Annotated in this window: 44 protein-coding genes and 1 tRNA gene; 18 read left to right on the top strand and 27 right to left on the bottom strand. The window is 46.4% G+C overall.

Annotated features, from left to right (window positions below; all coding sequences use genetic code 11):
* Positions 1-130 precede the first annotated feature (130 nt).
* From ACO6VE_RS17430 to ACO6VE_RS17440, 3 genes are all read right to left on the bottom strand, one after another.
* Positions 131-487 carry a hypothetical protein gene (locus ACO6VE_RS17430; protein ID WP_422443945.1) on the bottom strand — a complete coding sequence of 119 codons (357 nt, stop codon included), beginning with the start codon at positions 485-487 and terminating at the stop codon, positions 131-133.
* Between the two features lie 120 nt (positions 488-607).
* A complete protein-coding gene (locus ACO6VE_RS17435) occupies positions 608-946 on the bottom strand; it encodes a high-potential iron-sulfur protein (protein ID WP_101746178.1) in 339 nt (112 codons plus the stop codon).
* A 104-nt stretch (positions 947-1050) separates the two neighbouring features.
* A complete protein-coding gene (locus ACO6VE_RS17440) occupies positions 1051-1377 on the bottom strand; it encodes a EutN/CcmL family microcompartment protein (RefSeq protein ID WP_422462596.1) in 327 nt (108 codons plus the stop codon).
* 28 nt (positions 1378-1405) lie between these two features.
* Between ACO6VE_RS17440 and ACO6VE_RS17445 the strand changes: the two genes are divergently transcribed.
* Entirely contained in the window at positions 1406-1636 is a 231-nt protein-coding gene (locus tag ACO6VE_RS17445; protein WP_422443943.1) for a hypothetical protein, read from the top strand.
* 133 nt (positions 1637-1769) lie between these two features.
* On the opposite strand, the gene ACO6VE_RS17450 is transcribed toward ACO6VE_RS17445, so the two are convergent.
* Both ACO6VE_RS17450 and ACO6VE_RS17455 read right to left on the bottom strand, forming a co-directional pair.
* Positions 1770-2645 carry a protein kinase domain-containing protein gene (locus ACO6VE_RS17450; RefSeq protein WP_422462534.1) on the bottom strand — a complete coding sequence of 292 codons (876 nt, stop codon included), beginning with the start codon at positions 2643-2645 and terminating at the stop codon, positions 1770-1772.
* Positions 2646-2834: 189 nt separating this feature from the next.
* The gene (locus ACO6VE_RS17455; protein WP_422443939.1) at positions 2835-3377 is read right to left on the bottom strand and encodes a nuclear transport factor 2 family protein; all 543 of its coding nucleotides are present in this window, start codon (positions 3375-3377) and stop codon (positions 2835-2837) included.
* Positions 3378-3526: 149 nt separating this feature from the next.
* Here ACO6VE_RS17455 and ACO6VE_RS17460 point away from each other — a divergent pair, with 149 nt between their 5' ends.
* From ACO6VE_RS17460 to ACO6VE_RS17485, 6 genes are all read left to right on the top strand, one after another.
* Positions 3527-3934: a winged helix-turn-helix transcriptional regulator gene (locus ACO6VE_RS17460; RefSeq protein WP_422443937.1), complete on the top strand. Its 408-nt coding sequence runs from the start codon at positions 3527-3529 to the stop codon at positions 3932-3934.
* A gap of 224 nt (positions 3935-4158) precedes the next feature.
* Complete coding sequence (locus ACO6VE_RS17465) at positions 4159-5943, top strand: hypothetical protein (RefSeq protein WP_422462536.1); 1785 nt, start codon at positions 4159-4161, stop codon at positions 5941-5943.
* 251 nt (positions 5944-6194) lie between these two features.
* Entirely contained in the window at positions 6195-6461 is a 267-nt protein-coding gene (locus ACO6VE_RS17470; RefSeq protein ID WP_422462538.1) for a hypothetical protein, read from the top strand.
* 250 nt (positions 6462-6711) lie between these two features.
* On the top strand, positions 6712-8289 hold the full coding sequence (locus ACO6VE_RS17475; protein WP_422462539.1) for an LDL receptor domain-containing protein: 1578 nt from the start codon (positions 6712-6714) through the stop codon (positions 8287-8289).
* Positions 8290-8460: 171 nt separating this feature from the next.
* Positions 8461-10203 (top strand): ankyrin repeat domain-containing protein, encoded by a 1743-nt coding sequence (locus ACO6VE_RS17480; RefSeq protein ID WP_422462541.1) that lies wholly within the window; start codon positions 8461-8463, stop codon positions 10201-10203.
* Between the two features lie 164 nt (positions 10204-10367).
* Positions 10368-12419: an ankyrin repeat domain-containing protein gene (locus tag ACO6VE_RS17485; protein WP_422443927.1), complete on the top strand. Its 2052-nt coding sequence runs from the start codon at positions 10368-10370 to the stop codon at positions 12417-12419.
* A 943-nt stretch (positions 12420-13362) separates the two neighbouring features.
* On the opposite strand, the gene ACO6VE_RS17490 is transcribed toward ACO6VE_RS17485, so the two are convergent.
* Entirely contained in the window at positions 13363-14499 is a 1137-nt protein-coding gene (locus ACO6VE_RS17490; RefSeq protein WP_422443925.1) for a hypothetical protein, read from the bottom strand.
* A 71-nt stretch (positions 14500-14570) separates the two neighbouring features.
* Here ACO6VE_RS17490 and ACO6VE_RS17495 point away from each other — a divergent pair, with 71 nt between their 5' ends.
* The 3 genes from ACO6VE_RS17495 (at position 14571) to ACO6VE_RS17505 (ending at position 18467) form a co-directional block, all read left to right on the top strand.
* A complete protein-coding gene (locus ACO6VE_RS17495) occupies positions 14571-14789 on the top strand; it encodes a hypothetical protein (protein WP_422443923.1) in 219 nt (72 codons plus the stop codon).
* A gap of 602 nt (positions 14790-15391) precedes the next feature.
* Positions 15392-18205 carry an ankyrin repeat domain-containing protein gene (locus tag ACO6VE_RS17500; protein ID WP_422462543.1) on the top strand — a complete coding sequence of 938 codons (2814 nt, stop codon included), beginning with the start codon at positions 15392-15394 and terminating at the stop codon, positions 18203-18205.
* A gap of 186 nt (positions 18206-18391) precedes the next feature.
* A tRNA-Thr gene (locus ACO6VE_RS17505) sits at positions 18392-18467 on the top strand.
* A 277-nt stretch (positions 18468-18744) separates the two neighbouring features.
* On the opposite strand, the gene ACO6VE_RS17510 is transcribed toward ACO6VE_RS17505, so the two are convergent.
* Positions 18745-19164, bottom strand: coding sequence for a hypothetical protein (locus ACO6VE_RS17510; RefSeq protein ID WP_269672357.1), 420 nt, complete (start codon positions 19162-19164; stop codon positions 18745-18747).
* A gap of 190 nt (positions 19165-19354) precedes the next feature.
* Here ACO6VE_RS17510 and ACO6VE_RS17515 point away from each other — a divergent pair, with 190 nt between their 5' ends.
* On the top strand, positions 19355-20245 hold the full coding sequence (locus ACO6VE_RS17515) for a hypothetical protein (protein ID WP_269672358.1): 891 nt from the start codon (positions 19355-19357) through the stop codon (positions 20243-20245).
* A 596-nt stretch (positions 20246-20841) separates the two neighbouring features.
* Here the strand turns inward: ACO6VE_RS17515 and ACO6VE_RS17520 are convergent.
* From ACO6VE_RS17520 to ACO6VE_RS17565, 10 genes are all read right to left on the bottom strand, one after another.
* Positions 20842-21507 (bottom strand): recombinase family protein, encoded by a 666-nt coding sequence (locus tag ACO6VE_RS17520; RefSeq protein WP_422462545.1) that lies wholly within the window; start codon positions 21505-21507, stop codon positions 20842-20844.
* An 85-nt stretch (positions 21508-21592) separates the two neighbouring features.
* On the bottom strand, positions 21593-21991 hold the full coding sequence (locus ACO6VE_RS17525; protein WP_422462547.1) for a terminase small subunit: 399 nt from the start codon (positions 21989-21991) through the stop codon (positions 21593-21595).
* A complete protein-coding gene (locus ACO6VE_RS17530) occupies positions 21988-22368 on the bottom strand; it encodes a hypothetical protein (protein WP_269676756.1) in 381 nt (126 codons plus the stop codon). The genes ACO6VE_RS17525 and ACO6VE_RS17530 overlap by 4 nt, the downstream gene beginning before the upstream one ends.
* A gap of 2 nt (positions 22369-22370) precedes the next feature.
* Entirely contained in the window at positions 22371-24050 is a 1680-nt protein-coding gene (locus tag ACO6VE_RS17535) for a hypothetical protein (RefSeq protein ID WP_422462549.1), read from the bottom strand.
* Positions 24043-24918, bottom strand: coding sequence for a toprim domain-containing protein (locus ACO6VE_RS17540; protein WP_422462551.1), 876 nt, complete (start codon positions 24916-24918; stop codon positions 24043-24045). Before ACO6VE_RS17540 ends, ACO6VE_RS17535 begins: the two co-directional genes overlap by 8 nt.
* Before the next feature lie 2 nt (positions 24919-24920).
* Positions 24921-25169: a helix-turn-helix transcriptional regulator gene (locus ACO6VE_RS17545; protein ID WP_422462553.1), complete on the bottom strand. Its 249-nt coding sequence runs from the start codon at positions 25167-25169 to the stop codon at positions 24921-24923.
* Positions 25170-25612: 443 nt separating this feature from the next.
* Positions 25613-26521: a hypothetical protein gene (locus ACO6VE_RS17550; protein ID WP_422462555.1), complete on the bottom strand. Its 909-nt coding sequence runs from the start codon at positions 26519-26521 to the stop codon at positions 25613-25615.
* Positions 26522-26677: 156 nt separating this feature from the next.
* Positions 26678-29923 carry a type I restriction endonuclease subunit R gene (locus tag ACO6VE_RS17555; RefSeq protein ID WP_422462557.1) on the bottom strand — a complete coding sequence of 1082 codons (3246 nt, stop codon included), beginning with the start codon at positions 29921-29923 and terminating at the stop codon, positions 26678-26680.
* Positions 29920-31131 carry a restriction endonuclease subunit S gene (locus tag ACO6VE_RS17560; RefSeq protein WP_422462560.1) on the bottom strand — a complete coding sequence of 404 codons (1212 nt, stop codon included), beginning with the start codon at positions 31129-31131 and terminating at the stop codon, positions 29920-29922. The genes ACO6VE_RS17555 and ACO6VE_RS17560 overlap by 4 nt, the downstream gene beginning before the upstream one ends.
* A complete protein-coding gene (locus ACO6VE_RS17565) occupies positions 31128-33344 on the bottom strand; it encodes an N-6 DNA methylase (protein WP_422462562.1) in 2217 nt (738 codons plus the stop codon). Before ACO6VE_RS17565 ends, ACO6VE_RS17560 begins: the two co-directional genes overlap by 4 nt.
* 291 nt (positions 33345-33635) lie before the next feature.
* Between ACO6VE_RS17565 and ACO6VE_RS17570 the strand changes: the two genes are divergently transcribed.
* On the top strand, positions 33636-34166 hold the full coding sequence (locus ACO6VE_RS17570; RefSeq protein ID WP_422462564.1) for a DUF4357 domain-containing protein: 531 nt from the start codon (positions 33636-33638) through the stop codon (positions 34164-34166).
* Between the two features lie 123 nt (positions 34167-34289).
* On the top strand, positions 34290-34958 hold the full coding sequence (locus ACO6VE_RS17575) for a hypothetical protein (RefSeq protein WP_422462566.1): 669 nt from the start codon (positions 34290-34292) through the stop codon (positions 34956-34958).
* An 18-nt stretch (positions 34959-34976) separates the two neighbouring features.
* Here the strand turns inward: ACO6VE_RS17575 and ACO6VE_RS17580 are convergent, their stop codons facing one another.
* The 3 genes from ACO6VE_RS17580 to ACO6VE_RS17590 all read right to left on the bottom strand — a co-directional run bounded on the left by ACO6VE_RS17580 (position 34977) and on the right by ACO6VE_RS17590 (position 36774).
* Positions 34977-35117 carry an alpha-amylase gene (locus tag ACO6VE_RS17580; RefSeq protein ID WP_422462568.1) on the bottom strand — a complete coding sequence of 47 codons (141 nt, stop codon included), beginning with the start codon at positions 35115-35117 and terminating at the stop codon, positions 34977-34979.
* Positions 35118-35151: 34 nt separating this feature from the next.
* Entirely contained in the window at positions 35152-35301 is a 150-nt protein-coding gene (locus tag ACO6VE_RS17585) for a hypothetical protein (RefSeq protein WP_422462570.1), read from the bottom strand.
* Between the two features lie 117 nt (positions 35302-35418).
* The gene (locus ACO6VE_RS17590; RefSeq protein WP_422462572.1) at positions 35419-36774 is read right to left on the bottom strand and encodes a tyrosine-type recombinase/integrase; all 1356 of its coding nucleotides are present in this window, start codon (positions 36772-36774) and stop codon (positions 35419-35421) included.
* 394 nt (positions 36775-37168) lie between these two features.
* On the opposite strand from ACO6VE_RS17590, the gene ACO6VE_RS17595 reads away from it, so the two are divergent.
* From ACO6VE_RS17595 to ACO6VE_RS17605, 3 genes are all read left to right on the top strand, one after another.
* The gene (locus ACO6VE_RS17595) at positions 37169-37990 is read left to right on the top strand and encodes a hypothetical protein (RefSeq protein ID WP_422462574.1); all 822 of its coding nucleotides are present in this window, start codon (positions 37169-37171) and stop codon (positions 37988-37990) included.
* A gap of 48 nt (positions 37991-38038) precedes the next feature.
* Complete coding sequence (locus tag ACO6VE_RS17600) at positions 38039-38227, top strand: helix-turn-helix transcriptional regulator (RefSeq protein WP_422462576.1); 189 nt, start codon at positions 38039-38041, stop codon at positions 38225-38227.
* A gap of 100 nt (positions 38228-38327) precedes the next feature.
* Positions 38328-39875 (top strand): DUF3987 domain-containing protein, encoded by a 1548-nt coding sequence (locus ACO6VE_RS17605; RefSeq protein WP_422462578.1) that lies wholly within the window; start codon positions 38328-38330, stop codon positions 39873-39875.
* A gap of 223 nt (positions 39876-40098) precedes the next feature.
* Here ACO6VE_RS17605 and ACO6VE_RS17610 read toward each other — a convergent pair whose 3' ends face one another.
* Positions 40099-40659 (bottom strand): recombinase family protein, encoded by a 561-nt coding sequence (locus ACO6VE_RS17610; RefSeq protein ID WP_422462580.1) that lies wholly within the window; start codon positions 40657-40659, stop codon positions 40099-40101.
* 239 nt (positions 40660-40898) lie between these two features.
* Between ACO6VE_RS17610 and ACO6VE_RS17615 the strand changes: the two genes are divergently transcribed.
* Entirely contained in the window at positions 40899-41141 is a 243-nt protein-coding gene (locus ACO6VE_RS17615) for a terminase small subunit (RefSeq protein WP_422462582.1), read from the top strand.
* Here ACO6VE_RS17615 and ACO6VE_RS17620 read toward each other — a convergent pair.
* The 5 genes from ACO6VE_RS17620 to ACO6VE_RS17640 all read right to left on the bottom strand — a co-directional run bounded on the left by ACO6VE_RS17620 (position 41092) and on the right by ACO6VE_RS17640 (position 44003).
* Positions 41092-42069, bottom strand: coding sequence for an Abi family protein (locus tag ACO6VE_RS17620; protein ID WP_422462583.1), 978 nt, complete (start codon positions 42067-42069; stop codon positions 41092-41094). The two genes, ACO6VE_RS17615 and ACO6VE_RS17620, sit on opposite strands and share 50 nt — an antisense overlap.
* Positions 42062-42217, bottom strand: coding sequence for an SEC-C metal-binding domain-containing protein (locus ACO6VE_RS17625; RefSeq protein WP_422462585.1), 156 nt, complete (start codon positions 42215-42217; stop codon positions 42062-42064). Before ACO6VE_RS17625 ends, ACO6VE_RS17620 begins: the two co-directional genes overlap by 8 nt.
* Positions 42218-42325: 108 nt before the next feature.
* Positions 42326-42835 carry a hypothetical protein gene (locus ACO6VE_RS17630; RefSeq protein WP_422462587.1) on the bottom strand — a complete coding sequence of 170 codons (510 nt, stop codon included), beginning with the start codon at positions 42833-42835 and terminating at the stop codon, positions 42326-42328.
* On the bottom strand, positions 42835-43530 hold the full coding sequence (locus ACO6VE_RS17635; protein ID WP_422462589.1) for a DUF3800 domain-containing protein: 696 nt from the start codon (positions 43528-43530) through the stop codon (positions 42835-42837). Before ACO6VE_RS17635 ends, ACO6VE_RS17630 begins: the two co-directional genes overlap by 1 nt.
* A gap of 317 nt (positions 43531-43847) precedes the next feature.
* Entirely contained in the window at positions 43848-44003 is a 156-nt protein-coding gene (locus tag ACO6VE_RS17640; RefSeq protein WP_422462591.1) for a hypothetical protein, read from the bottom strand.
* 97 nt (positions 44004-44100) lie between these two features.
* Between ACO6VE_RS17640 and ACO6VE_RS17645 the strand changes: the two genes are divergently transcribed.
* Entirely contained in the window at positions 44101-44343 is a 243-nt protein-coding gene (locus ACO6VE_RS17645; protein WP_422462593.1) for a hypothetical protein, read from the top strand.
* A 2-nt stretch (positions 44344-44345) separates the two neighbouring features.
* Here the strand turns inward: ACO6VE_RS17645 and ACO6VE_RS17650 are convergent.
* Positions 44346-45170 (bottom strand): type ISP restriction/modification enzyme (locus ACO6VE_RS17650; RefSeq protein ID WP_422462595.1); only part of this gene is annotated, 825 nt, incomplete at its 5' end.

Here is a 45170-nt window from a genome sequence, read left to right on the forward strand (position 1 = left end):
AAGGGCGTGAACTCCGGCCTCATGTATTGTGCCAATCACCCTTCGATACTTCGACAAGCTCAGCACTCAGGATGAACGGAGATCGAGTCCAAAATGTGGAAATTATTTCGGGGCAATTCCTTACTACAGATCATGGCTTGAGGTGGTTCATAATAATGGCGAGTGTCTCTTCAACCTTGTCAAACCGGTTATCAATGTTATTGAGTCGGTTATCAATGTTATCGAGTCGGCTTTCAATCTTGTCGAGCCTGCTTTCAACTCTATCGAGTCGGTTTTCAACCGTATCCAGACGATTTTCAATCCTGTTGAAGCGTTCACGGTTTTCCAGCTGGTGGGCATCCACCTTTTTGTTGAGTGTTTCGATCGCTATTTCTTGCCGCACACTGTGCAGGAACAGTTTTTTAATATCATTCTGTGAGTTTTTAACGCTGATCTCTATTTGATGAATAGCATTCCAGAGCGCATCACTGTCTTTATCGTGGTTCATAAGGACAACTTCTGATTATTTTTGATGCGTTGAGAATAGCAGAGAATTACCTCGTTCCCGGGTTTCTTTGAAGGAACGAGGGTGTGGGTATTAGTGGTGTTCTTTACTAACTCAACAGCATCAGGCAGGTTTTGGCACCCAGGCTTTACACCATCCTTCCGGTTCTACGGAGTTTGCCGGAAAAAGCCTGCAACCCTGGTTATCCGGGGTATAGAGCGCGCAATTCTCACACTTTCGTCCTTCCTGGTAGCCATCTATGGATTTAGCGTCTGCCTGTGTCTTCTTATAGGAAAGCCCTATTGCGGTAGGGTTGGACTCATCAAGTGCGGGGAGCGCATCAGCCCGGGCCTGGCGGCTGGGAATATTAAGAAGGGGAATAAGCGCGGAGGCTGCGGCCAGTTGTAAAAACCGACGCCGGGTGGGGCCACGCTTTTCAGAATCGAATGGTTTTTCAGACATGGGAGTACCTCATCGTACTTTTATGTTTTTTAAACCTGATAGTATCAAGGTTTAAAACTTTTCTGTTTATACGAGTAGGTATATCTCACGGATCATGGGGGAAATCAATCAGAAACGAAGTCGTGCAGGTTTTGTCGGGTAATCAGGCGGCTCACCTCCATATTATCGACAATGCCAACAATCGCTGCGTCAACCGGGCCTTCGCAAGGGTTTATAGCTTTTCGGGCAGCACCACCTCTGGCGACCAGGACGAGGTCACCTATGCCGACACCAACGGTATCAACGGCCACCAGTGACTGGCCGATTTCCTGCTCGCAGGGATTGATCAGCTCAACGATCATTAATTTGAAGCCACTGAGACCATCCTGCTTGGTGCTATCTAATGAAGAAGCCCATAAGCGCCGACCTTTTATAGATTTTCTCTCAAAGATTTTCTATATTCCAAGGGGTTTTCAAAGAATGGATGCATCTGTAAATGGAACGCCAAGTTTTATTGCTTCTTCAGTAAAAGATAAATTCAAAACTGGAAGTGGTTCAGATACGCTTGAAATATTAATCACTTACTCAAGCATAATCTTAAATCAGAGCACTTCTGCTGAACGCTATTTTATACAGGATGAATGTCTCCCGATCACTGCATTACAGCAGTCCGGTGTTAACCCGTTCATTGTCAAACAGATATTTCAATAATCTTGGGCTGCCATAACTGGCAGCAAGATGAAAACAAAGTAATTTGAACCACGATGCTACGTGATCTATATGGCTCATAGTGTGAAAGGAGCAGAGTCATAAAGCTCTGCTCTATCCCGGTTATAAGGCAGCATCAAATCATACGCATTGGCTTTAACGATGGTGGTTTTTCAAAGGGTGAGGATCTACCTTCTAACTCTAATATGTATTCATTTAATTCACTAAAGCTTGTTTTTAACTCAAACATCTTTAAAATCATTTCCGTTTCACGTCTTGTTAGAACACTCTGCCAATTATTTTTGCTTAATAATGGAGTGGAGGTATTGGCTTCACGACAAAAAGGTTGACATACTGCTCTCTGATTTGCAGATTGGATTGCTTTGCACTTATGAGAAAATTTTGATGCTATTTTATAAAGTATGTAAGAAAGTGACCTTATTCTTTCTGGATCACTATCTATTTTTATTTTATTATTAAAATCTGATATTTTGAAATGACAATCTTTAGAAAAATACAGTGTATTAGAATCATCTAGATCCACATAATCTATAAGGTCTTTCTCTCTTATATATAAATATCCTGCGATAATGTTTTTGAAAATGTGAGCAATTTGATCAGGTTTCAGGGTGATAGAGTCTATACCAAATAAACCTATCATGTCAGCCAAGTCACAGTCAGCCAACTCTAATGCGATATTATATGGATAATATGAGGTTGCTGTGTCCTGAAAACCTAAAAGACGTACTATGTTTGTATGGGGGTTAAGTTGTTTCAAACATTCAACTTCATAGCATCCTATATCTTTTTTCGTTCTTTTTATTGCAATATATTCATCGGCATCCTGTTTTTTAGCAACAAAGCACTTGCCATTTGCTCCTGAGCCGATTAAATGCATCACCTTGTAATTTGAAAATTTAAATTCGAGTGCTTGACTTTCCTGGGAAGTATTAACTTCTCTACTGCTTCCAATGGGTGATTTTGCTATCGCTAGTGAGCTCTGGGCTTGCATATATTTACCTGTATTACAGCAAATGGAAAAATGACTTTTCTAGTCAAGAGATGGATAAATTTCTACCTGCCAATTTACGAAAGTACTCCGAGTGAAATTCTTATAACAACAACTTCTTCGTGTGGACTGCGCCGAACAAGCGGGGGTAGGTACTTAATGTGCAACAGTAAGCACCTATATAATGTAAAATCAGAAGACGCCGTTATTGTTCTTAATATCGCCACCGTTAATTAGAGAGTAAAGTCGCATAAAGCCGTCCAGTGCTTGAATTGAGTCCCAGTGCTCAACGATCCTGCCATTTTCAAGCCGCCAAGTATCAACAATATTCATTCCTTTTTTATCATTACCCCTGTCTTCTTTCTTCAAAGTAGCATGTGAGTGAAAAATTACGTAATTACCATCAACATAAATATGCTTCACGTCATAGGTGTAATCGGGATAATCCTCAACAAACTCTTTTAAAAAGCCAACCAGGCCAGTGACTTTATCAGGTAAATTACGATTGTGTTGAACATACGAGCTATCGTTATACTTCTCGAGAATGTAATCAAAATTATGGTTATTCATCAGATTTTGTACGAAGTCCGTAATTAAAGTAGCATTAGCCAACTCTTGCTCTGTCCAATCATTTTTTTGTAAAGATTGCAGGTTTATAATCAACTCGTCTGCATTACCCGCAGGTGCAGTAAGACTTACCAACAGTAGCAGAGTTGATGCAATGGTCTTCCACATATAGTGCTCCTTCCAATGTCGTTGGTTGTTCAGCATGTTATTTGAATATCATGGTATATATTAGTAACCTGCTCTACAAGAAGGTACCAAAATGTCATCTAGGCACATTTTGGTAACCCTCTGACCTATCTTGGCAAAAGGGCTGTGGTATGACTGTAAAATGCGAAAACAGAGATAAAGACAAAAAGCGGGTATTTTATAACACCGAAGACTGTCCTATTCGTAATGTTGTGGCTCAGATAGGCGACAAATGGTCAGTACTCATTTTATTTGCACTGGTCGAGGGTCCTGACAGGTTTAACTCTATTAAATACAGAGTAGTAGGCATCTCACAGCGTATGCTTACTCAAACACTCCGAGACCTTGAGCGAGAAGGTTATGTTACCAGAACTGTATACCCTGAAGTGCCAGTAAGAGTAGAGTACGAGCTTACCAGAATGGGCAAAGATTTAGTAAAACCCCTGTATCAGTTGGTTTCCTGGGCGGAAAAGCATCATGATAAAATAAAGCGTTCGCGCAAAGTCTATGATGCTAAAGTTAATGTCTCAAGCTATTAATGTTCAAAATGCAATAAAAGATGGGACTTATTAATGAACGTCCAAATACACGGACTTGCTGCATTCTCGTACACACGGAACAAGGAGCGTGATGACCAGGGTTCAATGGTAATAGCCTTTGCAAGAGCTGTGATGGCGATATCGATTGGAATAAAAATACAGGGAACCTGGTTGAAGAAAACAGGTCAAACAAACACGTTGACATTGAACTCAGGTATTTCAATATGAACACATTATCAGGAACACTGAATCGTGATACACCAATGCCTGAATTTGAACGTGTCTATCCGTATCCACCGGCTCTGATTCTGGATCCTTCCAAGCAAAAAAAGTTTGCCTGTTTATATTCAGAGCCAAGGCCACATATTCTTTCCGATCCTTATCAGCTGCCATGCGGACACATTATTTGTAAGCCATGCATAGAAAAAAATATTAAAGACAGAGAGATAACCTGCCCCCTGGCTGAATGTAACAGCCGCATAAATATAAAAGATATTTTTGTCGATGCAGCTTATGCGAGGGAGATCAATGGTCTTATTGTCGAGTGCCTGGAACCACAATGCAGCTGGAAAGGGGAGTTTCAAAATTATCAGAAAGTTCATGTCTATAACTGTAATGGACCAACATCAAAAAAGTATCTGACAGAAGAAATAAAATACTTAAAAGAGCGATATAAACACAACATAAAAATACAGCCTGAAAGTAACACTGATTCAGACGCCTTAAAGGAAGAACTGGAGAATACGATTCAGGAAAATAAGAGGCTGACAGAGCAAGTCCAGTCACAAAGCCAGAAAATCAAATTACTTGATGTGGAATTGGAAACAGCTAAATCTGAGAATTGCTCATTGTCAACCGTCATAAGCACAATTGTTAATGACCAACAATTGTCCGTACGTTCCGGATATGACAGCCATACCTCCAACATCGAAACGAAAGCCGGACCGCCGAAGGTCAAAATGGATAATGTATCAAAGGTGGTTCCACCGGCAACTGTCGCTCAACCATCTGCATCAGCAGGAGTTGGGGATGTTGTCTATTCATGGCAATTTGATCATGCTGAAAACTTAAATAAAACGGGTGGGGTAATACAGAAGAGTGAGCCATTCCAAATCAACAACCATACCTTTCAGTTGTTATTAGTGAAACAAAGTCATGAATACCTGTCTTTGTATGTTCGTGTGATCAACGGAGGCAATGATGGCAAAGCCGAATGGCCCTGCAGTGAATCCATGAAATTTATTATGAAAGATCACAGCAAACATAAGAAAGACATTATAAGGACGATTCATCTATCAAGAGCTCCGGGTGAGTGCCGAAGATCCCCGGGGAAGACCCCACATCCTCTCGTAGGCTTTAAAGAATTTTGCAGTCTGTCCAGTTTACAACCCCCGAAGTGGGATTATCAATCCTGCTTTTTGGATTCCAATAGCGAAACAACGATAGATGTGCTGTCAGCCGCTCAGATTAAACCCAATTTTTTAAATTCACCATACGACGTGATCGAAGGTAGCGGCCTGATCAGCTGGCCCATCCGAAATTGCAAACAAATAGTTAACGGTACCCGACACAGTGATCATGTATTACATAGCCCGGTTTTTTATACGTCAGATGAAGGATACTGCTTCAAACTCATTCTGGATTTCGAAGGTACCTACCAATCAAATCATACCAGGGCGACAGTTTGTGCACAGGTTATGCCAGGCAAGCATGACGAAAAACTGACCTGGCCGGTATCCGGAGGAATAAAGGTTTCACTACTGGATAGAAGACATACCATCGAAGACCATCAAAAAAAGGACATATCAACTGTTATACCAGTGAACTCGAAAAATAGAGTGGTACAAGTTCAATCTTGTTATGACGAACATCAAGCACGAACGGTAACTGTAGATTTCTTTACTTTAATGATGCTTAAATCGGATCAAAAGGATCTTGGCAAACCTATTTATAAATTTAATGATGAGATTGTCATAAGGGCCGAGTATATTCCGTTTGGACTTGAGTAGTCGAATGCTCAAATGCCCGAGGGTCTTTGAAAGCTGTATTTCCATACTTGCAAAGATTGAACCATTCAATGATTCAACGGTCAATATTATCAACTCAGTTTCTCGTTGACTGCCGGAGGCTGGTAAAACACGGAAATCTACAGTGTATTATTATCCAGCAGTCAGGTTCAGAAAAATGACTACTCCGCTTTGTTGGTTATTTTATAGAGAAACTGTAAACCTCCAGAAACCCAATCAAAGAGTCCATTGATATGCAACCTCAAAATAATAACGTTTACAGTTTTGATATTATCTATCCAGGTGTTGGCAAGCCCGAATTAGTTGGCGCTGCTGCTGGTGGTGTTATTGGTTGCTGTGCAGGGTATGCGGTTGAAGGGTGTATGATAGGTGCATTCCTGGCCAAATTATATGGAGATTCTCTGAGCGAACCTTATCGGATAAATACAGGAGGAATAGGATACAGCAACAGAACCATAACTCTGCACATGCCAACCATACAACGTATAAACAGAGACTAATTGAAGATAAAAATTGGGTGTTGTCAGGGCCTGTTGCTGCTTCGCTGCGTGCTCAGCTTTAACGATATTAAATATTTGCGGCAAGTATTAGAAAAACATCTATTTTACTGCCATAACCCATGGATTGGTTAGCCTTTGGCGACTGACCAGAAAGGCGCTCAATAATCAACAGTCCTGTTCTGGTAACTGCACATCATGCCATGGGTATATTTGCATGGAGGGATGATCTGTCTATCCAAAAGGTTATCAAATGAAAATTGATTCTTCCTTACCAAACGCATTCAACCCTCAAACCATGGCCGCACAAACCTCTAAGAAGGCAGGTCTCAGTGTTTGCCAGGGGTATATCCGGTGTGGGAATGATTTGGCGCAGAAGCATGAACACAAACCGATCGTTGACTATCAGGTAAGGCAACTTGCCGGTGTTGCCCTGAAGGCAGGCACAATTTTGATGCGCCGTGCGGCAGGTTTTGCTTTCAGCGAGGTGATGAATTCACCCTATGTTGGTGCTGTGGCACCGGGGCTAAAACAATCAATGCTGTTTTTTGCGGCTTTGTATAATCAGCAGCAGATGGCTCAAGCGGAATCCAGATCCAGTCAATTTCACTCAACCTTACCTGCAACAACTACCCCTGTAACTACTGCTATCGATACGGAATTGACACCCTCAACCTTTACAACTCCTGGCCAAACCAAAACGCCAGAAGCAATAACAGCTTCCGTTCAAACCCCGACATCCAGCCAAACAACAACGTCTGCACAAACAACGACGTCTGCACAAACAACAACGCCAGAAGCAATGACAGCTTCTGCCTCTCCCCCGACGCCCGACCCAACCACAGAGCCTCAGGCGGCATGCGCAGATGATCAATTCACCTGTGACAATGGCGAGTGCATCGGTAAGGAGCATCAATGTGATGGAAGTAAGGGAGTGCGTTATATGGATTGTGAGGATGGCTCCGATGAAGACTACTGCACACCGGATGTATGTAACCAATTAAAGCGGTTTATTTGTGCTGACGGCACCAAATGTATTTCGTTAAGGTTTCAATGTAGTGGACTTTCTGGTGCGAACACGCAATGTGATGATGGCTCCCATCTAGATAACTGCACAGAGGATGTATGCAGCAAGTTAGGGCGGTTTATTTGCAATAACGGTGAATGTCTTCCTTCCTATGTTATATGCGATGGAGATTACGATTGTGCTGATCACTCGGATGAGCGGGGGTGCAGTACTTTTACAACACCAGCACAAACCACAACGCCCGAACAACTCGCAACGTCGGAACAATTCACAACGTCGGAACAATTCACAACGCCCGAACAACTCACAACGTCGGAACAATTCACAACGCCGGAACAACTCACAACGCCGGAACAACTCACAACGTCGGAACAATTCACAACGCCGGAACAACTCACAACGCCGGAACAACTCACAACGTCGGAACAATTCACAACACCGGAACAACTCACAACGTCGGAACAATTCACAACCCCCACACAAACCATTCTTGAAACCAGTTCTAACTATACAGAATTTGAACACCCGACAGACACCTCCAGCGAACTCTCAGCCTATGCCTTGTTCGCTATACCCGCTGTCTTGGCAGTGGGAGTCGGCTCGTATGCCCTTTGTGCCTATGCAAGCTATAAGGCCATTAAGCGGGCTGTTCCGACATTACCAGCAGGGCAAGCGTTATCACGATCACTCTGGCATCCCTTGTCTTTCCGGCAGTCCCAACAGCAATTGGCGGCTGTAGCAGCCCCATCAATTGGCTCTGATAAAACAAAGGAAGTACTTGAAATGCAGCAGAAACTTGTTTAGCAGGAAAAATCAGAATGAGTCAGTAAACAGGAAAGACTTGATTATTCCCGTTTTTATACCAGACTCGGCTTCTGGTCATATTCGGGAGACAGCCAGTATTTTTTTAACGGACTTTTATGAGTGAACATTTTTAAATGAAATGTATAAAAAACGCACTTTAAAATATTTACTATGACTTCCGTCACTCCTGAACATCTCAAGTTATTCACGCCCACTGCTTCATCCGTTCTGGTCTGTCACCACCTGTCCATGCAGCCTTGCACTGCCGAGGTATTCAATGGTCGTCAGTTGGTCGTGTGCGAGAACCCCAATACACGACTCATCCGTTCCTCTGATTGTCGATGCGATACGCTGTTTCGTGATGATGCTGACATTCAGGAATTAGATACGTTGTTACAGAACCGGAGTGTTGATATTCATGCGAAAAAAGCCCGGTATATAACCCGGACTTCAGCGTTTGGGCCCCGAGAGATGGTGTATTGGCGTTCTCCGCTGAAAGAACTTAACCCAAATATACTGGAGCAACTGCAATGGTATCTGAGTAAAGAGGGGGTTGATATCAATCAGCCCATCAACCAGGCGCAGCAAACCCTGTTGCATCAGTTCTGTAAAGCGAGCTGTCTCTATCACAGGGAGCCGGAAACGCTGCACCCTGTGCATCCTGATACGGTGGTGAAATTGCTTTTGAGCCGTGGGGCCTCACTGCTTCCTGATCGCGCTGGTAACACACCATTACACCTCGCCTGCAATGTTGGAGCTACCCCGGAGCTTTTGGAAATATTGCTGGAAAAGGTCAATGGCAGCCCGGAAATCCTTGATGCAGTTAACAACGACAGGAAAACAGCCCTGTCCGAGGCGCTCAGTTCATCAGCATGGGTTGGTATAGCGGTGCTTCTGTTGCGCTCGGGAGCCAGTATCGGTGACGCCGACAACAGGTATCATTACAGTCCGCTTCATGCAATGATCGAAAATCAACAGCTTACCAGTGAAAAACTGTACTTCCTTACCCGCTATGGGTTAGATATCAATAACTGCTTCAGTGAAGGCATACTCCCTTTCAATGAGTTTGTCAGGGATATGTATTACTGTAACTTCTACTTTGATTCCGATGTACTTCTTTACCTGTTAAAGGAAGGGCTGACCCTGAACCGCCTCGATCGTTATGGTCAGTCCCTGCTTTCCATGTGTTTCGATGTTTTTGCCGGAAATATCGATTATTATCGAAAGCTTGAATTGTGTGCTTTTGTCTTGAAAGCTGCCTATAAATACCATTTTCCAGGAAATATTGATGCTCTGAAAGGCGCGGTTTCGGATGCATTAATGGAAAAACACGCAAAGGATATCTGTAAACTGTTAACAAGTTTTTCGGATGTTTTTTATCTCATTGATAACACCGTCGAAATCATTGCCAGCAACTTGAGTAAGCAAAATAAAAAGAAATTGGAAGGGTGGTTGAAACAAGTCAGAGATATTTATCCTCCGGATAGGAGCCTTCGTCCTTTTGTCTACCAGCCCTGTGAACATTTTGCGCACTCTTGTAAAAATTCTTTCATGCGTCATATGGACGCTGTTTACAATGCGGCAAGCACCGATTTTGCCGGGGTTGGGTTACTGGAATCAGATCTGGATTATTTTGAATCATTAGCACTAGAGCTAGAGATTAATGAGAAATCTGATTGTGATGATACTGAAGACCATCAGGACAATCATTCAGTACGATATTCAGATATTCATTTATATGACTGGCTTTTTGACTGTCGGTTTGCAGCATTACGTCAACTGCTTTTGTCACATAAAGAAATTCATAAGACTATCAGTCAGTATAAAAACAAGCTCGTGGGTGAATTATCCATTGACAATAAAGAGAAACTTGATCAATTGCTCAGGGAGACTACCTTGGTTGGTGAGTGTTAAGACCCATTAAAATTCTCTACTGTTTTGTCCTCAGTCAGTGCAGGGTTTGAGAGTTGTCTGAAATGGTCATGTACTTGAATGAATGTTTTCAGGGTGATTTGCAGAAGTCTCTCCATAACGGTTGGAGAGCAACGAATATCGTAAAAAATTTCCAGAGGTATTCAATGTACACACAGGCTTTAAACATTCTCAAACATACAAGACAACTCACCAACAGCCAATTTTCAGCAATGGCTGCCAACTCACTTCGAAATGAAGCCGGTAACAAATTGTTTTCGGGGCGGGTTGTTTTTGGGCAAGCCATACAAAGCCTGCATATGTCGGCCCGCTCTGAACGGCGTGATTTTTCTGATGATCAATACAGGCCAGGGAATGAGTGCGACCATGTTGAGATAAATATCCGGGATGATTCGCCATTTCCAGACAACGGTGATCATTACTGTGAATTTATCAACGACAAGAAGTCGGGAGCTAATAGTTACAGCCGCTTTGGAGGACCAGTTATGCGTTCAGTCACCCCTGATGATCTCAAGGCATTCAAGCCCATTGCATTACCCGTCGTGGTCTGTCACCACCTGACACTGGAGCCTAAGACGACAGAGATATTTAATGGACGTCAGGTGATTGTGTGCGAAACCCCGGGTACATGGTTAATCCGTAGCCCTGATTGCCAATGCAATACTCTCTTTCGAGGCAATGCTGACATTCAGGAACTGGATACGCTGTTAGAGAGCAGGGGTATTGATATTCGTGCGAAAAAAGTTCAGCACATAACCCAAGCTTCGGCGTATGGGCCCGATGATACCGTGTATTGGAATTCTCCACCGCGAGAAGCCGATCCCAAAATACTGGAGCACCTGCAATGGTATTTGAGTAAAGAAGGTGTTGATATCAATCAGCCCATCAATCAGGCGGGGCAAACCTTACTGCACCAGTTTTGTCGAGCGAGCTGTCTTCATTCACGCAGTGGTGGACAAAAGTACACAACGAATCCTGATACCGTGGTGGAATTGCTGTTGAGCCGTGGTGCCGAACTGGTTGCTGATCGCTTTGGTAACACGCCATTACACGTTGCCTGTCAAACTGGTGGTGCCTCCCTGGCGCTTATGGACAGGTTACTGGAAAAGGCCGGTGGCCGTCAGGAAATCCTAGACGCCGTGAACAGCAGTGGGAAGACAGCACTGTCAGAAACGTTGAGCTTAACGTCATGGGTCGGTCTTGCTGTGCTTCTGTTGCGGGCTGGAGCCAGTATCGACAACGCTGACAATCGTTACGAAAACAGTCCGCTTCATGCAATGATGGCGAGTCGGTTTCTCGACAGTGAAAAAATCAATTTGCTGACCCACCATGGGTTAGATATCAATCAACACACCAGCGAAGGAAAACTCCCTTTCAATGAACTGGTGCGGAACATTAAAACCTATTACTTCTATCGTGTTTCTGACACGCTTCTCTATTTGATAAAATCCGGGTTGCATCTGAACCGCCTTGATCATAATGGCCAGTCCCTGCTTGCCACATGTTTCAGTGTTTTTGAAGATCATGGTGAATATTTTCGCAAGCTGGAATTGTGTTCTTATGTCCTGAAAGCCGCGTATAAATACAATTTTCCGGGAAATATCGACACTCTGAAAGGCGCTATTTCAGATACGTTAATAGAAACCCGGGCAGGTGATATTGGAAAACTGTTAACCAGTGATGCGGATGTTTTTTATCTGATTGATAACACCTCTGACGTCATTGCCGACAATTTGAGTGCGCAAAATAAAATGACACTGGCAGCGTTGCTGGCAAAAGCCAGAGATATGCACAGTCCGGATATAAGTCTTTACCCTTTCGTCTACCTGCCCCGTGAACCTTTTGCCCACTCATGCAAAGATTCCTTCATAAGCCAGATGGAAGCTACCTATAACGCACCGAGAAGTGATTTTGCCAGGGTTGGGTTAGATCCAGAGTCGGATGATTCTGCCGTACGGGACAGTCATGATTGGGGCGAATCCAATTGCCATGAGACAGAGGACTCTGAAAACAACAACTCTATTCACCATTCAGACATTAGATTATATGACTGGCTGTTTGAGCATCGGTTTGAAGCATTACACCAACTGCTTTCGTGCGATAAAGGGCTTCATAAAGCTATCTGTAAACATAAACTCAGTCTTGCAGGTGAATTATCGGCTGATAATCAGGAAAAGCTCGATCAATTGCTGCTGTAAACGGATTCGATGGGTAAATATTAACTAAAATTTAATATTTTCAGGTTATTGTATTGTTATTAATGCATGATGAAGACCTGCTTATTTTCTGCTTGGTCAAAAGCTGGTCAACCCTGAACCGGGTCTCAGCAGTGACTGGTCGATCATTCGTGCATTATTAGTGGGTATTTATTGATGTAGATCAATTCTTTTGCTTCGGTAAATACGTAGCATGAGCTTAATCATTGAGTGTTTGCCGAAGTCGGTAACGATTGTTTCGGAGCCTGGTAATAAGAACACCAAATACTCACTCTCTGTCTAAGAATAAATACCACCCCAATAATAATAAAAAACGCAAACAGCTGATGGTTCAGCACTTGCAGCCTTGTCTCTGGCAAGGTTTTTTATTATGTGATACGGGTACTTGCAGTGCCCGTATTCAGGCGATGATACGCCAACGCAGGAACAGCTGCCTCAAATCAAATTAACCCGTTTTATCGACTAGTAGTTGATTACTTTTGTCAGTCATTTTGATTGGTTCCGGTTTTCGAGTGTACTTATGCACAACGTCTGAAATACCGGGTTGTTTGGTTTCAGGGCCTATATAAAAGAAGGAGCGGTTACCAGTGGCAAATGTCTTACACGGAGTATGGGAATTCCCTGACTGTAAATGATAAGTAAAAGCCTCAAAATGGAAGCCGTCAGTTGAGACAGGAGGTCAAAGCAGCCAGGAAGGTGGATGGCTGACAAATCAGGGATGTGACATGGCAGGGAGCCAGTGGACAGGATGTCCGGATTTTCAGGATGAAGGCTGGGCAGGGACTTTAGTCGGGCAGGATGCCTAACGACAAGAGTCCATAGGTAAAAAAACAGATCCGGGATGGGTCTGTTTTTGTTTGTGCCTGGTATTCTTCGACTCCGCTTCAGGGTGAGTGGAGATCAAGTTCTGAACCGGGAAATTAATTCAATACTGTTCCAGACGCATAGCCAATTCTTGCCATTGCTCCGGGGTAAGACGGGTAAGCTCATTTCTGGCCCTGGCGACAAAATCCCCGTAGGGCTTATCTCGGATTGAGGCAAGTTCCTCTGCGGCTGGTTCACCCACTTTTTTGTCATTCACCGGAGCCATGATTAACAATCCACTCATTTCAAGACAGCCATAACTCTGCTTTTCAGGCACATATTGAGGATTAACATTGGCATTTTGATTTCTGGGAAAAATGAAAGAGTGCAAAGAGTTATTATCGTCTACCCAATAGACCACGTTGTAGCCGCCAGTACCGCAGACATCGCTTTTGCTTAAGTATTTCAGAGTATTATTAAAGACTTGCGCAAATTCAGCAGGATTCTCACCCGCGATATGAATTCCTGAAAAATGTGCCGTGTTATGGGCTTGATCACCGGTCATCCAACGGATCGTGGTTTTCCCATGCTGTATTACCGGCAGGTCAGCCTCCAAAGAGAGTTGTCCGTTATACAACGCTTTTCGCAGGGGCAAATTCTCTTTCATTGCATGGATATGAAGATGCGGCTGTGAGTTTCCCCTGTAGCCACTATGGGCAAACGTATAGGCCGGTCCCATGGCTGTTGCCAAATCAAAGAGCTCTGAACTTTTAACAAATATGTTACTTTGATCAAGATGTTCTGTGGGTTTTATCAACCAGCATTCGGAACTGTAAGGCCGGAAATTGGAAATGATGGTCATGCCCTCGGTGTGGATTTTCAGTAGCCTGGAATCGTTATTGCATAATGCACAGGGCTTTCGCGGGTGACTCTGCCCTTTGTTATTTTCAAATGATCCCTGAATGGATTCATCGAATGTATAAAGCCTGTTAGGAAAGGATCTGAATTTCAGATAAGGGTTATCTTGTACCAGGCCACCCTCACACAGCAACTGATTACACAGAGCGTGCTGTGCCTGACGAGCCATTATCTGCAATACAGGGTTGATCTTACACGGGTCGTCAGGCGTTATGATCTTGACTGAATCGACTGCCTGAACATGTTTGTCGATAAATGTAAGGATTTCCTGATAAGTAGTATCTTTCAGATCGTGGTAGTTATCAGTATTTGGTATAAAAAAGTGTTGAGCAATGTTCATGCCCACCTCCTTGTTGGCTGCCTAATACCAAACCATACCGAGTAAATGAAAGGTTAAAAATAACAAAGTGGTTGGCAATACTAACGGCCTTAAATGCTTTGATGGTTCGCAAGGTCCTGCTTGACGGCACGAGAATTTCTTTAACTTTTGAGGGTATGAATGCGCTGCAGCATGCCATCGGGCAGATTTTCACTATCAATACAGCAGACCTGCTAAAATACCTTACGATGGAGCACCAAACATCAATGAAGGGCGAGCGTATTAAACAAGATGCAGTTTTGTTGTACTGATAATTGCCACAAAATAGAGGGGTATCTTTTTTTCTTTCTAGAATGAGAGCTTTTAAGTGGTTTTCTGACATAAATTCCTTAATATCTACCCTAAGAAGTGGTTAGGAATTGTCTTTTAACAAGTTCCCGATTTCCGTTCACCCTGAGTGCTGAGCTTGTCAAAGTATCGACGGGGCGTGCCAACGAACTTCGATACTTCGACAAGCTCAGCACTCAGTCCGAACGGAGTCAGGCAATGAAAATAGGTAAGTTGTTTCCAGACAACTCCTTAGTCGGCCCTAGCGTTCATCAAAAAGAAAAAACACCATTAATGTAGCAAGATCTTTAGGAGAGTTAGAGCAATGCAGCCTGCCGGGGGAATAACACCGATATTACCTAATCCCCCGGGGGGGATTGATACAACCACCAGAGTTCAAGTTGAAAAGGACAATCCCCAAACGGGTGTAGAAATTAGCATACCCTCTGCCCAGAGCATGTCATTACCGCGTGCGGAAAATCCAGCGCCACCAGAGAGTTTACACACCAAAAGAATGGTAAAACTAAACCAGGTTCACCCTATTCTTAGTCACCACTCTGCCAAATCCTGTGATAAAGAAGCATTTTTGGAATCATCTGATCAACTGACGACACATCAAATGGTGATGGATATACCAGGCCTGCCATTACTTTCAAAGGAGGCTTCATGGGATCAACACAACCATCTTTATAATTCATCCCTGGACCTGATAAACCTGATAAAACAGGGGGATACAGACAAAGTAACAGAGTGCATTACCAATAACCCCTTTTCCCTGGCCATTGAAGATGCAGAGGGTAACTCCGTCCTGCATCTGGCCGTGTTACACGGCCATGAACACCTATGCCGACTGTTGGTTGATCGAGCTCAACACCTGTGGCAGGCAACCAATGACAACGACGAACGACCTCTGCATATTGCAGCCAGAGCAAAACAAAACAATTGTTTGAACTTTTTATTGAATAACTACCCCAACTTCTTAATACTGCAAAATACACTGGTGTATCCTGACAAATCAGGACTAACACCGGTACACTTGGCGGCTCAATACGGAAATAAAGCTGGTTTAATGACCATGTTGGATTATGAAATTGGCAAGTATTTGTTGTCCAAGCCTGATTCCCCTATTTGGGTTGCGATAAAAAATGGGCACATAGAGTGCGTGGCCGTTATTCTCCACTGTTTACATAGTGGTGGTGCTTTTTATCAATCATATTGCGCTCTTCGCTATGCTGTTGAGTGTGGCCAGTTGGATTGTGTCAAATGGCTTGTACATAACTATCCAGACTCTTTCACCCCGAGAGATCCTGATTTAAAAGGCTTAAGTTCTCTGACCCAATTAGCGGTAAAACATGGCTATGATGACATTTTACAATACCTTCTTGAGCAACCGTTCTTTATCAAGCGACTGACGAAAATGGAATATGCTGCTGAATTTAGCAGTAAAGAGAATGGAGTCTGTGCAAAACTGATCAGAGATGCCCGGGAGAAAGTGAAGCAACCTTTTCGTCCGGTAAAGAATTTTGATAAAACACTATTCCAGCAAACCTGGCAGCGGGAAAAAAATAAGATTGCCAATAAAAATACCATGGTAGAAAAGCAAACCTTACGAAAGTATCCGCACCCATTATTGGATCACATGGATGACAGCTTGTCCGGAAGTGCATCGTCCACCGAATATCTGTCACGGGCTAAAGCTTTAATAAGCGCATTGCCGGAAATAGGGGTTTATGTACGTTGCCCCGTCTATAAAAATAAAAATGAAGAACAAGGTCGATTCTGGGCCATGGGTGATGCCACGGCATCTGTCGAACTGATTAAGGCCCTTGTTGCTTTGGGTGCAAAAACGATCCATGCACAACTGTCACCACCGGATGACAGTGACTTTATTACACGACAAAGATTTAATAGTGAAGAGCAGATAAGATATGTCAAGAAACAGCGTATAGCGTTATCCAAGCTGGCTTACTTACTGCCGGGAATAAAGATTAGACTGGGCATTCAGGAAATTTACATAGACGACACCAAAGTTATTATTTCCAGCTGTAACCTGCGTGGTGAGAATAAAATCAATGCTGCCGTTACCCTCTCCTTTTTCCAGGCCGAAGCAATGTACCGAGAATTAGGCTATGTGCAAGAGTCCCATATTAGTTTAAAACCCTATCGTTTTTACTCTGAATTTGAAGCGATGTGTCTGGATACCGATACATCAGTTACAAAAAATAATAGCGGCCAACTCCTATGGTCACTGCTTTACAACTTTTTCTTGTCCATTTTCGCTTATATCAATAACGACAACAGTTCAATGCCCGACTGTAATATCCACCCTTTGCATCTACCGGTAAACTCCATTATTCCCAGTGGTGATCTGCAACCAAAAGAAGCTGAAATATCGACCGAATCCCTCGATAGCCATCAACTGACATTAGTCTCTGCTATTAACCAGCTTTGTGATTTATCCACTAAAGGGAAAATACAAACCGCTGTAGTTTATGGTTTGCATCATAATGCACTGCGCCACTTTAAAAAAACGATATTAACCAATTGGCTTGGTGCTATAAAACTAAACCAGGGTCAGGTAACGGATGCTCTCCCGGTGGTGGTGACCACCACCACCAGCGCTTTCAGAGATGAAGACAGGGCAGAAAATGGCAAGAGTGTGCTAAGCGAAATCGCGAGAACCGCAGGTTTCACACTGATTGACTTTCGGGACCAGCAAGACCGGGCCTCTCTGATGGCGGCAGGCAAGGGCCAATTGCTTCTGTGTCTTATGCCCAGTGTGCCAAGGCAGAGTTTCAACAAACTGGTGCAAAGCTCCCGGTTCCCGGTGTTAAGTGAAGGTGCCAACCTGACCACGACCCTGTTGCAAAATGGCCAACCTCATCTTTCTCTCCTTCCCTACGGACAAACGCCAGTGGCCCAGGACATGGGAGTGCCGCTGGAGGCTTTAAAGGCCATGGCCTTTTCCTGCAAGTTGCAGATAGAAAAGAATGGAGCCGAGATTGAAGTCCTGAAAAAATTGTCAGACCTTGCCAGGAAAGGCGGCTACGCAGAGGCACTCTCTTATACCGACAAGATAAAGACCAAAGACGTTGAAAATGGACCTTTATGCTTTGTCTGGAATGATCCTCAACCCTCACCTTTGCAATTGCGACCAGTCACCATTATGAGCCTGTTACAGAAAGGAGCAAAACTGGGCAGTATTGAAAAAAAAGCGTTACTCGAAGCGCTAGACCCTTCCGATAAAGCCCTGGCCGATTATATCAACAGCTGCCTGGATAAGGACTCAATCACAACCCATCACTTCCGGCTGCAGCAAATGCATGTAAATAAGCCTTTTAACAATAAGGTGGTGGCAGCGCTGCTCCAGTTTGGACGCTATAAAAAACTGCTGGCCTGAGAAAATTCCATTGAAAGGATGGATTAGACATGAACCGGCGGTATTCTCAGCTGTTAACAGCTCCCGGGCTCCTCCTTCGAACGCACAGCAAAATAGTGGCTTTAGGGTTGGCGACAAAATAAAGATCAGAGTACACATGGAAGTTGACAAACACACCCGGCATAAATATTATTCACCTCGTTCCTTGCCGGTATAGCTCAGTTGGTAGAGCAACTGACTTGTAATCAGTGGGTCCCGAGTTCGACTCTTGGTGCCGGCACCATACACAGCAAAGCCCGAAGCGTTAGTAAGCACTTCGGGCTTTTTGCTATCTGAGATTTACTATAGGTATCACTATAGGTTATTAGCCTGATACCCTATAGCTCCGTTATTTATCCTTCCCCAGAGCATAATTTCTGTACCCATTACCGAACCAGCATGTCGTTGGTAGATCAATAACTTTGAGAGTTGCAAAGAAGGTGATGCGGGTAAGAAACCTATAGTGAATAGTTCGTCAATACTATAGGTTTATGTCGATTTGGTGAGCGGGATTATAAAGATCAACCGTCTACGGCTTCCATTTCAAGAATAAGTTCCCCTTCCGTTTGCTCTGGTTTATCATCCGTTTGCTCAACCTTTTCACAAATACCATCAATAGTAATACTCTCTATTTGTCGCTTATAGCGATGATACTCACCCATCCCAGCAGGTTTGAAAATCAAAGAGCATAAAATCGACAGCCCCTGACTGTCTTCAGCCATAAACTGGATGCAGGGGTATTTCTCATTATCACTGTCCGACGATGAGAAGTTTGCTAACCCGGTAATTGTCTCATTGTCGAAGAAAATTCGTTGTACGAGTTTCAGATTCAGCAAAAAATCATCAAATTCTTCTAATGCATCAGGCCCCTTGGGGTCTAACCCATCACGATAGTACACCCCACCATGTTGACGGATACTCAGAAAAAATTGCTCTGCCATAACTGTTCACTCAAGTTGTGTGAAGTAACCTATCAGACTAGGGCAAAAATAGGTGCTATCCAATCTCTGGAAGTTCAGGATTTTTTTGCCAGAAATTGGTGGCATACAGCCATATGCTCCACATGCCATAATCTGACGCCATAGAAGCTGATTTTCTTTGCAAAGCTAATCAACCGCAAGGATGGTAAAGATGTTGTCTTTTGTTGCTGAAGTCATATCTACTCTGGCCGATTCGCTCGGTATAATGGATAGGGTAAAGAAAGTCATTGGTCATTCCGAGCCTGCAAGCCCTATACATCAGGTTGCTGATAGAATTTTTCAGGTTTTTGAAACTCATGGTGTCAATAGGGCAAATATCGTTGGGTTTGTTAATCCAAAGCATGGCATAACCTTTGCCGACCTGATTTCTCACGACGCTTTCATACCAAAAATAACGAATGAACTGCTTGATGAAATCTCCGAAAAATTCTCTATTAATCCTGAATGGCTGACCGGGGATATTGATGAAATATACCCAAGCCATCATTGCTATAAAAATTTACGTGTAATCATTGATCACTTGGGAGGCATCGCCGAACAAGGGATACGCTGGCCGGAAGTTCAGGTAATAATTATCAAACCCTCAAAGCCTAGTCTTGAGGAGCTTCAGAGCCACAGAAGTCTGAGCCCCTTTGCTGTAGTCATCAGGGAAGCTATTGGTGATTTAGGTGAAACTACAATTTATCGAGATCACCTCTATGATGAGCTTAACTGGGGGCATCAGCCCGCGAGACTTCATTTGCAAGGCATTTCAATGGCTGCCTGGGAGTTGGCTTCTAAGCCCTGGGGCGCAGAATTACCTGAGAATGAAATCGTAAACCTATTAGACAGACGGGTGTTTATCGCGCCGATTCTAGAAGACGTCAGTTTACATTCATGGCATCCTGATGATTATATTTTTTTGGATGGGGAATCGATGCGATCTGAAAACTCTGCCATAGCTCAAGAGGCCAGAAAATGGATGCGGCAAACTGGTGATTTAGCTTATCTGCAAGAATGGAAGAACAGGTTGAATTCTTCAGTAAGACAGATCTGTGACTAATTTATGGAAGCTTCCATGAGCAAGGCCATCCTCAGAAGCTCTACAAAAAGATAACTGATTGATAGCCAGATACCTGTCCATGAAGTTCTTAGTTTGCTGATTGCGCTTTCAGCAAAGCTCAAGCGTTTGTTTTAAAGTGCCCTCTCCTACTTTGCAACCAGGATGTCTTGTTAGCTCCCTAACCGTTTATTGGATTCTTTATAAACTGGTTTTTCAGTATGAGTATTGCTTGGTACGACATGCCAAAGGGGAGGCTCACTACTCGTAGAACCAAAGCAAGTATCTTTATAAAGCACGTTGTTCACGAGAGCTTTGGATGCACCTGTATTTCGAGCCAGTACATTGACCGGCTGATCTGGATTGGACAGAAGAAATGAGTACAGTCGTTGCTTTAAAATTTCCCTTTCCATGGCCTGAATACTCCCTGTTTTCAGTACACACAAATAAAGAATAGCGCAGCACTGTTGCTGGTAATCAGTAAATTGATCACATTCATCAAAAAACAAAATCACCAACCGCGCGTGTACCCCCCCCAACGCACAAAAGCACCCACAGGGAAGTTATGTCCAGCATACCGGGTACCTCCCCCCCCCCCTTCATTTCTCCCTGAGCCGACCAATCAACCTGGACACCTGCCCGCTCTGCCACCGGTTCCCCCGGCTGGTAAGAATACCTGCACGATTGAGTGCATCAGCAATCAGCCGAGTTGTTTTACCCTGTTCAACCATTGGCAGGACGAGCGCTTTAAGCCGATCCGCTCGATACTGAGCCTGTTGCCGGGCTGCCTGATTGCGCTTGTGGGTTGCATCCCTCAGGCCACCCAGTTGAGTACCCCGAGCTTTAGCCTCCTTCAGTGCTGCTTTGGTTCTGGCCGAAATAAAATCACGCTCCTGCTCTGCCAGTGCGGCATAAATGTGAAGCTGGAACTTATCGGCATTGGGCATACAGGCCACTTTCAAACTTAGCCGTTTGTCGTCCAGTAACGAGGCAATAAAAGAGACTTTCCTGCTCAGCCGGTCCAGCTTGGAAACCAGCAGTGTGGCACCAGTCTTTCTAGCCATATCCATGGCTTTTACCAGCTCAGGCCGGTCATCATGAGTGCCGCTTTCGACATCCACGAAAGAGCCAAGCAACTCATAATTGCCAGGTTCATAATTCTGGAGATAAAGACTGATATCCCGATCCTGTGCCTCAAGGCCAAGGCCGGAATCCCCCTGCTTACGGGTAGAAACTCTGCGATAGACGACGTACTGCACAACCATCCTCTGACATCTTTATTTTTATTGGTATAAACAGTTATAGAGGGTTTGCTACAAATAACAACGTCCGTTGTGCATGTGGCAAGGGTTAATCGTCGCCGCCACCGAAATCCTGAATGAAGTTCACCTGTGTTATCGGCCCCTCATTCTTGCGATAATCACCATCCATCTTGTTCAGCTCGCTAATGGCTGCGGTGGCGGCCCTGGGATTACGCATCTTGAGCTGACCCTCATCATCAGCGATGACCTGGGCATTGAACTGGGCGATTCGCCAGAGGGTATCCCGCTTACTTTCTGCGGTAATAAGTGATTCCTGCTGAAGCGCATCAGTGCGCTCTGCAATGGCATTTAAAACCTCATCATTTTTCAACATTCTATTCCCCTGCGTATGGGCTGAACGTTCACTGTAACCCGCCTCCCGAGCCGCTCGGGTCGCATTACCATCCATCAGGTAAGCATTTACAAAGCGTTCCTGCTTTACGTTCACGGGTCACCTCCTGTGTTGCATTCATCCCTGAATGGGTAGTCAGGATCACTGATGATAAGATCCCGCAATGCAGTCAGGTTGCGATACTGCCCAGTGCTGAGATCCATCAGGTCCTCCGGCGTAAAGTATTTCAATACCAGTAGCTCGGGTGTGACTGCAAGGCCGTTGGAGATAAACCGCAAGGCCTCTTTCACCACGAGAATATCAAACCCATCCTGCGTAATAAGACTGACCAACTCAGGCTTGTAATACCGGAACAGGTCAGTAACCGGGGTAAGTACGGACTTGGGACCAACGGCTTTCAGAATCCCCGTAGAGTCAACCGCTAAACGGACACCCTGCAATTCCAGATAGGTCAGTAACTGCAATGGAGTCATAGTCATATGGCCAGCTCTATCTGCTCATCATCGTCAGACTTATTTTCAGCTTCGCGATGTGCACAACAGTCACCATGTGCGCTGGAAACAGGCTGATCAGGTTTCTCTGGTGTATGTTGATCAGATGGTTGTGCACCATATGCATTCACTGGAACAGTAGAGAGCGCCATCGGTGCATGTGGTGGATGTCGTGCACTTTGATCTATGGGTTTATAAATAATTTCAACGGTGCGCCCCTGACGCTGCTTGCCGGTGAAGTTCACCGTTATCCCCATGAGCTTGAGCGCACTCTGTTCCCGACGAAGCACATTGCCAAATCCTCGCGGACTCTTTGGCCATCCATGGTAATCGGACTTGAAACTGCCTAAACGATGGAATAAGTGGCTGACAATGCCACTGAATACCACGCCCTCCCCATACTGCTGGCAGAACGTCATCAGGGTATTGGCCACCGGGCTACCCTCAAGACTGCTGGAGATCAGGGCATGGCTATTGCGCTGAAAAATGGCCATAAAAGGAAGCTTACTCTCCAGGACCTGGCAGACAGCCTCACCAAGCAAGGCGAAGTCAGCCATCCGGGGTAACTCATCAATATGGACATCTGGCAAGCGCTTAAGTGCATCAGCAAGTAATTGCAGCAATGACCCCAGCAGAGAAGGTTGAGCCTTAACGAACATCCGCTTCAGGTCGGTCTCACTGGTTCGTTTTTCAGGCAGGAGAGGTGGAAGTTCAGTACTAATACAGCGATCAATCAAATCAAGCCGGGTGGCCACAGGTGTTATACCGTTGATGATTTGAGGTCGCAGGGCGCTCAGAACCGTTTCATCAGCATTAGAGTACGCCGTTCGTTTCACAAAAGCCGCACCGGTACAGAGCTGACAGAGTAAGTCCTGCTGATCATCGGTCAGATGACTGACATTATCATAGGTCAGTATCCAGTTGGCCTGGGCACTGACAAACAACGCTTCATCCTGCCTGGAAATACGACGCAGAGATGCGGTATTGGGGTCAATAAGCCCCCGCAATACCCGAGTGGTTTCACTCTTTCCACGACCATGGCCACCAAGAAGCTCCAGTACCAGCTTTTGCGTATTCTGCCTGTAACAATCGAGTATCCAGGTTAAGACCAAAAGACGATCTTCCTCAGATACATTCATCAATTGCCATAGCTCGTTGATATCACCACCGTCAACAGGCACTGGTAAGGGCTGCATCGTATCGGACCGGATAAACTTCACTGGGCTGACAGGCAAAACCTGCCAACCCGCCGAGGATATTTCTACAACACTCCAGTCATCGTTACAGAGGTCCAGATAATAGTGATCATCAGCATAAGCGGTGCGGATAAAAACAGAGTGCTTCACACCCTCAAGAGCGGCAAAGCCAGCCAACTGCTCACAGGATTCGCTGATGACATCCTTCTTCGCCACTTTCTGACAAGCCTGGTAGTGCCAATGATTTAAAGTCTTGCGAAATGCGCTGGTCTCAACTCCCCAGGTCTCTCGAATACCACGGCTATTACTGAATGAGGCATAGGCTTTCCCGGCTTCATCGGTGAATAGGTCACAGTTGGCTCTGGCCAAAGTGATTATCCGATCCAGAACTGAGGCATTGGGAGCCGCCGAAGCGGCAGACTCCATCAATGATTGAAGTGAATCCTGGCTGTCATTGTTTTTACTCATGGTCCACTCCTTTAGGAACCAGCCAGTCGTTAAAATCTGTACCCGGCTGACCCTCGCTGAACGGAGGCCAGAGTATGTTTCCATTTACCGCAAGTGCCGCTTTCATAGCCTGAGTAATGCCCGGATTTCCCGGCGTTTGGCGGTCGTTATCGGCCATCATGATAATGAAAGATCCGTAAGCCTCTTTAATGGCCTTTGCTGCATGGATCAGGTTTCCGGCGTTAAAAGCAGCAAATACCGGATTGTCGAGAACATTGAAGATTGACGCGCCGGTGGCGTACCCCTCACAGACCATCAATGTGCCTTTTATCCCCGGTTCGCCAATCAAGTGAAAACAACCACGCACACGCCCACCTTTGGCAAACCACTTTTTGCCACTGGGTTCGATGAACTGAACACTCCAGATTTTCCCGCTGGCATCCCTGAGTGGTACCAGCAGGTTATCCCCAGTCTGACGAAGCCCGTAGGCTGATACCCGTTTGTCGATCAGGTATGGGTGATCCTGATCCGCCGATGGCGAACGTTCCCAGAGTCTTTCGACATTACGGGCGGTTAAAGTGTACTGGCGCAACTGTTCAGCAGCGGCTTTGAACTGTGCTTCCCGGATCACACGGTGCCGCTGTTCACGTTCATGGGCAGATAATGTTTCCAGCTCAGTGTTATGAACCACCACTTGCTGCGATGTTTTCCATGAGCCTGCAATCATTACCTCTGAGCCATGGAGCACATACCAGCCGTTTTTACTGCCAGCGCGATCCCCCATCACTCGGTAGCGATGGATTATGCCATCGTTGATTAACGTCATTGGGCTAGCGGTTGAGATTGCGTTATCGGACAGAGCAATAAAACATTTTTTAAGGAAGTCCATGTTTAAGAATTCCTCGCATTAATACGTTGCTTTGCCCACTCCAGTACTTCTGACCATATCCACCTCACACCACCACCAGGTAGATATATTGGCTCTGGAAAACTCTTATCCGTCATCATCCGGTAAATACTTGAACGACTGATATCAAAGACATCTTCAATATGCTTGCGTTTTACGAACCTGACATCACCGTTGACCTGGCTGTTATTTGGCAGGGTCGCTGGTTTTCCAGCTTCGATATTTTTTCCCATCTTTCAAACTCCATTTGATTCCATTATGGGTTCCTTGGGTACGGCTGAATCCCAAAGGAACAATGGAAAAGATACAGAGAGGTGAAGGGCTCTGAAACGGACTATTGTTTCGGTCTGAGAGAAACTAGCTGTCTGCTTTTTTATATAAATCAAATGGTTAAATTCATTATTGGCTAGAGTCTAAAAAAAAAGAAAGTAGTCCATTGCAGTCAAAAAATTAGTTAGGGAAGGTGCGAATAAGTCCATCCTTACCTTTGGTAACCCTTGGTGTTAATGACGCTGTTTTTGGAAAAAGGGACTTATTCGCAGCTTCCTTAGACAGTCTTGCTAACCTTGCTGAAAGTTAAATGCAGTGGGATATTCAGAAATAAGCTTCCCTGATCATTATTGACAGGGAGGTTGGCGGGGGTATCTGGAATGGGGATGTAATTGAGTTATCGTGATTATTGGTGTTCAGGGATTTCTGTTGCCATTTTCCAGATTTGATCAAAGCGTTCTCTGTGCTTTTTACTGGTTTTTTTCTTAATTGATTGTTGAAGGTACTTTGCCGACCCCCTTTTCAAAGAATATATTCCCAGCACTGTTGGCCATTTACCGTAGTTATCTTTATTAGAAACAGGTATGGAATCAATGAACACAGCTAGCGAACACTTTGGGCCTTTCCAGTCGATTATACCAACACCATGCCACGCTTTTTCAAATTTATTGAAGGACTGATCCCTAGAAATATAGTGGTACTGAATCAGCCACTCCCATAGTTTTCGTAATGTGTCTTCTTTAAACCCCAAGATCGGGATGATTAATTGTTGTGGTTTGATCTCCACATAGTAAAGCGGTTTACCTGCTTCCATGCGAATTTTATTAGCCTGTTTGAGAGCTTTCTTACCCTGTTTGTTAATTTGGGCTACTTCATCTCTGGCTATTCTGACAATCTCATTTTCTCTTTTTGCATCCCAGAGAGCATCTGAGCTATTTACCGACCAAGACATTGACTGAGTAATATGACTAACGCGATTATATCTGTTTTCCAGTTTTTCATAGGGCATAGAAAGGCACTCATTGTAATATTGTTCTTCCTCTCTGCTGAGTGATTCTTTGAATATTGCATCTCTGTAACCTTGTTCAAATTCAGGACATACTTCTGGCTCGCTGGCTAAGTACTCGATAAGCCTTTCTTCATTATCCAGACTCAGCTCAATATCATCGTCCCTCATCCGCTTCCGATACAAAGCCACCAACCTGTCCTGACGACTAGATTCCTCCTCAGCCCTGAGAGCTGTTAAATCATCCAGAGATATGCCCTGACCATTTGAAACGTAGAGCTCCTCGGTATCTTCCTTGCCTGCACCCATGCAAATATTCCTAACTATTCTCAAACCTGCCATTTGAGGGTATCGCAACTATACCATGAGGTAAAATATCCATAGATTCAGGGGGTAAGTGACGTAGCAAGCTTAGAACTAACAGGCACATAATTGAAAATTCAAACGACAGATAAACAAAAACAATTAATGAGTAACCCCATAAACCGGCGAAGGCAACGAAGGATAAACCCGGTAAATATGCTGATAAACTCCGTCCGTCAAATGCTCAATATCCGCCTCCTCATAGTTACCCACTGGCAACCCGGTTTTGTCATCATACAGAAAATCATAAATCTGCTGACGAAGCGCATCACGGGCAGACTCCTTCTCCCGCCAGTTCGCCACTTTCAGCCGCTCACGCTTCAGGGTGGCCAGCAGTTCGGTGGCCACCTTCTTGATCGCAGCAATCTCTTTCTTGCTTAAATCAGGTTTCCTGAGAATGTCATACAGCGCCAGGGTCTCCTCATCCAGCCCTTCGCGAACGGCGCGGTTCTGCTCATCGTTCAGCTGGTCTGCCAGCTTCAGCAGCTCTTCAAAGGTTTTCTCAATCACTACCCGGTTCTTTTCCTGGTTGTACTCCTTCACCAGCCGCTCGTAATGATCCCGGTAATCGGTCCGCAGAGGGTTCTGAATCATTAGCTTATGCAGCCGCTGGTCAATGGCCGTTTTCAGGCTCTGAACGGTGGTGCGCTTCTGCTTTGAGGCTTCGAACTCACTTTTCAGCCGGTCAAAATCAATCTTGCTGATATCGTATAAACGGCTCTGGTCGTCCTCATCCCGAACCTCACTCCGGGTCTCAATGGCAGAGTCCACAATACCGTGCAGTTCCTGAATAATATGGGAGATATCCGCCTTTTCCTGATCCTGCTGCAACCGCTTATAGACAATATTGATCGCATCCCGCTCATCCCGGTACTGCTGAACCCCACTGACATTGATACAGGCCCGGAACAGCTTGAACACCTCCCGGGCCATAATGCCAAACTGCTTGCGGGTCTTGTCATTCTCATTGATCGCCTCTTTGGCTTCATCAATGGATGCATTCAGGTCAAACCCGGTTTGCTTCAGCAGATCATCAAACGCAAACCCCTGCTGTTTTAGAAAGTTGCGGACAAAGGTAATCGCCTCGGCCAGTTTATCCAGCAGCTCGGTATTGGGATGGTTTGGGTCCACTCCGTCATCATCTTCACCCCGGCCATCGTCGCCCCGTCCGGCAAAGGTACTCAACGCTTTGCGCAGGCTTTTCAGAATGCCGCAGTAATCCACAATCAGCCCGTTGCTCTTGCCTTCAGCCACCCGGTTAGCCCGGGCAATGGCCTGCATCAGCGTATGGGCCTTCAGCGGTTTATCCAGGTAGAGTGTCGAGAGCGTCGGCACATCAAACCCGGTTAGCCACATGGCACAGACAATGGCCACCCGAAAGGGATGATCCTTTTTCTTAAAGGCCTCTTCCATATTCAGTCGCTTGCCATCGGCCAGGGCAAAGCCCTCTTTCATCAGCTGGCGATGGGGGAGAATATCCAGGTGCCACTGTTTAAACTTCTGAACCTCTCCCTGCTCTTCCGACACCACTACGGCCATCAGGGTCTCTTTCATCCACTGAATCTGTCGTTTGCGCCAGATCTTATCCTGTTCATCCCTGGCGTTCTTCAGGTCGGCTTCCCGCTCCCGGATATGCTCTTCCCAGTAGAACATCACCAGCTTGTGCATACGGGCACAGGTCACTTTATCAATGCACACCATCATGGCCTTGCCGCTCTCCCAGCCGTTGGCATAATGACGGACGAAATCCCGTGCAATCTGGTCCAGTCGGCTGGTGGCGGTGATGATGTGATAATCCCGCTTCAGTGCCCGCTCCAGGCGCTGCTCCACATTCACATCGTCAATTTCAAGCTTTTCCAGCTTCTCGGCAATCTTTTCATTCAACCCTTTGGGCGAGGCCACCGAATGTTCCTTGCCTTCGTCATCCTTAAAGACCAGTTCCTCACCCCGGGCATCGTAATAGAGGGGCACCGTGGCACCGTCCTCAACGGCCCGCTGGAAATCATAGGTGGAGACATAATCCCCAAACACCTTGGCGGTAATCTGGTCATCGCTGAACAACGGCGTTCCGGTAAAGCCAATAAAGCTGGCGTTTGGCAGGGCGTCACGCATATTCAGCGACAGGGTGCCGTACTGGGTGCGGTGTGCTTCATCGGTCACCACAATAATGTCGTTACGGTTGGAATAGGGGGCCGTTACCTTCTTGTTGAATTTCTGCACCAGCGTGAACACATAGTTCTTTTGTTGCCCCAGTAACTGTTGCAGGTCATTGCCACTGGCGGCAACACAGGGGTCTTGGTCATGGTTGACCAATCCGCACCCGGCAAAAGTGCTGTAAATCTGGGTATCCAGATCATCCCGGTCCGTCACGATCAGAAAGGTAAAATTCCCACCCAGCTTGCGATGCACCTTGCGGGTAAAGAAGACAATGGAATAGGACTTGCCAGAACCCTGGGTATGCCAGAAGACCCCAAGCTTCCGTTCCCGTTCTTCACGCTCAACCACCGCCTGAACCGCTTCATTCACCCCCAGAAACTGATGGTTCCGTGCCACCACCTTAATCAACTCACCGGAACTCTCATCAAACAGAATAAAGTTCTCAAACAGGTCCATCAGGTTGGTTTTGCTACAGGTGCCTTTTAACAGTGTGGCCATATCCACCACACCCGGCTCCTCCTCGTGCAGACGTTTCCAGTTATTAAAATGTTCATACCGGCTGGTCAGGGAGCCGATTTTGGCTTCAATGCCATTGCCCAGCACAATAAAGGCATTGTGATGAAACAGATGGGGGATGGTGTCTTTATAGTCAGACAGGTTCTGGTCGTAGGCGGCACGCAGCTCTTTATGGACATTCTTCAGCTCCATAAACACCAGCGGGATGCCATTGACAAAGCCGATAATATCCGCCCGTCGTCGGTAGATATCGCCCCGTACCCAGAATTCCCGCACCACCAGAAAGTGATTATTCTCCGGGTTGTCAAAATCAAACAGCCGCAGATACTTTTGCACCCGCTGCCCGTTTTCATCCTGACAGGTAACCTTCACCCCTTTTTTATGCAGTGTCGCTTTCTCCTGGTTGGCGGCCAGCATGGACGATGAACTGCTGATGCTGACCACCTCCTGCAATGCATCCCGATAGGCACTGTCGGGCAGGCCGGGGTTCAGTTTGATCAGTTGTTCTCCCAGATAGCGGGTCAGCACCACCTCTCTATCGGATTCACGACCAAGGGTGCCTTCTTTACCAAAAACCTCATTCTGGGCAAAGATTGACTCATTCCAGTTCAGGTCCTGAAGCAGAAAGTCTGCCGTGGGCTCTTGTGCCAGGGCATCCTCGGTCGTCCTTTTCATGGGGTTAGTTCTCCGTTCATTAGGCGGGGTAGAAGCAGGTCTCGAGCCTTTTCCAGTCTGGCATTTTGATCCATTAAGTTGCGAATTTGCCAGAAGTTTTCAGCAACAAACTGATCAAACTCACAAAGTATTGATTCAGGTGCCAGAGGGACAGAATATTCATTGAAGCAAGTAATCTGAACCCGCTGGCGGCCAGAAGAGCCAGTCATGCTTTTTATGGCATTTTCCCTAAACGGATAAGACCTGGCTAGGCAATAGGTAAACTCAGGACTTACCCGCTTACCACGGAGAACGATAAATTCTGTAGAACCACAGGCAATTTCATCGTCCTTCAGAAAATATGCAAAGCCAGTTTTGCCATTCTCAAGGCAAGGGGTAATTCGGGCCAGTAGGGTGTCATTTTTGATAAACTTAACGTTGGTATGTTTGGTGCGGCGTTCAAAGTCTTTTTTATCAGCAGTCATTGCAGATTCGGACAGTGCAGACATGGGTACATACCAAATCTCTTGCTGCTTTTCGACCTTGGTTTTGGGGTTTACCTCAATGATATCGGGCAATTTCGTTGGCTCCCATCCTTCTGGAATACCATCAACTACCTTTACATGCTCATGGCCGGGAAAGCGCAAATGAACAAACCACTCCTGATAGAGCAGCCGGGTTGACTCTTCCAGTAACTGTATACGACGATGGTTATTTTCGATCAGGTCGTCGTATGATGACAGGACATCAACAATACGTGCTTGCTCATCAATGCTTGGTACAGTGATCAAAAAATCAGGGAAGTCTTTAATGGGAAGACGGTTTACTGTCACCCCAGTAATAACTTTTGTTTCCAGATAGCGTTGCCATACTGGAGATAGGAAGTAGTAGTGAAGGTATCTCGGTAGCAACTTGGTTGTGTCGGGCCGAACCAGCCCCATCCGTCTACCAAGACATCCGTCAAATCCTCCAGGAATAACGGCATAGCGGTGCAAAGTCGCTTCATACGAGAACACCACATCCCCCGCTTGTGGTGTTACACGCTTGGTCCACTTCGGGAATTCTTCCTCAGATACGTATTTAATCTGTGAGAAGTCCAACCTGCCCTCGGGAGTGACATTCTTTATGCCAAGGAAGATATGCCCTTCGGTGGCTTCTTTTGGCGTTGCATGGGGGCCATCATAAATGCCATGAGCAAAATCTTTTATCGGCGCAATGACCAAGCTCATACCCCCAACCCCTCAAAGTTACGGGCAATCCTAGCTGCCAACTCCACCGCTTCCTGATTCAGCCCTTCCAGCTCAATATGGATATCCTTAAGCGCTGCTTCAAAATCAAAATCCTCATCCACCGCTTCCGGTGCCACACCCACATATCGCCCCGGCGTCAGGCTCCAGTCGGCGGCTTCAATCTCTGCCAGTGTGACCAGCTTTACCAGCCCTGCCACATCACACAGGCGAGCTTCCGGAAAGCGGGACAGTAACCAATGAGCCTGCTGGTGGCAGTAGCGCACCTGCTTAAGCTGTTCAACGGCCACCTTACGCCACTCTTCAATGGCTTTGCCATTACGCTGCAATTCCGTGCGCCGTTTGCCCAGACCGTTGATCTCATCCTTCAGGGTTTTCAGCTTTTGCTCATGGCTGACCATGGCGGCTACATCGGCGGCACCGGCTTTCATGGTCGCTGATAGTTCATTGGCTTCCCCATCCTTAGCCAGTAATTCTTCCCGAATTTGGCGGATCGCCTGTTGCGTCATACCTGTTGCCAGCTTAACGGCATGGTCCACATCCTTAATCAAATCACGGCAGGTGTCGGCAAAAGGCTGGTAGGCCTGCTCAAGCTGATGCACGTCATCCAGCGGCAGATCACCGGCTGCCGGGTGGCAGGGAATAACCTGCTGCTTCAATCCGGCCAGGCTGGTGCAAAGCTGGTCAAGGGTGTGATTGAAACCCTCCAGATCAAGGTCAGGCGGTGTATCCAGATCGGTCACGGCACCACGCAGGGTTTTCAGTTGGCGTTGCATTTTTACTGCACACCACAGCAAACCCCGCTGATGTTGGGTGGGTAACAGTGCATCGGTCAAACGAATCAGGGTTTCATTCAGATACTCAATCACCAGCTTAATAAACCGCCGATACTCTCCCCGGTACAGCCAGACAATCGCGGTGAGGTTCTGCTGCTGCTCCGGGCTGAAGTCGAAAATCTTGCGGGTCACTTTGCGGTAGACATTACGGGCATCAATCATCAGCACCTTGTCTTTGTGCTGCGCCGGTTTTGCCTTATTCAAAAACCAGAGCTGACAGGGCACCGAACGGGTGTAAAAGAAGTTACCCCGGATATCCACCATCACATCCACATCACCGGTCTTGACCAGATCGGCTCTCACCGTCGCTTCATCCCGCCCGGCACTGGATGCCTGGGAGGACATAACAAAGCCCGCTTTGCCCGTGCTGTTCAAATAGCTGTAGAAATACTGAATCCACAGATAGTTGGCATTGGGCACCTTTTTGCTTTTGTTCTCTCCGGGCAGGCCGAAGGGCAGGCGCGGGTCATTCTTTACCTTGTCCGCCGCCACTTCATCCACATTAAACGGCGGATTGGCCATCACATAATCCACCGTGCCGAATAGCCCGGCATGAGGGTCTTTGTAGTAAGTGATGGCACTGTCGCCCCCTTCTACATTGCCTTCCAGGCCATGCACCGCGAGATTCATTTTGGCCAGGCGAGTGGTCACACGGTTTTTCTCATGGCCAAAAAAGGTAAGCTGCTGAGGGTTCTGCTTGTGACGCTCCATAAAGTGGGCACTTTGTACAAACATACCGCCAGAGCCACAGGCCGGGTCAAAAATCTTGCCGTGGTCAGGTTCCAGAATATTAACGATCAACTGCACCAGTGACACCGGTGTAAAGAACTCACCGCCATCGTGCGCACCCTGATCGGCAAACTGAGTGAGGAAGTATTCATAGATACGGCCAAAAATATCACCGCTGGCTGTTTGCAGTTCTTCCGGGTTCAGGGTGTTCAGCAGGATTTTTAGAACGTCGTTGGGGATATTGCGGTATTCCTGTTTGGGCAACTGACCTTCCAGGTTTTTGTATTCCGATTCGATGGACTCCATCGCCTGAATAATGGCACCACTGCGGTCGTCAGCATCGGTCAGGGCAACCAGATAATCGAACTGAGCTTCCGGCTTGAGGAAAATGGCCCCTTTCCCGGAAAAGTCCTCCTTGGTCACATCACGGGTCTTGCCACCACGACTGGGAAGGCTGGCAACAATATCACGCCGTGCAGCAAGGAACCGGCTGTAAGCATGACGCAGAAAAATCAGCCCCATTACCGGCAGAAAATACTCATTACTGGCCAGTTCAGAATTACCACGCAACGTGTCAGCAGCCTTCCACAGTCGTTTTTCGATGGCTTCGATATTTTCCAGTTGGGACATGCTTTCTCCAAGGCGTTCAACGCAACTTTCAAGACAATAATGGCAGCCCCGAATAAGAATATTGTTCGTGGAATGCTCAGAGCCTGCTCAGTGATGATGAAATGGATCATTCTACTGGTTGCTGGATAGGGCTTCTACTGTGGCATTTTGCAGGCAGGATGCCATGCGTTAGTACTTTCGCGAAGTTGGTGATTGGTCGTAAGATAAAACAACTGCCAACCAACCGACACTCTTCCTATGCAACCTGCGACGATCAAGCTTTTTTTAGTTGTTCGGTATATTGAAGGTAAGTTGATTGAAACAGCTCAGGCGGGTAAGCGCGCGATGGTGATGAACAGCGTTTCCAGTGGTTCTGCATTGCCTGAGGCTGATCGCGCCGAAATGGATGTTTTTATTGAAAGAGTGCTTCAGCTACTGCCTGTTCTGGGTATTCACCACTTTTCATCCGCGTCATTCCTGACTCCCGGACAATCAAGATCACAAAGTAATACAGCGCCTGACGAATCATCGGTTCTGCATCTGTCTGCTAAAGGTGTTAGTGCCTCTGGCCTGCGATCGGAAGAGGGCTTTACGGTCATCAAAGGCTCTCGGGCCAGTAAGGAAACCACAAAAACCTGTCCTTCAGGTACCATTAAAAACCGGAAGAGACTGCTGGAAAAAGGTGTGATCATCGATGACGGTGATAGCTATTTATTCACTGAGGACTATGAGTTCAGCAGCCCAAGCTCTGCTGGCGCTTTTGTCAGCGGCAGGAGCACCAATGGCCTGGTTGCGTGGATAACGGCAGATAAAGTTCCCCTTAAGCAACTTGATGCAGGGTAAGTCCTGAGTATGAAACCAGCTAATGAATCAGAGCAGTTACTGGTATCTCCGCTTTTTTTCTTTCTGCCTGTGCCCATGTTTATGGAGTTATGGGGGGCTCCTAAAGGCACAGGTATCTTCCGGTTGCTCGAAGAACAAACTGAAGTACCAATAGGTATTAGTGAGAAAACCTTAAGGAAAAATTTCATTGATAAACCGTACCTCCGGCGGACAAGTAATTTTGAGCGGAAAATGCATGACTGGATTTATGGTGGTATCAGCTTACAAATGGATATTCTGGCTTGCGCCGAGGTGGAGTGGTTATCAGACAACTTTGCTGACGAACCTGAAGAGAGTCGCTACAAAAGCCTGATAGGGCAAATATTGCCTGTCCCCATGGATGATGAATCTGTGACAACGCCAGTAGAAATGTATTTTAAGCTGGTTCGCAACCATTTTCGCTATGAATCCTGGCAGGAAATGGCGGAGCATGTCCCCATGGATGATTACTCTATAGCGGATATAGAAAGTAAGCGACGGAAGTTGATGGGCTGGGTTGGTGGTGACCATCTTCCTGATCCCGATGTTGTGGGTAAGTTTCTGGAATTACTTATTCTTAAGCGAGGTGAACATGATCCAATTTATTACCAGCTACTTTATCATATCGCCGCATTTATGGAGCGGTTGCTCCAATCGTTCTTACCGAGTATTCAAAAGCTGGGATTAACAGTAGAAGACGTTGTTGCAATGTTTGGTACTTTTCACTGCCATTTCGAGCGACATAAAAAAGCAGCCAGCCTGAAAACAGGGTGACTGCCGGGGGGATTTTGCTTACTTGCCCTGCTGGTTGGGATTCATTTGCTTACCCCGGTTACCGTGAACCTGAGAGTGAGGCTTGTTTTGCCCAGAGGTGCCTTTATTGGCATTACCCTGGTCGGACTTGTGATTGTTCTGTGTACGAGATTTAGACATAACATTAACTCCAGAAATTCATAAACATCAGGGCTTACTCTTCATCATCGCCCAGATAGTCATCATTGTTTGGATTGTGAGCATCCGCCCAGTCATCCATATCTGCATCGTTATTCGGGTTGTTGATATCAGACCAAAGATCCAGCTCTTCTTTGCTCATATCATCGGTATCCGGACCACCCATGGCGAACCTCCTGATTTGCGAAATATCAGTAAAATGCAATCATCTGATTGCGGGAGTCAGGTTACAAAAGAGGTATAGCAGTAAATAGTGATACGCCACGGGAAAAAGGTGTTTGATTTATCGTTGCAGTGTCTTTTGGCTATCCCATTTTCGCCCAGTCAAAACATAGCTCAACCGCCGATCATACTGACGAATTGCCGCTCGCTTTCGAGGCAGGTGGTGATGCCGGTCGTAATGCTTCTTCACCACTCCAGTCTGATCATGAGACTGAAGCTGGTCATTATCTTCCGGACGGACACCGGCATCTGTAATAAGGTTGGTGATGGTTCGTCGGATATCCCGCGCCGTAAACTTTTCCGGTTCTGGCAGGTTTAACTCCATTGCTTTATTCGTGCGATGGTTATGCCAATATTTAAAAACATTCTTCAGGCTATCCAGCCCCATCTCCTTGCCACCGACTGTATAGAAGGGGCCGGGTAAGTCGCTGTTATGGGCCTGGACGATCCGCATTATCCGGATAGCCCGAGCCGTAAACGGGATCACATGTTTTCTTGGCTTCGCTCTACCTTTGCGCTCGGTCAGGGTGATGGTTCGGCGTTCAAAGTCATAATCCTGCCAGGTTGACCGAATCAACATCTTCGGGCGTTGGCCCGCAGTGGCCACCATCATGCGAACCAGGCAGGCTGCAATAATGCCGACTTTGTAACTATGGTGAATATTCAGGTAGAAGTCCTGAAGCTCATGGTCAGACAGCACTCGGTCATGGGTCTTCTCGGCAGCATTGTCTTTTTTGATCAGGCCCACAGGATTTTGTTCAAGGTTAAAGCGTTTGTTGCCCCGTCTGGCGGGATCGTAATCAGCATGAGCGCCATACTGGAAGGCAGCATGAAGCAGTGATCGAACTCGGTTGGCCTGAACTCTGGCATCCCGATCAACAATAGTGGCAATGATGTCGCAGATATCATCCGGTGAAATATCCCGAGCCTTCTTTTTGGCAATGGCTGGATAAGCCTGAATCACGTCTTTTTCCATGGAGCGTTTTGCTTCCTTGACACTGTCTTTCCCGTCCCGCTCCAACTGCTGGATATACCCGGCAATCAAATCCGCCAGCGAGCCACGGGTTGCCTCAATCTCCTTTTGCCGCTGAGCTTCAATCTGAGCAAGTCGGGCTTTTTCAGCTTCCAGCTCCAGATACTGCTTCAAATCCTGCTTACCAATTTCACGTTTAGTCTTGGCCAGATCATTTGCTTTTTCCCGGCATTCCTTCAGGGAGTAACCGGCATCTGCTTTAGATTCAGTAAAAGGCCCTATATGAATCAATGTCGGACGATTACCAGAATAGTAACGGTAGTAACACTGCACATTACCACGCTCCCGCCAGAACAACATGGCACCATTCCCACGCCCAAGAGACTCTGTCCGGGTTTTCCCATCAGGAATATTTCGAACCTCTGCGTCCGTCAGTATTGTCATTATTCTCTGAACCTATTTAATTATTCACTATAGGGTAACACTATAGGTTAGAAGTGAGATTTCCTGAAACAGGAATGAACGTTCTGATAATCATTGATACGTTGAAATAAGTGGTATTACAGGGATTTACAAGCAAATTTCAACATAATGAACTAATTTGGTACTATGGTTTTTCCGGCCTTGTAATCAGTGGGTCCCGAGTTCGACTCTTGGTGCCGGCACCATACACAGCAAAGCCCGTAGCGTTAGTAAGCACTTCGGGCTTTTTTGTATCTGTCAGTTTAGTCCCCATTCTAGTCCCCGTTTAGTGAGCGATACGTTTCTGAAGAGGCTCTTCAGATTTTTGTATGCCTGGCTTATGATCGCAAAACAATAATAAAACTGAGTCATAAAGATGCCTGAGTATAAGTACAGTGCTTTGACCTGCTTGCATGAAAAACCTTCGGACGAAGAGTTGACCGAATGGCATAAAGTGAAATGTGACGTCGTTACCGGTCAGAGTTTTTTTCAGAGAGTAAACTCCAATAAACCTATAAGAACCAGAAAGGATAGGAGGGAGTTGCGGCGTCAAGTTAAAAAAGAACAGGATCTCTGCGCAATATCGATAGCAATGGATTATATCCATTCAGCCGAGCAGGGGCGGGATGACACTTCTGGTTATCAGTTGATGGAATCCAGTTTATTTGCACTAACTACAGCCGTAAAAATTCTTAATGACCACCCAAAACTTTGGGATAAATACTCGCAACAGGTATATGGCGGTCACTTTCTACCTCCACCAAGGGTTGGGATTGAGACACTACGTTACCTTGGCCGAGGGTTAGAAAAGGTCATAAATGGTACTGATGTTGAACAAGCTCTGAATCTCAAGGGCAAAAAAGGTAAACTAAAGCCAACGCCAGAAAATCTCCTCTCTCAAGATAATGATCATGTCGTGCGCAGTGCTGTTGCGCTGATGGTTCATGTCTATAAACGGCATGAAAGTATTTCCATGGAAGAAATTTTCATTGAGGTTTCAGAGCTATTCGATATGCATGACAGGGAAAACACGGTTAAGGACTGGTATAGAAAATATCTGGGTAGTGATGAAGAATACCTTAATCAAATGTCTGATCGGCTAAAAAACAAAGGCGATAGAATAGCTTATGCCATTATGGTGTTAGATGATGTGTCGAAGATGAGTAAATCCGCATTAGCTCACCTGCAAGATTCCTGAGAGCACTCCATAGTATCCCTTGACGTTCCAAAACCGAGAGGGATACTCATGAAAAACGACACCTACCTTACCCGCAAAGAAGTCCTGCAACGATTCCTGATTGGGAATACGACGCTGTATCGCTGGCTGAAATCTGATCAGTTTCCGCAGCCCGTCCGTTTAGGCCCCCGCTGTATTCGCTGGTCCGAGGCTTCCATCATTCGTTGGGAACAGCAGAGACAAAACCTCGAAACTTAATCTGTTTTATTTGCAAAGGGCTGTGAGCTGGCTCGCCTGCAGGCCAGCCCCGGCAAACCTGTTACCACCACAAAATGACCACCTTGAAGGCATAAAAACAATGGGTGACAAAAAAGAGCCGATTTATAAGTGCGGAAAAATTTATCGTGAACACTTTGACGAAAATGGCAATGAGCGTAAGCCTGCTGCAACGCCCGGTAGCGAACCATTAGCATTATCTGAGCAAATCGAGGATAAGCCTTCTGGCGACCATGCACAGCAGCATTTTTCTTTTACTGAGGCTAAGGTTACTGCCAGCGACAGCCTGTCTGATACGGAGGAAGGGATACTTTTTAATACTCGGCCTATTTCGCCAAATGACGCATTTCCTGCATCACTGGCTTCGGCTGTTAATGCAGCATGTATTGGTACAGAGGCTCACCCTATGGCGGTGGCCCTTCATTATGTTATTTATTTTGCCGCACATATTGGCCAGCATCGCTATGTTAAAATTGGCAATGAAAAATGCGGGCTGAACTTATACGGCCTTCTGGTGGGCCGCACTGGAAAAGTTAAAGGTACGGCAGAAGCCCAGGTATTGTGTATCGAACAGGAAGCAACTCAGCGACTGATTGCGAAATATGGTTATATACCGCCAAGGAGGCGATCAGGTTTATCATCTGGCGAAGGCTTGATTCAGGCAATCAGAGACCCTGAAGAGGATAATCAGGATGACCAGTGCCTTCAAGATAAACGCTTAATGGTGACAGAGTCGGAGTATGCCAATGTCCTGACTCAAGATCTGAGAGCCGGAAATACGCTTTCCATCGTACTGCGAGATGCTTTTGATGGTAAGACACTGGAGAATTCAACAATCAATCCGAGAATCGCCTCCAATCCCCATATCTGTATTATTGGCCATATTACTCCTGAAGAACTAAAAACTCATAAGGCATTTGGCAGGCAGAGTGCTAACGGGGCTTTGAACAGGAATCTGATTATCTATGGAAACCGGGGACAATATAAACCATCACCCCGATCATATTCAGACGCAGAGTTGACCGACTTACCCGACTGGTTCGCAAACAGCATTATTCGGGCCAGAGATCATAAAACACATGATGATGTGTCTGATGAGAAGGCGGGTAAAGAGGTCAGGATGTCAGCAGAAGCCAAAGCGGTTATTGATGCTGAGTATGAGCCCAGGGAGCGCGAACAGGATGCAATGCCGGAACTGTTAGCCAATTTGTTATCCAGGCAACGGGTATTTGTGCGGATCTTGTCAGCTCTTTTTTCCCTCCTGGATGATTTGGATGAAATTCAGGCTGAGCATGTCAATCAGGCTTATCGCTGGGTCGATTACTCTGCTGACAGTATTCGGTATCTACTGAACACTGCGGGTGAAGAAGCCAGACAGGTTGTGGTAAACAGCTTTGCCGAAAAGGTTTATGAGGCAATTTGTAGTATTGATCAAAACAATCGGGGAAAGGGGGCCAGCAGAACAGCGATCAGGGACTACTTCAACCGGAATCGGAGCGGTAAAGAAGTTAGTACAGCATTGAAAAAGCTGCTGGAAGAGGTTCCCCCCAGAATAGAGTTAATGGATGTTACCAAAAAAGGGCGGGGGGCAAAGCCTGAAATATATCGGCCTACGACCAAACGACCATGACGACATAATTCTTTAGATTGGCTGCTGGTTGGCTTGTATTGGTCGTGGCCCTAGATACGCTCTATTTTAAGCCACGACCGAATTGCCAGCGGCCCTTTAAGGTTATGTCGTAATACAGGCTTATGGGTCTTGTTCAATCGACGACATTATAAGTTCAGTGTTCATCTGGATTAGTGAATAATGTCGTCAATGTCGTCAATGTCGAGAGTCTGTCTGGGGTTATCTACCTGATAGAGTTGATGGTGTTGTATAGTGTCTGCCTGCTAATGCCATACTCAGCAGCCAGCTTATTTTTTTGCTCCCCAGCCTTAATTCGCTCTACTACCTCGTTGACCTGATCAGCCGTTAATTTTCTTGTGGCCCCGATCTGCTTACCCTGCTTCCTGGCCGCTGCAATCCCCTCCCGCTGTCGCTCCCGGATCATACTCCGCTCGAACTCAGCAAACGCCCCCATCATCTGCAACATCAGCTTGTGCATGGGGTTACTGTCACCGGTAAAAATCAGGTTCTCTTTATGAAACTGGATACTGATACCCTGTTCGGTCAGGTCTTCAACCAGTGTTTGCAGGTCTTTAAGGCTGCGGGCAAGGCGATCTATGGAGTGAACGTGTAACCGGTCACCGGACCGCAAATGGCGCAGGCAGGCTTTTAACTGGGGCCTATCGGTGTCTTTGCCGCTGCAATGGTCTTCAAAGGTGGTATCCAGGTCAATGCCTTCAAGCTGGCGGGCGGTATTCTGATCAATGCTACTGACCCGGATGTATCCGACATTCTGGCCTTTCACGTTACTGCTTCCTCTTACATCTTATTTGTGTAAAAGAAAAACTAGACTCAGATTTACAGTCTGTCCAATCAGGCAGTTTTGACTTTAATGGACACGGCAGATCAGAGGCTTATGAGGGCTTCGTACAGTGTCCATGAAGTGTACTTACCTTTACAGGGGCAAATGGCTTTTATTGCTGGTGGTTCCGGTTCGTTGCGTCTGTCGGCAGATGATATATTAAGTCTATTGATTGTCATGGAATGATAGCTATAAATGATAAGCAGCGACGGTTCGTTGATGAATACCTAATAGATCAGAATGCTACCCGTGCAGCGATTGCCGCAGGTTACAGTCCTCAAACAGCAAGGGTCCAGGGCAGTCGCCTGTTAACAAATGCTGACATTTCGACAGAAATACGGGCTCGTCAGAATAAGCTCAGCCGGGAGCTGAATATTACGGCCCAGGATAAGCGGAAGGGCAAACCATCCGTATCAGTTGCGTGACAATATTGATCAGCAGAAATGGTCTCGAAATCAGGTCCGGTTTTCCGATGTAGGCATCACACCAGGCAATCTCGCCCTTTTGCGGGAGTCGGGGCTGGTCAATCACGTTTCGGTTCCATAGACGACTGTGATGGGCACAAAGGTTTCTCAGGTAGTTAAGGGAGCGCAACCAGCTTCTAAAGACGTTGAAGTTTGCCACGCCATATTTTTGGGCAATCACTGTCTGGTCCGGCACTCGCATCATGGCAAACAGTTGGGAAAGCGCACCAAAATCCCAGACCTCAATGGCAACCCAGATGGGTAGATCTGCCCCATGAACCTGCTCGTAGTGTTTGACAAAGTCCTCTTTTGAACGCTTCAAAAGGCTCTCATACTTTTGCAGCCATTTCTGATGCTGGCTGTTTCGTTTGGCAAATGTGGGATGAAAGTTCTCGATATGCTGATAGGCAAACGTGTCTCGCTCACCCAGCAGATAAGCGATATCCACCCGCAGGGCGACTTCAATCCGTTCCAGGGCATCAAGCAATAACAGCCTCAGCTTTTTGTCGAACACGTACAGATTAACCGCATCAGCAAAATGCGTGTGATCGACAAACCAGTCCTCCCGAACCGTCTTGATTGCTCCGGTTTCCGTGTCCTGCGCCAGTCTGAACACGCGAAACGGGTACAGGTAGGCACTGAGGCGGTAATACCCGATACGCTGCAAATGGTTGATGGCTGCTGCTTCATCCGTCACCTTAAGGTTTCTCGATTGCAGGATATCAAGCTGCGTTTGAAAAGACTTCCAGGGGCGTTGGTAAACCATTGTCTCTCGTATCGGGTTGTTGGTGTTGTCATTGGGCGCAGGCCAGTCCATTGTGCCGGGTTTTATGGCAGCCCGATTGACTCCGCTTTCACAAGGTAGTGTAGGGGGGAGTCCGTTATCCATCACAGCATTTCCTAAACTTCTTGCCACTGCCCCACGGGCAAGGCTCATTTCGACCTATACCCCGTCCAGTTTGAAACCGTGGATATTTCTGGTAGTTAGAATCGCTAACCGGGCTGCTAAAGAGGGAGCTTGTCAAAGCCGATACCATGAACTACTATTCAGTCAGGCTTAACAGCCGGTTGATCCTTTGCCCAAGGCTCTGGATCGTGGCAGCGCCTCAGTCGCCATAAGACTGGGGCTTTTCTCTCTTCACCTGTTAACTTTTCCGCGTCTCAGCAAGATAACTTTCTCGCCTCAGCCTTGCGAGGTAGCTCCTGTCTGCCGGAAATGCAGTCACGAATTGAAAGGGCTCGCCGGGAGTCTTTGGATCATTAAAAACAACCACATATTGCTCTTCCACAACAACCATCGTACGACGCTTTGCCTGGCGCCCTCTGTCCGTTTTACGAGTTTGAGAGTAGCGTTGGATTGTCCCGGCAGACAGGGCCAGTACTTCTTTGATCCACAATATCCGTCTTGCTCTCTTTTTTGAAAATCCACCATCATTAATACCTGAATTGGTGCGGTAATCCTTTGACTCTGTGAACGCATGATCGAAAGCGTAGGCAGAAAATTGATAGTGTTGGCCATCCCAGCCAGTCAGAGTTTTCTTTCTTCCTTGCTCATCAAAAACATAGGTCTCAATATAGACTTGGCGATACAGTTCAATCAATTCTGCTTCGGTGTCAGCTTTTAAACGTAACTGAGGCCACAGGGATTCAGCCATCAGTGCCTCCCGGTGAAATGAAAAATATTGAATTTCTTTTCTCCGGGATAGGTAGAGGCCTTAAGCGTTACCCGACCTAAGCTCCTTGCCAGATCAGCTGCAAAAGAGTGTTTGCATAGGCTTTGAGTTCGGCCATTCCACTGGTAGCCGACAGCTCCAATAAGCAGGTCTGCCAATTGAATTAATGGCTGGTTATGGGAGCTGACAGGCTCCAGGCATTGAATATGAGCCCGACCAGACAGTTTACGGCTGAGGATTGTTTTCAAATCAGAGAAGCGTGAGCTGCTGGCATTCTGCTGCCAGTCTAGAAAAAGCCGATAACGATGCCCCGGCTCCAGCCAATGAACCAGCATTTGATAGTACATCTTGTAAAATCCCAGCTCTGAGTCCCCGTTATTGTAGGTTTCATTCTCAAAACTGGTACGGTCCACAACGATACAACGGAAATGCAAACAGGCCTCTTCAAGGAAAACCTGCCTCATTGTGTTATAAAACTCGCACCGATTGGGGGAAAGCCTTTTCCAGCCAAACTCACCATGGGTATTGTATTTAGCCTGAAGTGAGTGAATTCGGTGAACAATGCGCCTTTTTTGGTCCATTGGACATTGCAGGGCCCCAATGATGGCATAACGGTCAGCAGGATCGGATGTATGCCTGCTTTCATCACAATAGATATTAAAGACCGTCTGGGTCATGGCACCTCCGCATTATGCGACAATCTCAAAACAACAAACGCAGAGTTCTGTTGCTTGCCCTGAAGTTACCTGACTTCCGGGCCATACATTGTTACAGGACGAGTGGGATGACTGGTAGCCCATACTCATTACTGGCTGAAGCAAAAGGCTAACACAGAACGAACAGCATGGAATCAACAAAACATGATCAGTCTATGCAGCTTCACAATTAATGCCACCCCACCCGCATCAAGCTGGCAAATTCTCGCTGCGACAGCACCTGCGAACAATCCCGCCACTAATGCTCTGTCGGCTGCATCGAGGCGTTATAGCCCAGATCAAAGCCGGTATGCCGGCGATGGTCTTCCATAGGCTTGATAATGACTCAGGCACTGGCTAATAAATCCCTGTTGCCAGGGTTGCAGAGGCATGCCCTGACGGTACATCGGGCTTCCGATCAGGGCTGCCGGAGCGAGGTTTTCATCCTTATCCACATCGTCAACCTGTACTTCATGGCGATGCCCTCAATGACTGAAACTGGTCTACATTGTTTGGCAGGATTCCTGATCATTAACAATGCCGGTTCAAATCATGACTAAAGTGGTATTCAGAAAATTCTCGGAGGGTGATGTGATTGCCCTGTTTCCTGATGACGTGGCCGATAACCGGGGGTATATCTCCAGTTATCAGCAGCGGGGGCAGCATGGACCAGCCAGCCCGGCATTGATGGATGAGCTGACACCGGCAACCGTGGATGAGTACCAGCATCTGCTCAATGAGTTGACTCATCAGGTCGGCTATACCGACCTGAGAGTACATGATGAAAGCGGCTGAGGTTATACCGTGGTCTCGTTCAGTGGTGGCAGGGCCTTGACGATTCTCACGGTCTCGACGCTGACACGGACAATCCGTTTTACCAGATCGACGATGTAGCGAGGGTCTTCAGACCACTGGTTCGGATCGTTCTGGATGTGGCTGTTTTTGTCCACCGTGACCTGATATCGCTCCATCACCCACTCGATCGCCGATTTGCCGTTGACCACGTATTCGTAGGCTTCCAGCGGTATGCCTTCGAGGATAAGGTTGCTGTTGTAGACAATGACGGACTTGTCCTTGTCCTTGCCTTTTTTCCCGAACACCATTTTTGATACCCGGTAATCGTCGTCTTCAATCATCAGCAGGCTCTGGTTTTTACCGCCGTGTTCGTCTAGCGGGAACGGCTCGACGGTTTCGTAGTTCAGGTGCCATTCACTCAGCTTGCGGCCTGCGTCGCTGAATGCCCGGAAATCACCGGCAAAGGGGATGCGTGGTAGCATTTTTTTCAGGTCGGCGGCGAAGCGCTGCTTGTACTCGGTAGAGTGCAGGATGCCGTAGACGTACCAAAAGATGTCTTCTTTGGTGATGGTGGCATCGTTGTAGTGGTCTCGGAAGCTACTGAGCGCCCAGTCGCTGATGGCTTCGTGGCGGATGTAGCCATACTCGTCGACTTCGGCGGCTGTGGCGCCTGCAAGCATATCGCTTTGTTGTTCAGTGTCTTTAACTTGATCAGCTTTTTCGTACCAGTACAGATTGAAGTGGTTTAATGACTTAGGATACCTCGTTAAGCACAATAGTACCATTGATGACGAGGTAGAAAGTGACAAAGCAGCGTAAGAATTATT

The sequence above is a fragment of the Endozoicomonas sp. ALB115 genome, from assembly GCF_049310245.1.
Taxonomy (GTDB): Bacteria; Pseudomonadota; Gammaproteobacteria; order Pseudomonadales; family Endozoicomonadaceae; genus Endozoicomonas.

Bases quoted from the DNA above. Each gene is read 5' to 3' on its own strand.
- ACO6VE_RS17545 (WP_422462553.1), bottom strand. From the start codon at position 25,169: ATGGGAAAAAATATCGAAGCTGGAAAACCAGCGACCCTGCCAAATAAC.
- ACO6VE_RS17605 (WP_422462578.1), top strand. From the start codon at position 38,328: ATGGGTGACAAAAAAGAGCCGATTTATAAGTGCGGAAAAATTTATCGT.
- ACO6VE_RS17470 (WP_422462538.1), top strand. From the start codon at position 6,195: ATGCAACCTCAAAATAATAACGTTTACAGTTTTGATATTATCTATCCA.
- ACO6VE_RS17455 (WP_422443939.1), bottom strand. From the start codon at position 3,377: ATGTGGAAGACCATTGCATCAACTCTGCTACTGTTGGTAAGTCTTACT.
- ACO6VE_RS17595 (WP_422462574.1), top strand. From the start codon at position 37,169: ATGCCTGAGTATAAGTACAGTGCTTTGACCTGCTTGCATGAAAAACCT.
- ACO6VE_RS17580 (WP_422462568.1), bottom strand. From the start codon at position 35,117: ATGTCTAAATCTCGTACACAGAACAATCACAAGTCCGACCAGGGTAAT.
- ACO6VE_RS17555 (WP_422462557.1), bottom strand. From the start codon at position 29,923: ATGAAAAGGACGACCGAGGATGCCCTGGCACAAGAGCCCACGGCAGAC.
- ACO6VE_RS17550 (WP_422462555.1), bottom strand. From the start codon at position 26,521: ATGGGTGCAGGCAAGGAAGATACCGAGGAGCTCTACGTTTCAAATGGT.
- ACO6VE_RS17435 (WP_101746178.1), bottom strand. From the start codon at position 946: ATGTCTGAAAAACCATTCGATTCTGAAAAGCGTGGCCCCACCCGGCGT.
- ACO6VE_RS17485 (WP_422443927.1), top strand. From the start codon at position 10,368: ATGTACACACAGGCTTTAAACATTCTCAAACATACAAGACAACTCACC.
- ACO6VE_RS17620 (WP_422462583.1), bottom strand. From the start codon at position 42,069: ATGGATAACGGACTCCCCCCTACACTACCTTGTGAAAGCGGAGTCAAT.
- ACO6VE_RS17630 (WP_422462587.1), bottom strand. From the start codon at position 42,835: ATGGCTGAATCCCTGTGGCCTCAGTTACGTTTAAAAGCTGACACCGAA.
- ACO6VE_RS17530 (WP_269676756.1), bottom strand. From the start codon at position 22,368: ATGACTCCATTGCAGTTACTGACCTATCTGGAATTGCAGGGTGTCCGT.
- ACO6VE_RS17635 (WP_422462589.1), bottom strand. From the start codon at position 43,530: ATGACCCAGACGGTCTTTAATATCTATTGTGATGAAAGCAGGCATACA.
- ACO6VE_RS17515 (WP_269672358.1), top strand. From the start codon at position 19,355: ATGTTGTCTTTTGTTGCTGAAGTCATATCTACTCTGGCCGATTCGCTC.
- ACO6VE_RS17480 (WP_422462541.1), top strand. From the start codon at position 8,461: ATGACTTCCGTCACTCCTGAACATCTCAAGTTATTCACGCCCACTGCT.
- ACO6VE_RS17565 (WP_422462562.1), bottom strand. From the start codon at position 33,344: ATGTCCCAACTGGAAAATATCGAAGCCATCGAAAAACGACTGTGGAAG.
- ACO6VE_RS17460 (WP_422443937.1), top strand. From the start codon at position 3,527: ATGACTGTAAAATGCGAAAACAGAGATAAAGACAAAAAGCGGGTATTT.
- ACO6VE_RS17615 (WP_422462582.1), top strand. From the start codon at position 40,899: ATGATAGCTATAAATGATAAGCAGCGACGGTTCGTTGATGAATACCTA.
- ACO6VE_RS17465 (WP_422462536.1), top strand. From the start codon at position 4,159: ATGAACACATTATCAGGAACACTGAATCGTGATACACCAATGCCTGAA.
- ACO6VE_RS17625 (WP_422462585.1), bottom strand. From the start codon at position 42,217: ATGGTATCGGCTTTGACAAGCTCCCTCTTTAGCAGCCCGGTTAGCGAT.
- ACO6VE_RS17430 (WP_422443945.1), bottom strand. From the start codon at position 487: ATGAACCACGATAAAGACAGTGATGCGCTCTGGAATGCTATTCATCAA.
- ACO6VE_RS17450 (WP_422462534.1), bottom strand. From the start codon at position 2,645: ATGCAAGCCCAGAGCTCACTAGCGATAGCAAAATCACCCATTGGAAGC.
- ACO6VE_RS17510 (WP_269672357.1), bottom strand. From the start codon at position 19,164: ATGGCAGAGCAATTTTTTCTGAGTATCCGTCAACATGGTGGGGTGTAC.
- ACO6VE_RS17645 (WP_422462593.1), top strand. From the start codon at position 44,101: ATGACTAAAGTGGTATTCAGAAAATTCTCGGAGGGTGATGTGATTGCC.
- ACO6VE_RS17520 (WP_422462545.1), bottom strand. From the start codon at position 21,507: ATGGTTGTGCAGTACGTCGTCTATCGCAGAGTTTCTACCCGTAAGCAG.
- ACO6VE_RS17600 (WP_422462576.1), top strand. From the start codon at position 38,039: ATGAAAAACGACACCTACCTTACCCGCAAAGAAGTCCTGCAACGATTC.
- ACO6VE_RS17560 (WP_422462560.1), bottom strand. From the start codon at position 31,131: ATGAGCTTGGTCATTGCGCCGATAAAAGATTTTGCTCATGGCATTTAT.
- ACO6VE_RS17475 (WP_422462539.1), top strand. From the start codon at position 6,712: ATGAAAATTGATTCTTCCTTACCAAACGCATTCAACCCTCAAACCATG.
- ACO6VE_RS17490 (WP_422443925.1), bottom strand. From the start codon at position 14,499: ATGAACATTGCTCAACACTTTTTTATACCAAATACTGATAACTACCAC.
- ACO6VE_RS17445 (WP_422443943.1), top strand. From the start codon at position 1,406: ATGGATGCATCTGTAAATGGAACGCCAAGTTTTATTGCTTCTTCAGTA.
- ACO6VE_RS17585 (WP_422462570.1), bottom strand. From the start codon at position 35,301: ATGGGTGGTCCGGATACCGATGATATGAGCAAAGAAGAGCTGGATCTT.
- ACO6VE_RS17535 (WP_422462549.1), bottom strand. From the start codon at position 24,050: ATGAGTAAAAACAATGACAGCCAGGATTCACTTCAATCATTGATGGAG.
- ACO6VE_RS17590 (WP_422462572.1), bottom strand. From the start codon at position 36,774: ATGACAATACTGACGGACGCAGAGGTTCGAAATATTCCTGATGGGAAA.
- ACO6VE_RS17540 (WP_422462551.1), bottom strand. From the start codon at position 24,918: ATGGACTTCCTTAAAAAATGTTTTATTGCTCTGTCCGATAACGCAATC.